Genomic DNA, 56,397 nt, shown 5'->3' with positions numbered 1-56,397 from the left:
CTCGATCCCCAGGGCAATGCGTCGACGGCCCTGGGGATCGACCACCATGCCGAGGTTCCCTCCATCTATGACGTCCTGGTGGAGAGCAAGCCGCTCGCCGGAGTCGTCCAGCCGGTCCCCGATGTCGAAGGGCTCTTCTGCGCGCCCGCTACGATCGATCTCGCCGGTGCGGAGATCGAGCTGGTGTCGCTGGTGGCACGGGAAAGCCGACTGCAGCGGGCGATCCAGGCATACGAGCAGCCGCTGGACTACATCCTCATCGACTGCCCGCCCTCGCTCGGCCTGCTGACGGTCAACGCGATGGTGGCCGGCCAGGAGGTCCTGATTCCGATCCAGTGCGAGTACTACGCGCTGGAGGGGCTGGGGCAGCTGCTGCGCAATGTCGACCTGGTGCGGGGGCACCTCAACCCCACCCTGCATGTGTCGACGATCCTTCTCACCATGTATGACGGGCGGACGCGGCTCGCGTCGCAGGTCGCGGACGAGGTGCGCACCCACTTCGGCGACGAGGTGCTGAGGACGAGCATTCCCCGTTCCGTCCGTATTTCGGAGGCGCCGAGTTATGGGCAGACGGTGCTGACTTACGATCCTGGATCAAGTGGTGCCCTCTCCTACTTCGAGGCGGCACGAGAGATCGCGTTGAGGGGTGTCGGCGTCAGCTATGACGCACCGCAGGCCCACCTCGGCGTACAGCAGAACGATCCGAGCATGGTGGAGGGCGTCCAGTGAGCGATCGACGGAGGGGGCTGGGCCGCGGTCTCGCCGCACTGATCCCCGCTGCCCCGACGGAGAAGACGGTGACGCCGTCCACGGCCGGGGGAAGCGCTTCGGCGTCTTCCGCGGCGGTGCCGATACTCTCGAACGAGCGGGGAGTGGCCGCCGCGAAGGTGGCCACGCTGCCAGATGTTTCACGTGAAACGGAAGAGGTTTCGGCTCACGGCGCCAGACCCGCGTCGGCGTCGCCCATGGGGGCACACTTCGCAGAGATCCCTCTCGATGCCATCACGCCGAATCCCCGGCAGCCGCGTGAGGTCTTCGATGAAGACGCGTTGGCCGAGCTCATCACTTCCATCAGGGAAGTGGGTCTCCTCCAGCCGGTCGTGGTACGGCAGGTGGGTCCTGAGCGCTATGAGCTCATCATGGGTGAGCGCCGATGGCGGGCCTGTCATGAGGCGGGGCTCGAGGCGATCCCGGCGATCGTACGGGCCACGGAGGACGAGAAGCTCCTCCTGGACGCGCTGCTGGAAAATCTGCACCGTGCCCAGCTGAACCCGCTGGAAGAGGCCGCCGCCTACGACCAGCTGCTGAAGGACTTCAACTGCACGCACGACCAGTTGGCGGATCGCATCGGCCGGTCCCGGCCGCAGGTGTCCAACACCCTGCGTCTGCTGAAGCTGTCACCGACCGTCCAGCGTCGGGTGGCCGCCGGTGTGCTGTCCGCAGGACACGCCCGCGCATTGCTGTCCGTCGAGGACGCGGAGGAGCAGGACCGGCTGGCTCATCGGATCGTGGCCGAAGGGCTGTCGGTGCGGGCGGTCGAGGAGATCGTGACTCTGATGGGTTCACGGCCCCAGAAGGCCCAGCGGTCCAAGGGGCCGCGGGCGGGGTCTCTTGTCTCCCCGGCACTGACGGATCTGGCGACACGTCTCTCGGACCGCTTCGAGACGCGGGTGAAGGTCGATCTGGGTCAGAAGAAGGGCAAGATCACCGTCGAGTTCGCCTCCATGGAGGATCTCGAGCGCATCCTGGGCACCCTCGCTCCGGGTGAGGGCCCCGTCCTGCAGAAGAGTCTGGTGGACGACGACTCCGTGGAGACCGAGTCCTGACTCCAGGCGGGCGCGGTCGAGCAGTCGACCGGGTGACCAAGGGTGGGCCATGTCCGGTGTGCACCGGAAAACGGTCCACCCTTTGCTTTCTGGCGGTATCGAGGGAATCGCTGCGTGGATACGATGCGTTCGGACAGGGCGCATCATCCACCCGGCAGCACCTCTGGGAACAAGGCAGGGGTCATGCGAATGACGATCCGCACCGGATTGGTGAGTGCGGGGCTGGGAGTGGGCGCCGTCAGCGGCTTCATCGGCAGCCTGCTCAGGGAACGGAACGCTCTGACAGCCGCCCGCGAGGCAGCGAGCGAAGGAAGCGAGGAACAGCTTTCATGGGCCGTCGGCTCGTACCGCTCACGCTGGATAACCTTCCGGATCTCCCCCAACGCTGTCGCTCGTGCGTCTTCTGGGAACTCGATCCCGTCAGCGGCGAAGCCGCGGTAGAGGCCGGCACCTCCGCGGTCGAGAAGGAGTCGTGGATCTCGGCGGTCCTTCTGGACTGGGGGTCCTGCGGAAGGATCGTCTACGTCGATGAGGTCCCCGTGGGCTATGTCCTCTACGCTCCACCCGCCTATGTGCCACGCTCCACGGCGTTTCCCACCAGTCCTGTGTCGCCCGATGCGGTGCAGTTGATGACCGCGTTCATCATGCCGGGGTACCAGGGGCAGGGGTTGGGCCGGGTGATGGTGCAGACGGTGGCGAAGGACCTGCTGCGTCGGGGCTTCAAGGCGATCGAGGCCTTCGGCGACGCCCGGTGGAAGGAGCCAGCCTGTCTCCTGCCTGCCGACCATCTGCTGGCCGTGGGTTTCAAGACGGTCCGGCAGCACCCCACCTTTCCCCGGTTGCGACTGGAGCTGAGGACGACGCTCTCCTGGAAGGAAGATGTCGAGATGGCGCTGGACCGGCTGCTCGGGGCCGTGCAGAAGGAGCCGGCGCTACGCCCTCTCTGACGTTCTTCATGCGAATGGGCCGACCCGGACGGGTCGGCCCATTCGTGTTTCACGTGAAACATGCACCGCCGACGAGGCGGACGGTCATCACTTGGCGGCGGTGATGAACTCCTCGAGGTCGCGGACGATCGCGGCCTTCGGCTTGGCGCCGACGATGGTCTTGGCGACCTCGCCACCCTGGTAGACGTTCAGGGTCGGGATGGACATGACGCCGTACTTGGCGGCCGTACCCGGGTTCTCGTCGATGTTCAGCTTGACGACCTCGATCTTGTCCCCGTACTCGGAGGCGATCGCCTCGAGGGACGGAGCGATCTGACGGCACGGACCGCACCAGGCGGCCCAGAAGTCCACCAGGACGGGCTTGTCGCTCTTCAGGACGTCCTGCTCGAAGGAGTCGTCGGTCACGTTCTTCAGGGTGCCGGCCACAGCGGGCTCCTTAACTGATCGGTGCGTGAGGTGGGTGGGGGAGGTCAGACAGCGGTCTTCTCGGGCTCGGCCTTCTCCTCGTCCGCGAGAGCGGCGAGGAAACGCTCGGCGTCGAGGGCGGCGGAACAACCCGTGCCGGCCGCGGTGATCGCCTGACGGTAGGTGTGGTCGACCACGTCGCCGGCACCGAAGACTCCGGTGAGGTTCGTGCGCGTCGAGGGCGCGTCGACCTTCAGGTAGCCCTCTTCGTCCAGCTCCAGCTGGCCCTTGAAGAGCTCGGTGCGCGGGTCGTGGCCGATCGCGATGAACAGGCCGGTCACCGCCAGGTCCGAGAGCTCACCGGTCTTGACGTTGCGCAGCTTCAGGCCCGAGAGCTTCTGGTCACCCAGGACCTCGGCGACCTCGCTGTCCCAGACGAACGAGATCTTCGGGTCGGCGAAGGCACGCTCCTGCATCGCCTTGGAGGCACGCAGGGTGTCACGGCGGTGGACGATCGTCACGGACTTGGCGAAGCGGGAGAGGAAGGTGGCCTCCTCCATCGCGGTGTCGCCGCCGCCGATCACGGCGATGTCCTGGTCCTTGAAGAAGAACCCGTCGCAGGTGGCACACCACGAGACACCGCGGCCGGAGAGGGCGTCCTCGTTGGGCAGGCCGAGCTTGCGGTGCTGCGAGCCGGTGGTGACGATGACGGCCTTCGCCCGGTGGACCGTGCCGGCGGTGTCCGTGACGGTCTTGACCTCACCGGTCAGGTCGACGGCGACCACGTCGTCCGGGACGAGCTCGGCACCGAAGCGCTCCGCCTGGGCGCGCATGTTGTCCATGAGCTCGGGACCCATGATGCCGTCCTGGAAACCAGGGAAGTTCTCGACCTCGGTGGTGTTCATCAGCGCGCCGCCGGCGGTGACGGCGCCCTCGAACACCAAGGGCTTCAGCGACGCACGGGCGGTGTAGAGCGCCGCCGTGTAGCCGGCGGGCCCCGAACCGATGATGATCACGTTACGGACGTCGCTCACGGCTTGATTCCTCGTCTCTGGTCTGCGTCGGTCGACCGGTGGGAGCTCCTCTCGGAACTCTCACCCCGTCCAACGGATCCTAAGGGGCGTGCATTCCCGCCGTGCCCGGGCACACGGGTACGGCCCCGCCGCCGACGCACAGAGGCGCACACCGTACGGGATATCGCCCGAGGACGAAGACCACGCGTCGGTCCGCCGGAGGCACGCGTACCGGACGTCAGGAGCGGGTGTAGGAGTGTTTCAGCAGAACCTTCGCCGTGGTGGCGGCGGACGGATTGCCGACACAGGTCGCCTCGACGAGATATGCGGTCACACGCGTGTCGTCCGAGGTGTCGGGAAGCACGACGAGCATCGCTTCCCTCCCCTTGTACGTGCCCTTCTCGATGGCGAGCGCGGCGTCGTTGCGGCCGATGCCGTCACTGATGCACTTCGGCACCGCGGGCCCCTTGAGGGCCCTGGGGCGGACGGCGTCGGACTCCGGCTGCGACCCGAAGGTGCGCGCGGCGCCGGAACCCTCCAGTTCTCCTTGGCCCTGCCGGCTCCGCGCGAGGAGATCGGTGACCTGCTTCTCCAGCTTCCCCTCGGAGAAGGTGTCCGAGGCTGTCGCCGGGGGAATCCCCTCGTGTCCGGTGTCGTCGTTCATGGTGGACAGCACCACCGATCCGAGCCCCAGGGCGGCGACCGTGAACACGGTCCCCAGGACGGCGATCCGGCGGCGCTCATGGCTCGATCGGCCCTTGCGGCCCGGTCCGGTCGTAGTGGAGCGGGGGCGCCCGGTGGGTCGGTTTTGGGGCACCGGTGTTTCACGTGAAACATGCGCGGAGTCGTCGGCGGACATGTGGGAAACGCCGGCGGGTTCCCCGGTGGTATCGGACTCCGGCGCCGTGGCCTGCAGCAGAGCTTCCGCGGCCAGGGCGGCGTCGATACGGCTCGCCACTTCGGCGGGCATACGGGGCGGGCCCGGCACCGTGCCGAGCAGGCTCCGGATCTCCTCGAGTGAGGCATGGACGTCCGCACAGAGCGCGCACTCGTCCAGATGCCGGCGTACGTGGGTACTCCGGGCGGGCGGCAGGAGTCCTTCGGTCAGGTCGGAGATCTCCGCGACATCCGGGTGCTCCACCCTGTCTGTCGTCGACGTCACGCTCGCCCACCTCCGCCCTTCGCTGCAGCCGGGTCGTTCGATCCTGGGTCCGGCGGATCCGTCGGCCGCGGGCCCGCTGCGGGTGGGACGGGCGTCCCCTGCGTCCGGTTCCGTCCCTCGCCCCGTTTCCCGCCCTCACCGGGGCCGTCCGGCCGTAGGTGGGCGAGCAGGGGCAGGAGTCTGGCTCTTCCCCGCGCACAGCGACTCTTCACCGTGCCGGTGGGCACCTCGAGGACACGGGCGGCTTCGGCGACCGGGTAACCCTGCATGTCCACGAGGACGAGCGCGGCCCGCTGGTCGGGCGGGAGGACACCCATGGCTTCGATGAGCTGGCGGTGCAGGTCGTTGCGCTCCGCGGGCGCGGAGGCGGACTCGTGGGGCTCCAGCAGCTGCTCCAGCCGCTCCGTGTCGTCGACCGGGGCGGTCTTGCGGGAGGCCGTTTTGCGGACGCGGTCCAGACAGGCGTTCACCGTGATCCGGTGCAGCCATGTGGTGACGGCCGACTGGCCGCGGAAGGTGTGGGCGGCCCGGTAGGCGGAGACGAGGGCGTCCTGAACGGCGTCAGCGGCCTCCTCGCGGTCGCCGAGCGTCCGCAGGGCCACGGCCCACAACCGATCACGATGCCGGCGCACGAGCTCACCGAAGGCCTCGGGATCGCCCTCCCCATGACGGACGAGGAGGTCCTGATCACTGACGTCGCCGTAGGCGCTGTCGTCCGTCATCGGACCTCCTCCCCTGGGAACGGCGAGCAGTCAGCCGAGGAGCTTGATATCGGTGATGGCCTGCTTGTAACCGGGCTGGCTGTAATGGGCGGAATCGTGGCCGGAGTACGGCATCGCGGTCAGCCACACCAGGACGTAGCGGCTCTTCACCGGCTTGTCGACCGTCACCTTCGCGGACGTGCTGTTCGTCGTCGTCTCGCCCAGCTCCTTCATGGAGCTCAGCGGAGTGGACGAACTCAGCGAGTCGGTGGCGTACAGCTTGATGGTGGTGTGATCCCCGGCGTAGCGCAGGGAGAGCGTCGCGGCCGACACCTCCTGGTCGGAGCCGAGGTCGTAGACGATGCCGACTCCGGGCTTGATCACTATCTTCGGACCGTCCGTGTAGCTGCTGGTCCGCCATCCCGTCGTCGTGCTGTCGTCGTACGTCAGGCCCACGTCGCCCGGGTGCTGCGCATCGCCCTCGGCCACGTACTCCTGGGCGCCCTGGATGCCGAGCGGCTTGACGGGCTTGGGCTTGTTGTCCTTCTTGTCGTTGTCGCCGCCGTCCGTCGTCTGTGTCCGGTTGGTGTCGTCGGACTGCTTGTCCTGTTCCAGGAGCGCGTCCGCGAGCTGCCAGCTGCCCAGGCCCAGTGCGGCGATCAGCAGGGCCGAGACGGCCCACTTCAGCGCCTTGCCCGTGCGGCTCTGCAGTGGGGGAGGCGGGGGCGGCGGCACCGGCTGGGTGACGCCGGAATGCGGTGTCGGCCGGCCGTAGGTGCCCTGCTGGTAGGTGGTGCGCTGGTAGTCGGGCGGCGTCGTGAACGCGGGCTCCGGCGGGCGGATGCGGGGCATCTCACCGATCGCCTTCACCAGCTCCTCGGGCGTGGTGCACGCCGACTCGTGGCGCGAGGCCGTGGCGCCGTCGTTGGCGAGCGCGCGCATGGCCAGCTCGGACAGTCCACGGTGGACACCGGCGCGTACCTGGTCGGGTGGGATCAGCCCGATGTCCTTCGGCAGCCCTGACAGGCCGTAGGCGTCGCTCTCGTACGGCCAGCGCTGGGTCAGCGCCGCGTAGAGCAGGGCGCCGATGGACTCGGTGTCGGTACGCTGCGGGGTGTCGGAGCTGATGCCGCGCAGCGCCGCGTTCACCGCCAGGCCGCGGATGCGCCACTGGCCGGTCGAGGTGCGCAGGACCGCGTTGGGGTTCAGGCGGAGATGGGCGAGGCCCTCGCGGTGGGCCGCGGCCATGGCGGCCGAGACCTGACTGACCATCTGGTAGGCGTCGTACACCTCCAGTGGTCCGGTCGCCAGGAGCGTGGTCAGTTCGGTGGCGTCGGGGAGCCATTCGTGCACGACGTAGACGACGTCGTTCTCCTCGACGGCGTCCAGTACCTGGACGAAGCGCGGGTCGCCCAGCAGGGCGGAGGAGCGGGCCGCGGCCAGGACGGACCGGGCGCGCGAGTGGTCCGCGGGCAGGATGTGCACGCCCACGGCGCGGCGGAGCTTCTCGTCCACGGCACGCCAACTGCTGAATCCGTCCAGACGGGTGACGCACTCCTCGAGGCGGTAGCGTCTGGCGAGCTTGTGACCGCTGTGCAGTTCAGGCGGCGAGGTCTTCGCGGGGCCACCGGCGCCGCTGTCCTCCTGTGCCTCGTCGTTGTCCGTGTCCCGCTCCCGGTTCTGGGCCACCCCGTCGGCCGTGGACTGGTCCGCCTGTGCGGTCAGCGGCTGCTTGCCGCTGTCGTCTGCCACGTCGACGGCAGCTGTGCTCCGTTCGGCCACCGTCGTTCCCTGCCTCCCCATCCCATGCGCGTCGGCCGGCGTCCGTCGCGCGCCGTTCGACGCCGAGACCAATTGTGCCCACAGTCCGCCGCTATGCACGACACACAGTGGCCGACGATGGTTGTGCGCCTACCCGCTGCTTCAGCGTCCAAGGCGTCCGCGCACCATACCCACCAGCGAGTTGACTTCCTCGATCCGCATCCGGCGGGCGGCCACGAAGAAGACTCCGAACAGTACGGCCCCACCGGCCAGCAGTGCCGCGAGCGAGGCCACGGCGCCCTGGCCGAGCGTCTGCACGACCCCGTAGCAGGCCGCGCCACTGAGCAGCGCGGCGGGAACGGAGGCGATGCACAGCCGGGCGTAGGTCCGCAGCACCCGGGCGCCGTCCAGGTCCCCGCCCAGTCGCTTGCGCAGCCGGTTCCAGGCGATGCCGACCCCGATCACGTAGGCCAGGCCGTACGAGGCGGCCATGCCGACCACGGCCCAGCGGGCCGGGAGCACGACGTAGCAGACGCCCGAGGCGATCGCGTTGCCCGCGGCCACGATGACCGTGTTGTAGAAGGGGGTCCGGGTGTCCTCGTACGCGTAGAAGGCGCGCAGGACGACGTACTGCACGGAGTAGGGGATCAGGCCGAGGCCGAAGGCCATCAGCATGTAGCCCATGTTGGTGGCGGCTCCGGTGCCCGAGGAGCCGAACATCAGCGTGCACATCGGGATGCCGAGCGAGACGAAGCCGAAGGCGATCGGCACGATCGCGACGGCCGTGGTGCGCAGGCCCTGGGAGATGTCGTCGCGGACGGCGCCGGCGTCGTCCTCGGCCGCCGAGCGGGAGATGCGGGGCAGCAGGGCGGCCATCAGGGAGACGGTGATGATGGCCTGGGGCAGACCCCAGATCAGCTGGGCGTTGGAGTAGGCGCTGAAGCCCGTGCCGGCGATGTCCGTGTCCTTGACCGACGCGGTGGCCAACTGGGTGACCACCAGCGCGCCCGCCTGGTTGGCGAGGACGAACAGGATGGTCCACTTGGCGAGCATGGCGGCCTTGCCGAGCCCGTGACCCTTCCAGTCGAAGCGCAGGCGGATGCGGAACCCGGTCTCGCGCAGGTACGGGATCATGGCCAGGGCCTGGACGACGAGGCCGAGCAGGACGCCGACGCCCAGCAGGCGCAGGCCCTCCGGCGGGATGTTGGTGACCTTCATCTGCGAGTCCGCGGCGGTGCCGTAGACCCAGATGAACGTGCCGAGCGTGACGATGATGACGATGTTGTTCAGGACCGGGGTCCACATCATCGCGCCGAACCGGCCGCGGGCGTTGAGGATCTGACCCATCACCACGTGGATGCCCATGAAGAAGATCGAGGGCAGGAAGTAGCGGGTGAAGGTGACCGCGACGTCGTTGGCCGCGGGGTCGTCGGCGACCGGGACCGACAGGGCGCGCACCAGGAGGGGGGCGGCCAGCCAGGCGAGGGCGGTGAGCGCGGCCAGGGCCACCATCACCAGTGTCAGCAGGCGGTTGGCGTACGCCTCCCCGCCGTCCTCGTCGTCCTTCATCGCCCGCACGAGCTGCGGCACGAAGACGGAGTTGAGACCACCGCCGACGGTCAGGATGTAGATCATCGTCGGCAGCTGGTACGCGATCTGGAAGGACTCGCCCAGCAACGCGAGGCCGAGCGCCGAGACGATCATCGCGGACCGGACGAACCCCGTGAGACGGGACACCATCGTGCCCGCCGCCATCACGGCGCTCGACTTCAGCAGTCCTCCGGCCCGGCCGCCCTTCTTCGGGGCGGCGGGAGCCGGTTCCGGTGCGGGAGCCTCCGCGACGGGCGGCGGAGTGGCTCCCGCGTAGTGGCCGGGTGTCGAGGACGCCGGCCCCGGCACCGGCGCGTAGGGCTGCAGGCCGCTCGCCGGCGGATGGCCCGGGTGTCCGCCACCGTGCTGCTGGGGGTAACCGCCACCCTGCTGCTGGGGGTACCCGCCACCTTGCTGCTGGTCGGGGAAGGCGCCGCTCTGCTGCTGGTCGCGGAAGAGATGGGCGAAGGCGTCCGGCTCGTGGTGCTGGTCGCCGGTCCGGCCGACCAGGTCGTCCACGCCCACGAACTGCGTGGTGCGCGGGTCGTCGCCGTACGGCAGGTACTGCGTCGGTCCGTCCGGCTCCGGCGCGGGGGTCTGGGCCCACACCCGCGGGTCGGGAGCGTACGGGGACCGGGGCGGCTGCCCGTACAGCGGCTGCTGCGGGGGGTGGGCGCCGGGCGGGGGCGGCGGGTGCGCGGCGCGGTCGTAGAGCGCCTCGGCGACCGGGTCCTGGGCGGCGAGGTCCTGCGCCCGGTAGGGGTCCTGGTCGTAGGCGTCCTGGAGGTACGGGTCGGCGGGCGGCTGCGGCACCTGGCCGTGCCCGGGCGGCGGACCCTGCGGGGGGTCCGACTCGGGATGGCCCGAGTTGCCCGCGGCATGGCCGCGGTCACCGTCGTACGGCGCGTTCATGGTTACCCCACCTCATCGTCCCGGGCCGACCGGCCACGACATCCTCAACGGTCCACTCTCTCACCCGTGCCGGACGGGCCGGCCTTCTCCGGTGCGGTGTCCGGTGCCGGGTCACTCGGCTGCTCGGGGGCGTCCGTCCGCGCGTCCGCCCCGGACTCCGGGGTGGGACGCTCCTGTGCGGCTTCCGGGTTCTGCGGACCGTCGGTGTCCCCGTCGGCCCCACGGTCCTGCTCCTCGGCCTCGCGGGCCGCGGCCCGCTTGCGCTGGGTGTACATACGGAAGCCGGCGAGGACGAGCAGCAGGACGCCGCCGCCGATCACCAGCATCACCGTGGCGGTGATCTCGGTGACCTTCACGTCGAAGGTGACGGGCTCGCCGTACTTCTGACCGTCCTGCGTGTACAGCTGGGCGATCACCGTCGCCCGTCCGTTGGCGTTGGCGGACGTGGTGAACTTCACCGACTGGCTGTGGCCGCCGGAGACCGTGACGGGCTGCTCCTCGTAGGCGCCCCCGTCGATCTCGAGACGGGTCGGGCTGGTCGAGGTGAGCCGCAGCACCAGGTGTTCGACGCCCTGCACCAGATTGTTCTGGACCGTCACGGGGATGGTGGCACTGCGGCCGGAGAGCTTCATCTCCGACTTGTCGATCAGTCTGACCCGGCCGGTGAGGGTGTCGAGATAGGCCTCGACGCCGCTCCGGTAGACCGCCGCCTCCGCCTGCCGGCCCCGCCAGGACACGGACATCGCCCGGTTCAGGGCGCGTCCGAACGGGGTCACCACCCGGGACTGGTCGGAGAGGATCACCTTGAACTTGTCGAGCTTGGCCTGCGTCCTCTGGATCTGCTCGAACGTCGTCCGCGGCAGCTCGCGCTTGCGCAGGGAGGAGGGGTACGAGGAGGCCGGGGGCACCTTGGTGGCGGCGGCGGGGTCCGGTTCGGCCCTGGCGGCCGCCATGAGGTCCTGCGACTCGGACCAGCCTCCGTCCTGGAGGATCCCGAGCGCCTCGGCCATCGTCCGGGCCTGGCTCGCGGACGGTGTGCGCTGCGGTGCGACGACCACGCTGCGCCGCTCCCCCGTCTGCAGGTCGAGGGCCAGGCTCTGGGCCAGGAACCGCTGTACCGCGAGCGTGGAGGTGGAGGCCTTGGTCATGTCGCCCTGGAACGCCGTGGACAGCCGTGCGTCCGCGACGACGGCCGTGGTGCCGCCGCCGATGGGCCGGGGTGCGGAGGGCGTGTACAGCAGTCCGGCGGTCTCCTCGAAGGTGTCGCTGCGGGCGATCACCTTGTCGGCTCCGGCGGATGTGGCGACCTTGACGATGGAGGGGTCGACGGCGCCGTCGACGGGCCAGGCGAAGTCCGTGAGGGGTTTGACGTGGAGGATCGCCTCCACGGTCCTGGAGGCGACGTCGGTGGCTTCCTTGAGGTGGCTCAGCGAGCCGGTGACGGACGTGCCGTTGTGCGCGAGGGAGGCCAGATCGGGGTCGCCGAACGGCAGCGCGACGACCTCCTTGTCGGTCACGGCCTTCTGCACCTCGGTGAGCCAGCGCTTGGCGACCTCCTGGTGGCCGCCGACGACGGGTTCGTCACCCTCGCCGGACACCTCGTAACGGTCGGTCATGGCTTCGACGGACGCCAACAGGTCCGGGTCGACCACCCAGGTGACGTCGAGGCCCTCGCCGAGCGCCACCATCCGGTCCAGCCGGCCGCCCGGGGAGATCTCCTCGGCGAGTTCGTCGTCGTGGAAAAGGGGTGTCTGCTGTTCGTCCGAGCCGGTTTCCGCCGTCATGTGGACGGTGGAGACCAGCGGCCACAGGAACGTCGTCTTCGTCTTCGTGGAGGTTTCGTCGGGCTGCCACGGCAGGAACGTCCGCTGGACGCCGAGGGTCTGCGGCCACGGCTGCGCGGAGGTCTGCCCGGAGAGCGCCACGGTCAGCTGGTAGACGCCGTCCTCACCGAGATCCAGCTTGTTCACCGGCACCGAGAGGGTGAAGGGCTGCGAGACGCCGGGGGTGAGCTTGTCGAACTCCTCGGTGTACTTGTCGCCGACCTCCGGCCCGATGACGCTCTGCACGTCGGTGCTGTTCTTGGCGACGCCGTCGATACCCGATCGGGTGTTCAGCAGCGGCCCCACACGCAGCCCCACGTGGGCGTCGGTGACGTCCTGCCTGCCCTTGTTGGTCACCGTCCCGGAGACGGTGACGGTGTCGCCCTCGGTGGGAGCTCCGGGGGTGAGGGCGTCGACCGAGACGGAGACCGGTCCGGCGCCGGAGGCTGCCTGTGACGCGTCCGCCCCGGTGGCCTCCGCGGGAGGCGCGGCGGGCAGCTGGAGGAGCCCGGCCAGCAGGGGCACTCCGGTGAGCAGGACTCCGGTGCGCCGCAACCAGCGACGGGCAGGTGAGGGATTCGTCCCCTGGAAGTCCGCCGCCTCGGCCACGCGCTCGCCCGTCCCTCGTCTTCGTCAGTGTGTCGTCGTCCTGTGCGTCCACGCATGGTAACGATGCCCGCCGGGGGGAAGTGCCGCGGACCGGTCCGCAAGATCAGGAGGGCTCGGGCCTTGTCCCTTATCGGCGGGGGTGTCCGTGGGCACGTCGGAAGGGCGCTCCCGGTTGTCCGGGCCACGTACCCTCTTCTGTTGTGCCGAACGCCAACGAAGAAACCAGTGTCCTGAGCCAGGCGCAGGACCGCGCCGTGAGTGAACTGCTGCGGGTCGCCCCTGTCGCCGACGACCTCGCCCGCCGCTTCCAGGAGGCCGGGTTCTCACTCGCCCTGGTGGGCGGTTCGGTGCGGGACGCGCTGCTCGGCCGTCTCGGCAACGATCTGGACTTCACGACCGATGCCCGTCCGCAGGACGTACTGAAGATCATGCGCCCCTGGGCGGACGCCGTCTGGGACGTCGGGATCGCCTTCGGCACGGTCGGTGCGCAGAAGGAGGCCCGTGTCGGGGAAGCCGACCGAAGCTTCCAGATCGAGGTGACCACCTATCGCTCGGAAGCGTACGACCGCACCTCGCGCAAACCGGAGGTGTCCTACGGAGACTCCATCGAGGAGGACCTGGCCCGCCGTGACTTCACGGTGAACGCGATGGCCGTGGCGCTGCCGGAGAAGCGGTTCATCGACCCGCACGGCGGCCGCGCCGACCTGGCCGCGCGGGTGCTGCGCACCCCGGGTACGCCCGAGGAGTCCTTCTCGGACGATCCGCTGCGGATGATGCGGGCCGCGCGGTTCGCCGCCCAGCTCGACTTCGAGGTGGCGCCCGAGGTCGTCACGGCGATGAAGGAGATGGCCGGGCGCATCGAGATCGTCTCCGCCGAGCGGGTGCGGGACGAGCTGAACAAGCTGATCCTCTCCGCCCACCCGCGCAAGGGGCTGTCCCTGCTCGTGGACACCGGGATCGCCGAGTACGTGCTGCCCGAGCTGCCGGCCCTGCACCTGGAGCGGGACGAGCACCACCGGCACAAGGACGTCTACGACCACACGCTGATCGTCGTGGAGCAGGCGATGGCCCTGGAGGAGGACGGCCCCGATCTGACCCTTCGCCTGGCGGCCCTGCTGCACGACATCGGCAAGCCGCGCACACGGCGTTTCGAGAAGGACGGCCGCGTCTCGTTCCACCACCACGAAGTGGTCGGGGCGAAGATGGCGAAGAAGCGCATGACGGCGCTCAAGTACTCCAACGAGCTGGTGAGGGACGTCTCGCGTCTCGTCGAGCTCCATCTGCGCTTCCACGGCTACGGCACGGGAGAGTGGACGGACTCCGCCGTGCGCCGCTATGTCCGTGACGCCGGGCCGCTCCTCGGCCGGCTCCACAAGCTGACCCGCTCGGACTGCACCACGCGCAACCGGCGCAAGGCCGCCGCGCTCTCCCGTGCGTACGACGGCCTGGAGGAGCGCATCGCCCAGCTCCAGGAGCAGGAGGAGCTGGACGCCATCCGCCCGGACCTCGACGGCAACCAGATCATGGAGATCCTCGGCGTCAAGCCGGGCCCGGCCGTCGGTCAGGCGTACCAGCACCTGCTGGAGCTCCGGCTGGAGAACGGCCCGATGGAGCACGACGCGGCGGTGGCCGCACTCAAGGAGTGGTGGGCCGGGCAGCAGGGCTGAGAGCGTGGGACGGGGCGATGTTTCACGTGAAACATCGCCCTGCGGGCATGAATGAGGGGTGGTGTTTCACGTGAAACACCACCCCTCGAAGCCTCTGTGGAGGTGTTACTTCACTTCCTTGAGGCAGAGGACCACGTTGTGGCTGCTGTCGCCCGTCTGGTAGTAGGAGATCGTCGCCTCCTTGACGGCCTCGCACTTGCTGTCGTCGCTGGTGTCGTCGAACTTCTCGACGACCTTGTACTGGGCGTCACTCGAGGAGCAGTCGACCGTCTTGAGGTCCGGGCTGACCTGTGTGCCCTCGTTGTGCATGCAGCTGCCCACGGACGTGGTCTCGGCGTCGGTCTGGCCGAAGAACCACTTGCCCACGGCGATGAGCACCGCGATGACGATGAAGCCGACGATGCGCAGCGCCTTCTTGCTGAAGCGCTTGGCGGGAGCCGGCGGGGGGACCGGAGCGCCGGGCGGGGGGAACCCGGGCTGGCCCGCCTGCTGCGGGAAGGCGGTCTGGCCCTGGGGCTGGCCGTAGGGCTGCTGCTGGTTCTGGGCGAACGGATTGCCCTGAGGCGGCGGAGTGGTCACGTGAGGTCCCCCTGGAACATGGGTGCGTGGCGCAGAAGACGCGTTGATAAGACGCACGTAAGCTACCGGCCCACACTGACAACTCTGTAGCCCTATAAAGCTCTGTGGCGTTGATGTGACACTTACTGGCGCTTAAAACGGGCCATAGCGGCAGCTACCGCTCCGTAGATAACGGCGATCGTTACCACCAGTGGGACCGATCGGCCGTCCGGCGGGAGCATCAGGGCGGCCACTCCCGCGGCTCCGACGAAGGCCACGTTGAACAGGACGTCGTACACGGAGAAGATCCGGCCGCGGAAGTCGTCGTCGACACAGGCCTGGACGAGGGTGTCCGTGGCGATCTTCGCGCCCTGGGTGGTCAGCCCCAGGACGAACGCGCCGGCCAGCAAGGGAGCGGAGGCGAAGGGCAGTCCGAGCAAGGGCTCCAGCACGGCCGCCGTCGCGGCGCACACCACGATCCAGCGGCCGGGGCCGAGCCTCCCCGCGGCCCAGGGCGTGAGGACGGCCGCGACGAAGAAGCCGGCCCCGGACACACCCAGCGCCAGTCCCAGCAGGGCGAGCCCCTCGTCGGTGGTCGATGCCAGGGCGTACCGGCAGAGCATCAGCAGCATGACGAGCATCGCGCCGTAGCAGAACCGCATGAGCGACATCGCCGTGAGTGCCCAGGCGGCCTCCCGGCGCCGGGGCGCGGCGAGGTGCCGTATGCCCGCCAGGAGATCGCGTGCCGTTCCGGTGAGCGCCGTGGTCAGCCGGGGATGTGTCAACGCCCGGTCCGGTCCCAGCAGTTCCCTCGCCATGCGCAGCGACGCCAGGGCCGCGCACAGGTACAGCGCGGCGCCCACGAGCACCACGGCCGCGTCCGAGTCGGCGACGACCAGGCGGACGGCGAAGGCGAGACCGCCGCCCGCGGTCGCGGCGAGCGTTCCGGCCGTCGGGGACAGGGAGTTGGCGACGACCAGCCGTTCGGTGTCCACCACGCGCGGCAGCGCGGCGGAGAGCCCGGCGAGGACGAAGCGGTTGACGCCGGTGACGCACAGGGCGGCGGCGAGGAGAAGCCAGTCGGGTACCCGGCCGACGATCAGGAGGGCGGTCACCGAGGCCATCAGGGCGCGCAGCAGGTTGCCGTACAGGAAGACCTGGCGGCGGCGCCAGCGGTCCAGGAGGACCCCCGCGAAGGGGCCGACCACGGAGTACGGGAGGAGCAGCACCGCCATCGCGGAGGCGATCGCCGTCGCCGACGTCTGCTTCTCGGGGGAGAAGACCACATAGGCGGCGAGCGCGACCTGGAAGACGCCGTCGGCGCCCTGGGAGAGCAGCCGGACGGCGAGCAGGCGCCTGAAGCCCTGGAAACGCAGCAGAACGCGCAGGTCACGGACGACGGCCATGGAGCACAGCCTCACATACGGAGAGGGTCTCCGGGCCATGCGACCCGGAGACCCTCGACTGCCCGCAGCGGGAGGTCCTAGCGCTCGACCTCGCCCTTGATGAACTTCTCGACGTTCTCACGGGCCTGGTCGTCGAAGTACTGCACCGGCGGGGACTTCATGAAGTACGAGGACGCCGAGAGGATCGGGCCGCCGATGCCCCGGTCCTTGGCGATCTTCGCGGCGCGCAGGGCGTCGATGATGACACCGGCGGAGTTCGGGGAGTCCCAGACCTCGAGCTTGTACTCCAGGCTCAGCGGGACGTCACCGAACGCGCGGCCCTCCAGGCGGACGTAGGCCCACTTGCGGTCGTCCAGCCAGGCGACGTAGTCGGACGGGCCGATGTGGACGTTCTTCTCGCCGAGGTCCCGGTCGGGGATCTGCGAGGTGACGGCCTGCGTCTTGGAGATCTTCTTGGACTCGAGGCGGTCGCGCTCGAGCATGTTCTTGAAGTCCATGTTGCCGCCGACGTTCAGCTGCATCGTGCGGTCCAGGACGACGCCCCGGTCCTCGAACAGCTTCGCCATGACGCGGTGCGTGATGGTGGCGCCGACCTGGGACTTGATGTCGTCGCCGACGATCGGGACGCCCGCCTCGGTGAACTTGTCCGCCCACTCCTTGGTGCCGGCGATGAAGACCGGGAGGGCGTTGACGAAGGCGACCTTGGCGTCGATGGCGCACTGGGCGTAGAACTTCGCCGCGTCCTCGGAACCGACGGGCAGGTAGCAGACGAGGACGTCGACCTGCTTGTCCTTGAGGACCTGGACGACGTCGACCGGCTCCTCGGCGGACTCCTCGATGGTCTCCCGGTAGTACTTGCCGAGACCGTCGAGGGTGTGGCCGCGCTGGACCTGGACGCCGCTGTTCGGCACGTCGCAGATCTTGATCGTGTTGTTCTCGGAGGCGCCGATGGCGTCCGCGAGGTCCAGGCCGACCTTCTTGGCGTCCACGTCGAAGGCGGCGACGAACTCGATGTCACGGACGTGGTAGTCGCCGAACTGGACGTGCATCAGGCCCGGGACCTTGGACGCCGGGTCGGCGTCCTTGTAGTACTCGACGCCCTGCACCAGCGATGCGGCGCAGTTGCCCACGCCGACGATGGCTACGCGAACCGAACCCATTCCGGTTGCTCCCTGTGTGTACGAGTGAGGCCCTGACCGGGTCTCACGTGGCGGTGTCGTCGGGCGTATCCGGCCGGGGGTCGTCCCCGGACCGGGGCAGGCCGCCCGTCGCTCCAGATGTGGTGTCCTGCTGAGCGGTCCCCCCGGCGGTGGACCCCTTCAGGTCCCGCCCGGCCCGCTCGCTCTCGATGAGCTCGTTCAGCCAGCGCACTTCGCGCTCCACGGACTCCATCCCGTGGCGCTGGAGCTCGAGCGTGTAGTCGTCGAGGCGCTCCCGGGTCCGGGCCAGGGAGGCGCGCATCTTCTCGAGGCGCTCCTCCAGCCGGCTGCGGCGGCCCTCGAGCACGCGCATGCGCACGTCGCGCGACGTCTGTCCGAAGAAGGCGAACCGCGCGGCGAAGGTCTCGTCCTCGTACGCGTCCGGCCCCGTCTGGGACAGCAACTGCTCGAAGTGCTCCTTACCCTCCGCCGTCAACCGGTAGACGATCTTGGCGCGGCGCCCCGCGAGCGGAGCGGCGAGGGCGTCCTCGCTGGTGTTCCCCGGTTCCTCGATCAACCAGCCGTTGGCGAGCAGCGTCTTGAGGCAGGGGTAGAGCGTCCCGTAGCTGAACGCACGGAACACGCCCAGTGACGTATTGAGTCGTTTGCGCAGCTCATAGCCGTGCATCGGAGATTCGCGGAGCAGGCCGAGTACGGCGAACTCGAGGATTCCGGCACGCCGGCTCATCGTCGCCTCCCCTCTGCCGCGGTCATGCCGTGACGGCCTTCTGTGCGGCTCGTCGCCGCCCTTATGTCGAGCTGATGTATCGACTCGATACATCACGACGATAGAGCGGCCCTCCTGATGCGACAAGGGGGAGAAAAGTGAACGGGGTCACATCGCCGGTGGATCGGGAGCAAGTTGCCTGATTTGAGGTGAACTTCTGTGCCCGGCGGGTTTTGGCGGTGCGTAGTCTGTGCGCCATGCAGACCACCGGGAACCGAGTGACGCCGGGGGACGTCTTGGTCCCCGGTGCAGTACGGGTGAATGAGGGAAGCACCGCATCCGTACTTCGGGGGGACCGGAAACCAGCCGCCTTTTCCAGGCGCGCAAGGGTGCGCCTGCCCGAGGAGTAGTCGTTCGATGAGCGAGCACCGTCGCAAACCGCCGCAGCCGCAGGGAGGCGGACGTGCCGCGGCCCGACGCGGCCAGTCCGGCTCGTCCTCCGGCCGCCGCGCGGCACCGCGAGGCGCCACCGGGTCTCCGTCCGATTCCTATGGATCGGGCTCCCGCGGCTCGGGGGGTGAGGAGCAGTACGGAAGCCGCGCCGAGGCGCGCCGCGCGGCGCAGAGAGGCGGGGGCCGCCGTGCCGCCGGCCCCGGCCGGGGCGGCGGGCGCGCTGCCCCTCCCGGGAAGAAGCGGATCATCGATTATCCGCGCCACGACAAGGACGGCTGGCGTCGCTGGACCCCGTCCTGGAAGCTCGTGTCCGGGCTGTGCCTCGCGTTCTTCGGCAGTCTCGTCGCCGTGGCGGGGATCGGGTACGCCATGGTGAGCGTGCCCAGTGAGAAGAACGCCGCGGCGCAGTCCGAGAACAACGTCTACTACTGGGCGGACGGAACCCAGATGGTCGCCACCGGCAGCGGCCAGAACCGGCAGAACGTCACGATCGACCGCATCCCCGTGGCCATGCAGTGGGCGGTGATCTCGGCCGAGAACAAGAGCTTCTACGACGACTCGGGCATCGACCCCATGGGCATCGCCCGGGCGCTCGGCAACATGGCCACGGGCGGTGACACCCAGGGCGGTTCGACGATCACCCAGCAGTTCGTGAAGAACACCTACCTGAGCCAGGAGCAGACGGTCTCCCGGAAGTTCAAGGAGATGTTCATCTCGATCAAGGTGGGCACCAAGCTCACCAAGAAGGAGATCCTCCAGGGGTACCTGAACACCTCGTACTACGGTCGTGGCGCCTACGGCATCCAGGCCGCCGCCCAGACCTACTACGGCAAGGACGCGGTCGACCTCACGCCCAGCGAGTGCGCCTTCCTCGCCGCGCTGCTCAAGGGACCGACGTACTACGATCCCGCGGGCAACCCGAACCTCGACTCCTCCGCCACCGCCGAGAAGAACCGTGAGCGTTCCGAGGAGCGCTGGAGCTGGATCCTCGAGCAGATGCACGCGGACGAGCACCTCTCGGACGGGGAGTACCAGAAGGCGATCAAGAAGTATCCCGAGCCGCAGGGCCGCAAGGCGGTCAAGGGCATGACCGGCCAGGTCAGCTATCTCGTCGACACGGCGAAGCGCTACGTCCTGAAGAACTCCGCCATCACCGAGGCGCAGTTCGACCGGGGCGGCTACCAGGTCTACACGACCTTCGAGAAGGACAAGGTCGACGCGCTGGCCAAGGCCGTGAAGAAGGTCGAGAAGGAGAAGCTCGACCCGAAGAAGCGCGAGGAGGACCAGCACGTCCAGTTCGGGGCGGCGTCGGTGAAGCCCAACGACGGTGCGATCGTCGCGCTCTACGGCGGTGCCGGCTTCGAGAACGGTCACTTCAACAACAACGCGGACACCTCGGGTGTCCCCGTCGGTTCGACGTGGAAGCCGTTCGTGCTGGCCGCCGCGATGCAGCACGGCACGTACAAGACCAATGGCGTAGGTGTCTCACCGCAGAGCAAGTACAACGGCGACGACCACCTGCAGATCAAGGAGAACGACGGCTCCCTCGTCCTCAAGAAGGACAACACGCCCTTCTACCAGGAGAACGAGACCGACTACAAGTGGGGTTACATCACCCTGCACAAGGCGATGGAGCAGTCCGTCAACACCCCCTTCGTGCAGCTCGGCATGGACGTGGGGATGGAGAAGGTGGCGGACTTCGCCCAGAAGTCCGGCATTCTGAAGGAAAGCTTCGCCGGCATCAACGCGTCCTTCGCCCTGGGTACGTCGACCCCCAGTGCGATCCGGATGGCCGACGCCTACGCGACCTTCGCGGCATCCGGCAAGCAGGCCGACCCGTATTCGGTGACCGCCGTCAAGCACAAGGGGGTGGAGCTGCCGGGCTTCGAGAAGCCGCGCGTCAAGCAGGTGATGCGGGAGAACGTGGCGCACAACGTCACCGAGGTCCTCGAGAACGTGATCGAGAACGGTACCGGTTACAAGGCGCAGGGGCTGGGGCGCAGAGCGGCCGGCAAGACGGGTACGACCGACAAGAACAAGTCCGCGTGGTGGGTCGGCTACACCCAGCAGCTCGCGACCTCGGTCGCGATGTTCCGTGAGGACCCCAAGGACCACGAACTGCTCTCCATGAACGGTACGGCGGGTGAGGACTCCATCCACGGTGGTGACGTCCCCACGCAGATCTGGACCGAGTACATGAAGGACGCGCTGAAGGGCGAGGAGGACCCCGGATTCCCCAAGGCCGAGAAGATCGGCGAGATCGCGGACGGCATCGGGGCGCCGTCTCCCACTCCGTCCGTCACGGAGACCGAGGAGGAGGAGACGGAGGAGACGCCGTCGACGCCTCCCGCGCCCACGCAGACCGAGACCACGCCGGCGCCGACCGACACCGCCACGTGCAGGCCGTTCGACTTCAGGTGCGACGACGAAGAGGACAACGGTGGCACGGACAGCGGTGGCACGGACAACGGCGGCACGGACGGAGGGGCGACCAGCTCGCCGGATCCCACGGCCAGCAGCGACACCGGAAACAGCAGGGGCAACGGCAACGGCGGCGGCGGTCTCCTCGGAGGCTCGACCGGTTAGCCGCACTGTCACCCGGCTTGGGTGTTTCACGTGAAACACGGGCCGCCGCACCCCCGGGTGCGGCGGCCCTCGGCGTATTCCCAGCCTCGTACGGCAGGATGTGCGGCATGCCCAGTGGAGAATCGACGCGTGCGAGCGTCCACGAGCCGGAACCGGTGCGGCCGACCAAGGAGGACCGGGTCGCCGCGGCCGGCAGCGAGCTGATCGGCGGTCCGCTCGGGCGGCGTGCCCTGACCGGGACCTCCTGGTGGATCCCGGTGCGGGTGATCGCGCTCGTGGCGATCGGCATGTTCGCCCTCGGCCTGGTGCAGAAGGCGCCCTGTTACAACGGCGCCTGGTTCTTCGGCGCCAGCTCCCAGTACACGCACGCGTGCTACTCGGACATCCCGCACCTCTACCAGGGACGCGGCTTCGCCGACGGGCTGGTGCCGTACTTCGACAAGCTCCCCGGGGACATGCAGTACCTCGAGTATCCGGTGCTGACCGGCCTGTTCATGGAGGTCGCCGCCTGGCTCACCCCCGGCAGCGGCAGCATCCAGGACCAGGAGCAGTGGTACTGGATGGTCAACGCCGGGATGCTCATGGTGTGCGCGGCCGTCATCGCCGTCTGCGTGACCCGTACGCACGCGCGGCGGCCCTGGGACGGTCTGCCGGTCGCGCTGGCACCGGCCTTCGCGCTGACCGCGACCATCAACTGGGACCTGCTGGCGGTCGCCCTGACGGCCGCCGCGATGCTGATGTGGTCGCGGGGGCGCTCCCTCGCCTTCGGCATCCTCCTGGGGCTCGCCACGGCCGCCAAGCTCTACCCCGTGCTGCTCCTCGGCCCGCTGCTGGTGCTGTGCTGGCGCGCGGGACGGTGGCGGGAGTACGGCACGGCCCTGGGCGGTGCGGCCGTCGCCTGGCTCGTCGTGAACGGGCCCGTGATGCTCTTCGCGTTCGACGGCTGGTCGAAGTTCTACACCTTCAGCCAGGAGCGAGGCGTCGACTTCGGTTCCTTCTGGTTGATCCTGGCGCAGAACTCGGACGACCCGCTGAGCACCGACACGGTCAACACGCTCGCCACGGTGCTGATGCTGCTGTGCTGCGTGGGCATCGCGGCACTCGCGCTCATGGCCCCCCGGCGGCCGCGCTTCGCCCAGCTCGCCTTCCTGATCGTCGCGGCGTTCATCCTCACCAACAAGGTCTACTCGCCGCAGTACGTCCTGTGGCTGGTGCCGCTGGCGGCCCTCGCCCGGCCGAAGTGGCGGGACTTCCTCGTCTGGCAGGCCTGCGAGGTGGCGTACTTCCTGGGCATCTGGATGTACCTCGCTTACACGACCAGTGGGGACGCCCACAAGGGGCTGCCCGCCGACGGCTACCACTGGGCCATCGGCGTGCACCTGCTGGGGACGCTCTACCTCTGTGCCACGGTCCTGCGCGACATCCTGATGCCGGAACGGGACCCGGTGCGCAGGTCCGGCGACGACGACCCCTCGGGCGGGGTCCTGGACGGGGCGGAGGACGTGTTCGTGCTCGGTCCCGCGGCCCGCCCCGCGCGGCACGCGGCCCACTTCGAGGGACCCGCGGTCGCATGGGGCAGGACGGAGGCGACCGGTGGTTCGCTCTGAGTGAACCGCCGGAGGCGACGCCTCCTCAGGACACCGGGAAGGCCGTGCACGGGAGGACCGTGCGCGGCCTTCCCGCCGTCAGCGGTCGACGAGCCGGTCGAACTGCGTGGTGGTGTGCCGGAGGTGGGCCACCAGCTCCTCGCCCACCTGCGGTTCCGGCGCGTCCGCGGGCACGAACAGGATCGACACCTGCATGTGCGGCGGCTCGGCGAACCAGCGCTGCTTGCCGCCCCAGACGAACGGCGAGAGGTTCCGGTTGACCGTGGCGAGGCCGGCCCGGGCGACGCCCTTGGCGCGCGGCATGACCCCGTGCAGGGCCTTGGGGGCCTCCAGGCCCACCCCGTGCGACGTACCGCCCGCCACGACCACCAGATAGCCGTCGGAGGCGGCCTTCTGCTGCCGGTAGCCGAACCGGTCCCCCTTGGCGACGCGCGTGACGTCCAGGACCGCACCCCGGTACTCGGTGGCCTCGTGGTCCCCCAGCCAGAGCCGGGTGCCGATCCGGGCACGGAAGCGGGTCTGCGGGAACTGCTGCTGCAGCCGGACGAGGTCGTCGGCCTTGAGGTGGCTCACGAACATCGTGTGCAGCGGGAGACGGGCGGCCCGCAGGCGGTCCATCCAGCCGATGACCTCCTCGACGGCGTCCGAGCCGTCGGTGCGGTCCAGCGGCAGGTGGATGGCGAAGCCCTCCAGCCGGACGTTCTCTATCGCGGAGTGCAGCTGGGGCAGGTCCTGCTCGCTGATGCCGTGCCGCTTCATCGAGGACATCACCTCGATGACCACCCGGGCGCCCACGAGTCCGTACACGCCGTCGACGGACGACACCGAGCGGACGACCCGGTCGGGCAGCGGCACCGGCTCCTCGCCGCGCCGGTACGGCGTCAGCACCAGCAGGTCACCGCCGAACCAGTCCTTGATCCGGGCGGCCTCGTACGTCGTGCCGACCGCGAGGACGTCCGAGCCCAGCCGGGTGGCCTCCTCGGCGAGGCGCTCGTGGCCGAAGCCGTAGCCGTTGCCCTTGCAGACCGGGACCAGTCCCGGGAACTGCTCCTGCACGTGCTTGTGATGCGCCCGCCAGCGCGCGGTGTCGACGTAGAGCGTGAGCGCCATGGCCGGACCTGGAACCTTTCTGGTGGCTGCGGTGTGTCAGAGGTGGAGGAGGGAGCGGGGAGCCGCCGGAGCGGAGGTCAGCGGCGCGACATGTAGATGTCGAGCGCCTTGTGGAGCAGCTTGTTCAGCGGGAAGTCCCACTCGCCGAGGTACTCGGCGGCCTGTCCGCCGGTACCCACCTTGAACTGGATCAGACCGAAGAGGTGGTCGGTCTCGTCCAGCGAGTCGGAGATGCCGCGCAGGTCGTAGACGGTGGCGCCGAGCGCGTAGGCGTCGCGCAGCATCCGCCACTGCATCGCGTTCGAGGGGCGGACCTCGCGGCCGATGTTGTCGGAGGCGCCGTAGGAGTACCAGACGTGCCCGCCGACGATCAGCATCGTCGCCGCGGACAGGTTCACGCCGTTGTGGCGGGCGAAGTACAGCCGCATGCGATTGGGGTCCTCGGTGTTGAGGGCCGTCCACATGCGCTGGAAGTACGACAGCGGGCGGGGCCGGAAGCGGTCGCGCACGGCCGTGATCTCGTACAGCCGCTGCCACTCGGGCAGGTCGTCGTAGCCGCCCTGGACGACCTCGACGCCGGCCTTCTCCGCCTTCTTGATGTTGCGGCGCCACAGCTGGTTGAAGTTCTTGTGGACGTCTTCCAGGGCGCGGTTGGCCAGCGGCACCTGGTAGACGTAGCGCGGCTGGACGTCGCCGAATCCGGCACCGCCGTCCTCACCCTGCTGCCAGCCCATGCGGCGCAGCTTGTCGGCGACCTCGAAGGCACGGGGTTCGATGAAGTCGGCCTCCAGGTCGCGCAGGCGCTTCACGTCCTGGTCCTGGATCCCCCTCTTGATGGTCGAGGCCTCCCAGCGCCGGATGATCACCGGCGGGCCCATCTTCACCGAGAACGCGCCCTGCTGCTTCAGGTGGGCGAGCATCGGCTCGATCCACTCCTGGAGGTTCGGTGCGAACCAGTTGATGACCGGGCCCTCGGGCAGGTAGGCGAGGTAGCGCTTGATCTTGGGCAGCTGCCGGTAGAGGACGAGCCCGGCGCCGACCAGTTCGCCGGTCCGGTCGTCGAACCAGCCGAGGTTCTCCGAGCGCCATTCCGCCTTGACATCGGCCCAGGCCGGGACCTGCATGTGACTCGCCGACGGCAGGCTCTGGATGTAGGCCAGATGCTGCTCACGGCTGATGGTCCTCAGGGTCAGGCTCATTCGGGGCGCTCCTCGGGCTGGTGTGTCCCCATGGGTTCAGGGGCTCCGGCTCTCGCGCGAAGCCTACTGCGCTCCGGGGGCGCCCCGGTTGGGCGCACGGGCCTTCGCCCCGGTCCGTCGCCGGCCGGGGCGTTCGACGGTGTCCGGAGGCGGGGTGCCCGGTGTCAGTCGAAGAGCCCGCCGAAGAGGCCTCCGTGCGCCATGCCCAGGAAGAACCCGACCGCCGCGGCACCGAGGCCCAGGACGAGGCCGAAGCGCGCGCGGGTCGTCACCGAGATCCACTGGCCGTAGGCGCCGGTGAGGATTCCCACCAGGCCGGTCCAGGAACTGAGCAGGTGCAGATGGTGGAACATCGCCGTGATGAAGGACGTGAGGCCCAGCACCAGGGTCGCCGCGAGCAGGGCGTCCTGGAGGGGGTGGGGCTTGCCGTCCGTGGCGAAGAGGCCTCCGGCGGTGTTGGGTCGCAATGCCTGTGCCATGGGGCACCTCCTGCGAAAGGCGGCGGATCGTAGCGCCGTACACACCCGATGTGTACAGATTGACGGTCCTCACGGCCGGATTTCAACCGCAAGCCGCTGTGCGGGTACTCTGTACCGTCCGCACCGGTGTCTGTACGGACAAGAGCCGGGTACGTCGAGGAGGGGCCGCGGCCCGTCCCGGCCGTCCCGGTGGATCGCCGCCCGGCCTCGATTGTCAGTGGCGGCTGTTTTACTGACAGGCATCGTTGCAACAACGCATCACGACCCTCCTGCCACGGAACGACCGTGGCCGCTGAGTCCAAAGGAGGTGGGTTCCACATGCGTCACTACGAGGTGATGGTCATCCTCGACCCCGACACCGAGGAGCGCGCTGTCTCCCCGCTGATCGAGAACTTCCTCTCCGTCGTCCGTGACGGCGGCGGAAAGGTCGAGAAGGTCGACACCTGGGGCCGTCGTCGTCTCTCGTACGAGATCAAGAAGAAGCCCGAGGGCATCTACTCGGTCATCGACCTGCAGGCCGAGCCTGCGGTCGTCAAGGAGCTCGACCGCCAGATGAACCTGAACGAGTCGGTCCTCCGGACCAAGGTCCTCCGCCCCGAGACCCACTGAGCCCTCCCGCTCGGTCGATCCCGGGACCCGAGTAGCAGCACAAGCAGCCAGCAGCAAACCCGCCGAGAGGTTCCCCATGGCAGGCGAGACCGTCATCACGGTCGTCGGCAATCTTGTCGACGACCCCGAGCTGCGCTTCACCCCGTCCGGTGCGGCCGTCGCGAAGTTCCGCGTCGCGTCGACCCCCCGCACCTTCGACCGCCAGACGAACGAGTGGAAGGACGGCGAGAGCCTGTTCCTGACCTGCTCCGTCTGGCGTCAGGCGGCGGAGAACGTCGCCGAGTCGCTCCAGCGAGGCATGCGCGTCATCGTGCAGGGCCGGCTGAAGCAGCGGTCCTACGAGGACCGTGAGGGCGTCAAGCGCACGGTCTACGAGCTGGACGTCGAGGAAGTCGGCGCCAGCCTGCGCAACGCCACGGCCAAGGTCACCAAGACCACCGGTCGCGGTGGCCAGGGCGGCTACGGCGGCGGTGGCGGCGGCCAGCAGGGTGGCGGCGGCTGGGGCGGCGGCTCCGGCGGCGGCCAGCAGGGTGGCGGCGCTCCCGCCGACGACCCGTGGGCGACCGGCGCTCCCGCCGGCGGCCAGCAGGGTGGCGGCGGCTGGGGCGGCGGCTCCGGTGGAAGCAGCGGCGGCGGCTACTCGGACGAGCCCCCCTTCTAGGCGGGCCCGTATCCACACTTCTTGATCACACAGGAGAAACATCATGGCGAAGCCGCCTGTGCGCAAGCCTAAGAAGAAGGTCTGCGCATTCTGCAAGGACAAGGTCACGTACGTGGACTACAAGGACACGAACATGCTGCGGAAGTTCATTTCCGACCGTGGCAAGATCCGTGCCCGCCGCGTGACCGGCAACTGCACGCAGCACCAGCGTGACGTCGCCACGGCTGTCAAGAACAGCCGTGAGATGGCGCTGCTGCCCTACACCTCCACCGCGCGATAAGGGAAGGGTGACCGACTCATGAAGATCATCCTCACCCACGAGGTCTCCGGCCTCGGTGCCGCGGGCGACGTCGTCGACGTCAAGGACGGTTACGCTCGCAACTACCTGGTTCCGCGGAAGCTCGCCATCCGCTGGACCAAGGGCGGCGAGAAGGACGTCGAGCAGATCCGTCGGGCTCGCAAGATCCACGAGATCCAGACCATCGAGCAGGCCAACCAGGTGAAGGCCCAGCTCGAGGGCGTCAAGGTTCGTCTGGCCGTTCGCTCCGGCGACGCCGGTCGTCTCTTCGGTTCCGTCACCCCGGCCGACATCGCTTCGGCGATCAAGGACGCCGGTGGCCCCGAGGTCGACAAGCGCCGCATCGAGCTCGGCTCGCCGATCAAGACGCTGGGCGCCCACGAGACGTCCGTGCGTCTGCACCCGGAGGTGGCCGCCAAGGTCGCCATCGAGGTCGTCGCCGGCTGAGTGTTGCGCTCGCTGAAGCAGTGAGCACGGGGGCCGCACCCTTCGGGGTGCGGCCCCCGTCGTCGTGTTCCACGTGAAACGGTCAGCGTGCGGCGCCCGTGACGATCCAGCGGCCGGAGCGGGTGCGGATCCACAGGGTCAGCATCCGCACGGTCATCATGAGCGTCATCGTGGCCCACAGCGCCGTGAGCCCGCCCCCGAGCGCGGGGACCAGCAGGGCGGCGGGAGCGAACACCGCGAGGGTGACCAGCATCGCCCAGGCCAGGTACGGTCCGTCGCCCGCGCCCATCAGGACCCCGTCCAGGACGAAGACGACACCGCAGACCGGCTGGGACAGGGCCACCAGCACCAGGGCGGGCAGTGCCGCGTCCGTGACCGTGGTGTCATCGGTGAACAGGGGCAGGAACGCCGGCCGGGCGAGCACCACCAGGACGCCGAGGACGACGCCGACCGCGATACCCCACTCGACCATGCGGCGGCATGCCTCACGGGCACCCTGGGCGTCGCCGGCGCCCAGACAACGCCCGATGATGGCCTGCCCGGCGATGGCGATGGCGTCCAGCGCGAAGGCGAGCAGGCTCCACAGGGAGAGGATGATCTGGTGGGCCGCGATGTCGGAGTCACCGAGACGGGCGGCGACGGCCGTCGCGATCATCAGGATCGCCCGGAGCGAGAGGGTCCGGACCAGCAGGGGAACGCCCGCCTGGGCCGAGGCCCTGATTCCGGCGGCATCCGGGCGCAGCGACGCCCCGTGCCTGCGCGCCCCGCGCAGCACCACGGTCAGGTAGACCGCGGCCATGCCGCACTGCGCGAGGACGGTGCCCCAGGCGGAGCCCGCGATACCGAGGCCGGCGCCGTAGACCAGTGCGACATTGAGCACACCGTTGGCGACGAAGCCGGCGATGGCGACGTAGAGCGGTGTCCTGGTGTTCTGCAGCCCGCGCAGAACACCGGTCGCGGCGAGCACGATCAGCATGGCCGGTATGCCGAGCGCGGAGATCCGCAAGTAGGTGGTCGCGTGGGGGGCCGCCGTGTCGGAGGCGCCGAAAAGATCCACGAGGCCGGGCGCGGTGGGCAGGACGACGGCCATGACGGCGGCACCGAGGAGCAGCGCCAGCCAGATTCCGTCCATGCCCTGGCGGATGGCCGACGGAAGGTCACCGGCCCCGACGCGCCGGGCGACGGCGGCCGTGGTGGCGTAGGCCAGGAAGACGAAGACGCTCACGGCGGTCATCAGGAGGGCCGAGGCGACACCGAGGCCGGCGAGTTGTGCCGTGCCCAGATGGCCGACGATGGCGCTGTCCGCCATGACGAAGAGAGGCTCGGCGACGAGGGCGCCGAAGGCGGGGACTGCCAGCATGACGATCTCGCGGTCATGCCGCCGTCGAGCGGCTCCGGGCCGCGCGGGGGCCTGTGTCATGTGCACCAATCTAATCGTCCACAGGTAAGCGATGCAAAGCTTTGGAGACCCTTACTCTGCGGCTCCGGGTGTGGGCTTGCGTACACCTGGCGAAGCGATCTTGATCCGACCGGGCAACTTTTTCTTCTGCACAGCCGGTGGACGATAGAAATGCAGGTCACAGCCTTGCTGTGGAGAGAGGTGCGGGCTTGTTCACAGGGCTGTCCACCGGCTCGTGCACAGGTTTCGCGGAGTTCTCCACAGCATTGGGCCGGTCGTCCACATGCCCTGTGGATAACCGGATTGGCGGACGGTGCCGACAGGCCTACGGTGGTCCGGCGCCCGCTCCGTCCACCGGCTCACCGAACGCCGTACATACGGCCCGCAGTACAGGGAGTCGGGCCTCTCATTTGTCAGTGCCGTGCCCTACAAGAGAGAAGCACGGAGAGGTCCGTTCCGGCGGACGGGAGGAGGTGGCTCGGTGAGCATTTCCGAGCCCTTGGACGACCCGTGGGCCGACAGCGGTCCCAGTGATCGTCTGCCCGCTTCTCGTCGCCGGGAGGACCGTGGCCGGGGCCGCGACGACCAGCACGACCGCGGCCGCGACAACGGCGTGTGGGACGGCGGGGGCTCCGCGTTCGAGAGGGTCCCGCCGCAGGACCTCGAGGCCGAGCAGTCCGTCCTCGGCGGCATGCTGCTGTCCAAGGACGCCATCGCCGACGTCGTGGAGATCCTCAAGGGCCACGACTTCTACAAGCCGGCCCACGAGACCATCTACACGGCCGTCCTCGACGTCTACGCCAAGGGCGAGCCTGCCGACCCGATCACCATCGCCGCGGAGCTGACCAAGCGCGGTGAGATCAACAAGGTCGGCGGGGCCTCGTATCTGCACACCCTCGTCCAGACGGTGCCCACGGCGGCCAACGCGGCCTACTACGCGGAGATCGTGCACGAGCGTGCCGTACTGCGCCGCCTGGTCGAGGCCGGTACGCGCATCACGCAGATGGGGTACGCGGCCGACGACGACGTCGACGAGATCGTCAACCGCGCGCAGGCGGAGATCTACGCGGTCACCGAGCAGCGCACCAGTGAGGACTACCTCCCGCTCGGCGACATCATGGAGGGCGCGCTCGACGAGATCGAGGCGATCGGGTCGCGCAGCGGTGAGATGACCGGAGTGCCCACCGGGTTCACCGACTTCGACTCGCTCACCAACGGCCTGCACCCGGGACAGATGATCGTCATCGCCGCGCGTCCCGCGATGGGCAAGTCGACGCTCGCCCTGGACTTCGCACGGGCCGCGTCCATCAAGAACAACCTGCCGAGCGTCATCTTCTCGCTCGAGATGGGGCGCAACGAGATCGCGATGCGCCTGCTGTCCGCCGAGGCCCGGGTCGCCCTGCACCACATGCGGTCCGGCACGATGACCGACGAGGACTGGACACGCCTGGCCCGCCGGATGCCGGACGTCTCGGCGGCACCGCTCTACATCGACGACTCCCCGAACCTGTCGATGATGGAGATCCGCGCCAAGTGCCGCCGCCTGAAACAGCGCAACGACCTGAAGCTGGTCGTCATCGACTACCTGCAGCTGATGCAGTCCGGCGGTTCCAAGCGGGCCGAGAGCCGTCAGCAGGAGGTCTCGGACATGTCCCGCAACCTCAAGCTGCTCGCCAAGGAGCTGGAGATCCCGGTCATCGCCCTCTCCCAGCTCAACCGTGGTCCCGAGCAGCGCACCGACAAGAAGCCGATGGTCTCCGACCTGCGTGAGTCCGGCTCCATCGAGCAGGACGCCGACATGGTCATCCTGCTGCACCGCGAGGACGCCTACGAGAAGGAGTCCCCGCGCGCGGGTGAGGCGGACCTGATCGTGGCGAAGCACCGGAACGGTCCGACGGCCACCATCACGGTCGCCTTCCAGGGCCACTACTCCCGCTTCGTGGACATGGCGCAGACCTGATCCGTTCCTGCTGGACTGAGGGCATGACGACACCTCAGGAAGAACTGCTGCCCGGCACGCGGCGGGCGCTGCTGCACCGGATCGCCGTCGCCCAGAGCGAAGGGCGCGCGCCGTCGCTCGTCGCGGCCGTGGTGCGGGGCGGGAGGACCGTGTGGACGGGGGCGCGGTCCTCGGTGGAAGGACACGCCCCCGACGAGCACGTGCAGTACCGGATCGGTTCGATCACCAAGACCTTCACGGCCGTCCTGGTGCTCCGCCTGCGTGACGAGGGGGCCCTCGATCTCGCCGACCCGCTGGAGGAACACCTGCCGGGCACGGGCGTGGGCGGGGCGACCGTCGCCGAACTGCTCGCGCACAGCGGTGGGCTGGCCGCCGAGACGCCCGGGCCCTGGTGGGAGCGGACCCCCGGGTCCCTGCGCCCCGGTCTCGCCGAGGTGCTGGGCGAGCGGCCCCTGGTGCACCCCGTCGGCAGGCGGTTCCACTACTCGAACCCCGGATACGCGTTGCTCGGCGCCCTGGTCGGGAAGGTGCGCGGTGCCCCGTGGGAGGAGGTGCTCCGGCAGGAGGTGCTCGAACCCCTGGGCCTGCGGCGCACGACCGTGCGAGCGGAGGCGCCGCATGCGGGCGGCTGGGCGGTGCACCCCTGGGCCGATGTGCTGCTGCCCGAGCCCTCGGAGGACCTCGGAGTGATGGCGCCGGCGGGGCAGTTGTGGTCCACCGCAGGCGACCTGGCGCGCTTCGCGGCCTTCCTGGCCGAGGGGGACGAGCGGGTGCTGAGCGCCGACTCGTTGCGGGAGATGAGGACGCCGGCCGCGCCGGCCGAGGCGGCGGACGTGTCGAGCGGCTACGCCTACTGCCTGGGCCTGGAACTCCGGCACCAGCACGGACGCGCTCTCGTCGGGCACACGGGGTCGCTGCCGGGCTTCCTCGCCTGTCTCACGATCGGCGTGGCGGACGACGTGAGCGCGGTGGTCCTGGCCAACTGCACCTCAGGACCGGCGCCGTTCACGGTCGCCGCCGACCTCGTCCGGATCGTCGCCGAGGCGGAACCGCGTCTCCCGGCTCCCTGGCGGCCGCTGCGGGAGGCCGATCCCGCGGTACTGGAACTGGTGGGGCAGTGGTACTGGGGGACGTCCGCGTTCGCGCTCCGGCTCTCGGCCGAGGGCCTCGTCTCGCTGGAGCCGCTGTCCGGCGCCGGCCGGCGCTCGCGTTTCCGTCCGGAGGCGGACGGCACCTGGACGGGCCTGGAGGGGTACTACGCCGGTGAGCGCCTGAAGCCCGTACGGCGGCCGGACGGGTCGCTGAGCCATCTCGACCTGGGCTCGTTCGTGTTCACGCGGCAGCCGTACGACGAAGGGGCTCCCGTGCCGGGCGGAGTGGACCCGGGGGGATGGCGGGGCATCGGCTAGCTCCGCTCGTCGGGGGGCGGGGCCCGTTCCCGGGGAACGGGCTCCGGCTCCTCCGTCACAGGGGCAGCTTGAAGCCTATGTGGGAGGCGGTGAAGCCGAGCCGCTGGTAGAAGCGGTGGGCATCGGTCCGGGTGCGGTCGGAGGTCAGCTGGACCAGGCGGCAGCCCTCGCGGCGGGACGCGTCGATCGCCCACTCGACGAGCCGGCTCCCCAGGCCGCTGCCGCGCTCGTCCGCGTGGACGCGGACCGCCTCGATGATCGACCGGGTGGCGCCGCGGCGGGAGAGACCGGGAACGACCGTGAGCTGGAGGGTGCCGACCACGCGGCCGTCGCGGACCGCCACGACGAGGTGCTGGTTCGGATCGGCGGCGAGCCGCTCCAGAGCGGCCAGGTACGGGCTGAGGTCGTCCGGCGACTCGCGCTGTGCGCCCAGGGGGTCGTCCGCGAGCATGCCGACGATCGCGGGAACGTCGTCGGCGACCGCGGTCCGTATCTCCAGATCTTCCATGCCGGCACCCTATGCGGGCACCGGTGCCTTCAGCGTCCGTACGGCCCGCACCAGGGGGGCGAGCTCGGGGTTCTCCGCCGCCGTGTCGAGCGCCTCGCGCAGTGCGGTGTCATGGGTCGGCCGCGCCTCGTCCAACAGCGCGAGACCGGCCTCGGTGACGTTGGTGTAGATGCCCCGGCGGTCGGTGGGGCACAGGTAGCGCTCCAGCAGTCCGCGGTCCTCGAGACGGGTGACCAGGCGCGTGGTGGCGCTCTGACTGAGCACGACCGCGTCGGCGACCTGCTTCATCTGCAGATGCCCCCCGTCGCCGTCGTGCTGCCGACTCAGCACGTCGAGCAGCGAGTACTCCCGCACGCTCAGGTCGTGCCGGGCTTGAAGGGCGCGCTCTGTGTGGGCCTCGATCCTCCCGTGCAACAGGGAGAGTGCGCACCAGCCCTGAGCGAGGGCGGTGAGCGCGGGGTCCGTGGCTGTCATGGGCGTTTCCTCCGTCCAGGAGCTGCTCTGACACCAGGGTAGAGCAGGTCCGCAATAGACGGCGTTTGCGGTTATCACGCGTCTGCAATTATTGTGAGAACGCGTAAAAAGCCTCCGCAATCTTCTGGGAAGGTCTCTCCCCCATGCCTCTCGCGCTTCTGGCCCTCGCGACCGGGGCCTTCGGGATCGGAACCACGGAGTTCGTGATCATGGGCTTGCTGCCCGAGGTCGCCGGTGACTTCGGTGTCTCCATCCCCACCGCCGGCTACCTGGTGACCGGCTACGCGCTGGGCGTCATGTTCGGCGCCCCGCTGATGACCGTGCTCGGCACCAGGATCCCCCGCAAGCGGATGCTGATGCTGCTGATGGGGTTGTTCATCGTGGGGAACCTGCTCTCCGCGCTGGCCCCGACCTTCGGCCTCATGCTGATCGGACGGGTGGTCGCCTCGCTGGCCCACGGCGCCTTCTTCGGCATCGGTTCGGTGGTCGCGGCCGACCTGGTCGCTCCGGACCGGAGGGCCGGAGCCATCGCCCTGATGTTCACCGGGCTGACCGTCGCCAATGTCGTCGGTGTTCCGCTGGGCACGCTCGTCGGCCAGTCCGTCGGCTGGCGTGTCACCTTCGGCATCGTCGCCGCTCTCGGCGTCGTCGGCCTGGCCGGCATCGCCGGGCTCGTCCCCGACCTGCCCAGGGCCGAGGGCGTGCGGCTGCGTCACGAACTGGCTGCTCTGAAGAACGTCCAGGTCCTGCTCGCCATGGCGATGACCGTCCTCGGATTCGGTGGCGTCTTCGCGGCCGTCACCTACATCGCGCCGATGATGACGCACGTCGCCGGCTTCGCCGACGGCTCCGTCACCTGGCTGCTGGTCCTCTTCGGCCTCGGCATGGTCGGCGGCAATCTCATCGGCGGCAGGTACGCGGACCGCGCCCTGATGCCCCTGCTCTACCTCTCCCTGGGCGCCCTGGCCGTCGTCCTCGCCCTCTTCACCCTGACCGCGCACGACAAGGCCGCCGCCGCCGTCACCCTCACCCTCGTCGGGGCCCTGGGTTTCGCCACGGTGCCGCCCCTGCAGAAGCGGGTCCTCGACCAGGCGCACGGCGCCCCCACCCTGGCCTCGGCGCTGAACATCGGCGCCTTCAACCTCGGCAACGCGCTGTCCGCCTGGCTCGGCGGCCTCGTGATCGGGGCGGGCCTCGGCTACACCGCACCCAACTGGGTCGGCGCCGCCCTCGCCGCGAGCGCTCTGGCGCTGGCGTTCGTCTCGGCCGCCCTCGAGCGCCGCGACACCGCGCCCGGCACCCCGGCCGTCGGCTCGGTGCCCACCGAGCGGCGGACCGTCGTCACCCACTGACCCACAGGGCCGACGGGCGCGGGGCGTCCCGTGCCGGCCGGCACCACCAGCACCACAAGGAGAACCCCTCATGAACACCACCGCCGTCGCCCCGCTCACCACCGCGGACGCCGAGGCCCTGGTCGAAGCGGCGCGCCGGGCCGCCGAAGCGGCCGGTGTCACGGTCAGCGTCACCGTCCTCGACGCGGGCGGTCATCTGCTCGCCTTCCGCCGGGACGACCGTGCCGTGCTGATCTCCGGTGAGACCAGCACCCGCAAGGCGTACACCGCGCTCCAGCTGAACGCGCCGACCGCCGACCTCGTGGACGCCGTGCAGCCCGGAGGGCTCTTCCACACGCTGCCCACCGCGCTCGACCGGCCGCTGCTGTTCATCGCCGGGGGCGTGCCGGTCCGGCGCGACGGCCGGCTGATCGGCGCGATCGGCGTCGGCGGCGGTGCCCCGGAGCAGGACCACGGCTTCGCCACGGCCGCCGTGGCCGCCCTCGCCTGACGACGACGCCCACTGGACGCGACGACGTCGGCCCCGTGCTCCGGGGCCGGCGTCGTCGCGTCCAGTGGGCGTCAGGCCGCCGCGACCGTCACCGGGGCGAACCGCCGGCTCCAGTCCCCGGGCGGTTCCGTGGTCCCGTACGTCATGACGGCGCTGCTCATGACAGACGCCAGCCCGTGTTCCTTCACCCGGTCCAGCAGCTCCTCGTGCCGCACGTCGATGTCGGTGCGCAGGGGACGGTCGGTGCGGGCGGCGAGGGAGGCGAGGAGCGCCTCGGCCGTCGCGGTGTCCCGGGCGATCAGCGGGCCCACGACATGGGTGTCCATGTTGGGCCAGGCGGCCGCGTAGCCGATGAGCCGTCCGTTCTCCTCGGCGACGCGCAGCTGGTCGGCGAAGGCGGGCAGCCGGGTGACGATGTGCGTGCGGTCCGCTCCGAACACCTCCTCGTCGAGCCGGAGGATCGCCGGAAGGTCCCCCGCGGTCGCGGCGCGGGTGGCGACCTCCGGCAGGGCGCCGGTGGGGACGAAGCGGCCGCGCAGCATCTCGGCCCGGCCGGTGACCTTGAAGCCGAGCTCCTCATAGAGCGGCCGGCCGAGCGGGGTCGCGTGCAGGGTGAGCGGTGTGGTGTCCGACGCCTCGACGACATGGCGCATCAACCGGCGCCCCACACCCCTGCGGGCATGCCGTGCCGCGACCAGGACCATGCCGACGGCAGCGAGAGCCGGTCGTTCCCGCGGTCCGTACTCGGTGACGACGCAGGCGGCCACCAGACCGCCGTCGGGGTCGTCGATGCCGTAACCCTTCCCGGACGCAAGGAGGAAACCCCACTTGTGCTCCTCCCGCGGCCACCCCCGGTCCGCGGACAAGTCGGCACAGGCGGTGAGGTCGCGAAGCGTGAGACGGCGGATGGGCAGAGAGGCGAGAGAAGGTGTCGGCACGCAGGTCAGGCTGTACGACGGAGGGCTTCGTCGTCCACCTGTTTCAGGAGAATCGTGCGGGCTTTCGGCCACACCGCGGCCACCGGCGACATGCGGGCCCGGGCGTGGGGTGTTTCACGTGAAACACATGCGAACGGTGCGTGGCGGGTTCCAGCCGCCGGGAGGGGCAGGGAGGCCGGCGTCCATTAGCCTCGACGCTCATGGCGAGACTTCATCTCTTCGATCTCGACGGCACCCTGCTCCACGGCAGTTCGGCCCCCGTGGAGATCTCGCGTCAGCTGGGGCTGGAGGCCGAGACGGTGGCCCTCGACCGGGCGGTCTCGTCCGGTCTCATCGGACCGCCGGAGTACGCCGCGCGGGTGCACGCGCTCTGGGCGGGTCTCACCGAGGCGCATGTGACGGCGGCGTTCGAAACGGCTCCGTGGCTGGCCCGGATCCGCGAGGTCTGGGCGGAGCTCACGCGGAACGGCGATTATTGCGCCGTCGTCTCGCTCTCCCCGTCCTTCTTCGTGGAACGGCTCACCGGCTGGGGCGCGCACGCGGCGTACGGCTCCCGTTTTCCCGCCGTGCCGTTCACGGAGCCGGTGGACCCGGCCGGGGTCCTCAGCGCGGCGGCCAAGGTCCGGATCGCCGACCGGCTGTGCGCGGAGTTCGGGGTGACCCGCGCGGACTGCGTCGCCTATGGCGACTCGGTGTCGGACATGGACCTGTTCGGCGCGGTGCCGGTATCCGTCGCGGTCAACGCGGACCGGCGGCTGACCGGCCTCGCGACCCACTCCTATACCGGCCGGGACCTCTGGGAAGCCTACGAATTGGTGCGGGCCGCGTAGCGGCCGGGCGTCACCCCAGGTCGGGGGCGTGCATGGCGCGCACGCCTTCGATATTGCCGTCCAGGTAGTGCCGCAGTGACAGCGGTACCAGGTGGACGGAGGCGATCCCGACGCGGGTGAACGGTACGCGGACGATCTCGTACTCTCCGACGGGCTCGTCGACCTCCGGGCCGTGCCGCAGGGACGGGTCCATGGATTCCAGGCGGCAGACGAAGAAGTGCTGCACCTTCACGCCGGTGGCGCTGTCGTCCTCGCCGATGTGCTCCACGGTGTCGACGAAACAGGGCACCACATCGGTGATCTTCGCGCCGAGCTCCTCGTACACCTCGCGGTGCAGGGCGTCGACGACGGTCGGGTCCCCCGGCTCGACCCCGCCGCCGGGGGTGACCCAGTAGGGATCCACGCCGGGCTTGGTGCGCTTGATCAGGATCAGGTTCTCGCCGTCCAGCAGAACGGCTCGAGCGGTGCGCTTGACCACGGGTCGGACGGTCATGGAGGAAATGTGGCCCGGCTGGTTCCACGTGAAACATCGTGGGAGGGCGCCGGCTGGCTCGCCGCGGCGGGACCACCGCCCCGACGGATCAACACCAGTCGGCGGCCGCCCGCTCCAGCCACTCATGGGCCCGGGCGATGTGCGGCATCGCCAGCGTGCCGGTGCGGACCACCAGGAAGTACGTGCGCAGCGGGGGGACCGGTGGTTTGTGCAGGGCCACCACCTCGCCCCGTTCGAGCGCGCCCGCGCAGAGGTAGCGGGGCAGGACCGCCAGCCCCGCTCCCGCGGTGGCACAGGCCAGCACCGCGCGTAGATCCGGGACGACGACGGCGCCCGGGGCGACGGGGCGGGAGTCGAAGACGGAGGCCCAGTAGCGGGCGACGAAGGGCAGTGACTCGTGCACCTCGATCACCGGAACGTGTTCCAGGGCCGAGGGACCCGGGTGACGGAGCAGGCCGGAACCGATCCGTTCGGCCCAGCGCGGAGCGGCGACCAGGACGTGCTCCTCGTCGCAGAGCGCAGTCGCCGAGAGCAGGGCCCCGCGGGGCCGGACCGTGCTGATGGCCAGATCGTGATGTCCGGCGGCCAGCCCCTCCAGGGTTTCCTCGGCGGTGCCGAAGGAGGCGCGCAGGGCGAAGCCCTGACCGTCCTCGCCGGTCAGCTCCGTGAGCGCGGGCAGTGCCCGCTCGGCGGTGAACTCCGGGGGACCGGCCAGGTGCAGCGTCCGTAAGGAGGAGTCCTCCTCCAGCCCGGACTCGGTGATCTCCATCAGGGCGTCGAGATGGGGCGCCGCCTTGTGGGCGAGCTCGTCCCCGATGGTCGTCGGTGTCACACCGCGCGCCTGCCGCAGGAACAGGGGTCGTCCCAGCTGCCGTTCCAGGGTCCGTATCTGCGAGGTGACGGCCGGCTGGGAGAGGCCGAGCAGGGCGGCGGCACGGGTGAAGGAGCCGGCCCGGTGCACGGTCACGAAGGTCCGCAGCAAGGCCAGATCCACGCCACACCCTCCCTCGCCGGTCCCTCCTGAGGGTCCGGACGTCCAACTATAAATAAGTCGATAGGCCTCTGTCGCTACAGTGATTGGACACTGACACTCAGTCAACTAGCCTTGGTCGAGCGGTTCTTCGCGCGGAACCGAGGACGGTCCGAGCCACGAGGGGGGAGGCTCGGACCGTCCGCCGCAGTGTGCCGATCCGGCAGGTCAGCCCGCTGATTCGTCCAGGGCCCGCAGTACGTCCGCGACCAGGTCCTCGGGGTCCTCGGCACCCACGGAGAAGCGGATGAAGCCCTCCGGCACCGCGTCCCCGCCCCAGCGTCCGCGCCGCTCCGCCGTGGACCGTACGCCGCCGAAACTCGTCGCGTCGTCCACGAGCCGCAGCGCGTCGAGGAAGCGGTCCGCACGGGCGCGCGTGGGCAGTGTGAAGGACACCACGCACCCGTAGCGCCGCATCTGCTGCGAGGCGGTCTTGTGCGAGGGATCGTCGGGCAGCCCCGGGTAGCGCAGCCCCGTCACCTCGGACCGCTCCCGCAGCGCCCGGGCGAGCGTCAGCGCGGAGGCGTTCTGCCGGTCGGCGCGCAGCTGGAGCGTGGCGATCGAGCGGTGCGCGAGCCAGGCCTCCATGGGCCCGGGGACGGCGCCGACGATCTTGCGCCAGCGGCGGACGGCGGCCATGGCCCCGGTGTCCCGGCCGGTGACGTAGCCCAGGAGCAGGTCACCGTGCCCGGTGAGCTGCTTGGTGCCGCTGGCCACCGCGAAGTCGGCGCCGAGCTCCAGCGGGCGCTGGCCGAGCGGTGTGGCGAGGGTGTTGTCGACGGCGACCAGGGCGCCCTGCGCGTGCGCCGCCTCGGCGAGGCGGCGCACGTCGCACACGTCCAGCCCCGGGTTCGAGGGCGTCTCGATCCACAGCAGCTTCGCACCGTCGAGGACCTCGAGCTGGGCGTCGCCGCCCGTCGGCGCGGTCCGCACCTCGATGCCGTACGCCTCCAGCTGGGTCCGCACCAGGGGCAGGGCCTGGTAGCCGTCGCTCGGCAGCACGACCGCGTCCCCGGTCCGCAGCTGGGAGAAGAGCACCGAGGAGATCGCGGCCATGCCCGAGGCGAAGGCCAGCGTCTCGACGTCGTCCCGGCCGGGCGCCTCCAGCTCGCCGATGGCCCGCTCCAGCAGCGTCCAGGTCGGGTTCTCGTCCCGGCCGTAGGTGTAGGGGCCGGTGGGGTCGCCCGGCAGGTGGAAGTGGGCGGCGAACACCGGTCCCGGCAGGGTCGGCTCGTACTTGACCGGCTCGGGCAGCCCGGCCCGCACCGCGCGGGTGCCGTCGCCCGTCCCCCCGTGGCCCGCGCCCGTCGTCGAATCGTTCATGCCGCCCGTCCTTCCACCTGCTCGCGTACCGAGGCGAGCAGTCCGGTGCTCGCCGCCTCCACCCTCTCAAGACACGCGTCGAATCCGTCCGCGCCCCCGTAATAGGGGTCCGGCACGTCGAGATCGTCACCGGCGGCGGGATCGTAGGAACGCAGCAGACGCACCTTGTCCGCGTCCCGGTCCGTCGGCGCGAGGCGGCGCAGCGCCCGGAGATGGCCGGAATCGAGCGCGATGACGAGATCGAGGCGGGCGAACCAGGACGGGTCGAACCGCCGTGCCGTGTGACCGGTGGCGTAGCCGTTCTCCCGCAGCACGGTCACCGTGCGGGGATCGGCGCCCTCACCCTCGTGCCAGCCGTCCGTGCCGGCGCTGTCCACCTCGACCAGGTCGTCGAGTCCGGCCTCCGCCACCCGCGCGCGGAAGACGGACTCGGCCATCGGGGAGCGGCAGATGTTGCCGGTGCAGACGAAGCAGACGCGGTAGGTCATCGTGCTCAGTCCTCGTCGGGCAGGACGACGCTGAGCGCCCAGGAGACGACGGAGATGATCAGGCCGCCCAGCACGGCCGTCCAGAAGCCCTCCACGTGGAAGCTCAGATCCAGCTGGTCGGCGAGCCAGGAGGTGAGCAGCAGCATCAACGCGTTCACCACCAGGGTGAACAGCCCCAGCGTGAGAATGAGCAGGGGAAGGCTCAGCAGCTTCACCACCGGCTTGACCAGGGAGTTCACCAACCCGAAGAGCAGCGCGACCAGGAGCAGTGTGCCGATCTCCTTGCCCGTGCTGTCACCGGTCAGGGTGATGTCGTCGAGCAGCCACACCGCGACCGCCAGGGCGCCCGCGTTGGCGATCGTCTTGACTAGGAAATTCATCATGTGTCTGATCGTGGCAGACACGATCGGACTCGGGCAGCGAGGCAGGGGCGGGACAAGACGATGAAGGCATTCCGGCTGGACGAACTGGAGGCGGAGCGCGCCGCCAACGACGGGGCGTATCTGCAGTTCCTGCGTGAGCGGAACATGTCGGTCGGCCTCTACGCCCTGGACGCCGGCGCCCAGGACCCGCAGCAGCCGCACCAGCAGGACGAGGTGTACTTCGTCGTCAGCGGGCGCGCGGCGATCACCGTCGGCATGGAGACCACCCAGGTGGCACGCGGCAGCGTCGTGTACGTACCGGCCGGCGTGGCCCACAAGTTCCACCACATCAGCGAGGACCTGCGGGTCCTGGTGGTGTTCTCTCCCCCCGAGAGCTGAGGAGCGCCGTCGGGGTTCCCTAGGGGATCGGTCAGGGGAGGACAAGGGGTCCGGGACCCCCGTGGGAGCACCTGTCGCCCTAGCATCGAGTGCAGGACATCATCGACGCGACCCGGCACTCGGCGGGCGGAGAGGTAAGGACGAGGGCGATGCGAGAGATCTTCGCGGGACTGCCGTGGTGGGTGAAGTGGATCGCGGTGCCGGCCATCGCCCTGGTCGTGTTCGGCGGGCTGATAGCGAGCGTGGTCGGCTTCGTGATCGGACTGCTCTTCAAGGCGCTGGTCTTCGTGGCGCTGGTCGGCGGACTGATCTACGTCGTACGGAAATTCACCTCGAGTTCCTCGTCGCGCGGCGACTGGTGAGCCGAGCGGTACCGGTGGAGCGGTAACAGGAATCACCGGTTCCCTCGGGCGGGGGAAGTTTCCCCGGCGGGCCGTCCGCGTGCGGTGACAGCCCGTTAGAGTCCGGAACTCGACGCGGGGACGGTCCCCGCGAGCGGCGACCCCCCACCCGTGTCCCCCCGCACGGGCTGCCTCCTCGCGTTTCGGGAGTGACCCTTGGCCACGACTGGCACCGGCCCCGCACAGCTGACGGCGGTCCCTCCGCAGCCCCGTTCGCCGACGTCCCCCGCACCGGCGCCCACCGCGACCCTCATCGGCTCCGTGCAGCGGGCCATGCGCCTGCTGGAGACCGTCGCCGGGCACGACTACGGGGCTCCCGCCAAACAGCTGGCCCGGGAGACCGGACTGGCGCTCCCCACCACGTACCACCTGCTGCGCACCCTGGTGCACGAGGGCTATCTGCGCCGCGACAAGGGGCTGTTCTTCCTCGGGGAGGCCGCGACGCGGCTGAGCGGCAGCGGAGCGGAGCAGAAACGTCGCAGCACGGTGGCCGACACCCTCGCCCGCTGGCGGGACGCGGTCGGCGCCCCCGTGTACTACGCCGTGTACCGCGAGGGCGAGATCGACGTCGTCCGCGTCTCCGACTCCCCCGGCCACCCCGCGGTGGAGGAGTGGGCCGACTTCCGGGAGACCGGACACGCCCACGCGATCGGGCAGTGCCTGCTCTCCCAGCTCGACGAGGAGGCCCGTCGCGACCACCTCGACCGCCATCCCGTGCGGCCCCTCACGCCGTACACCGTGCGCGACGACCACAGCCTGCTCAGGCGTCTGGAGCGGACGCGGCGGATGGATCCGGTGCTGGAGCGCCAGGAGTACGTCCTGGGGACGGTCTGCGCGGCGGTCCCCGTCACCGTCGGCTCCACGGCCGCGTCGGTCGCCCTCTCGCTGCCCGCACACCGGGCCGACCGGCTCGTCCCCGCGGCACGGCGGCTGCAGGCCGAGGTGGGGCGGCTCGTCGGCTCGCTCACGCTGTCTATCAGTATCTGAAAACTCACTCCTTGTGATCTGCTGTGTACGTTCAGCAAGATTCCCTTTGGTGTCAGGGTCCATGCCCGGCAAGTCCGCGGCGAATGACGGGGTAGGCGATGCGCGAATCCGTACAGGCAGAGGTCATGATGAGCTTTCTCGTGTCGGAGGAGCTGTCCTTCCGCATCCCGGTGGAGCTCCGCTACGACACCTGCGATCCCTACGCCGTGCGGCTGACCTTCCACCTGCCCGGGGACGCTCCCGTGACCTGGGCGTTCGGCCGGGAGCTCCTGGTCGACGGGGTCGGCCGGCCGTGCGGTGAAGGCGATGTGCGCGTCTCACCGGTGGACCCCGACGCGCTGGGCGAGGTGCTGATCCGGCTTCAGGTCGGCAGCGACCAGGCGCTGTTCCGCTCGTCGACCGCGCCGCTCGTGGCCTTCCTCGACCGCACCGACAAGCTGGTTCCGCTGGGCCAGGAGGGTGCGCTCGCCGACTTCGACGCCCACCTCGACGACGCGCTGGACCGCATCCTGGCGGAGCAGGGCGCCGGCTGAAGCGTTACGCCGGTCGGGTGGACCGGTGGCGGAACGCTTCAGCGCGGTCCGCCACCGTCACGCGGGTCGTCAGCGCTTACGGCGCCTGCCCCTCCCGCCGCGCCCCGCGGCCGCCCGGCCGCCCGGCTCCTGCCCGCGCCCCTGCGCCCCCGCCGGTGCCTTCGGACGGTCGGCCGAGACCACCAGCGCGGCCAGGGCCGTGGTCACCGGAACCGAGGCCACCAGCCCGATCGAGCCGATCAGGGTGCGTACGATCTCCTCCGCGACCAGTTCGCTGTTGGCGACCGTCCCCACGCTGCTCTGCGCGATGGAGAACAGCAGCAGCAGCGGCAGCGCGGCGCCCGCGTAGGCGAGGACCAGCGTGTTGACCACGGACGCGATGTGGTCGCGGCCGATGCGGATGCCCGCGCGGTACAGCCCGCGCCAGCCCGTCGACGGATTGGCCTCGTGGAGCTCCCAGACGGCGGACGTCTGCGTGACCGTCACGTCGTCGAGGACACCGAGCGACCCGATGATGACGCCGGCCAGCAGCAGACCGCTCATGTCGATCCCGGGATACAGCCCGTGGATCAGACCGGTGTTGTCGTCGGTGTTGCCGGTGAGCGCGGCCCACCCGATGAACACCGAACCCAGGACACCGATCAGCAGCAGTGAGATCAGCGTGCCGAGCACCGCCACCGAGGTCCGCGCCGACGGCCCGTGACAGAGGTACAAGGCGATCAGCATGATCGCGCTCGCCCCCACCACCGCCACGACCAGGGGGTTCGACCCCTGCAGGATCGCGGGCAGGACGAAGAAGTTGAGCACCAGGAAGCTGATCGCCAGCGCCACCAGCGCCATGACGCCGCGCAGCCGCCCCACGGCCACGACGGCGAGCGCGAAGACGCCCGCGAGCAGCGCCAGGGGGAAGCGCCGGTCGACATCGGTGACCGAGTACTGGAGGTCCTCGGGCGCGGAGGGCTCGTAGGCGACCACGACCTTCTGGCCCTCGCTCAGCTGCCGCGACTGGTCCGGCTGCACGATCTCCTGGAACGTACGGCCCTTGTCGTCACCGGTGTCGACCCGGATCGTCGCCTTCTTGCAGGTGCCGTCCGCCTGCTGCCGGGCGGACGAGCCCTCGGCGGTGGAGGTGTCGCCGGTCGGGACGCCTCCGGAGGCGTTGACGGACCGGCAGCTCAGCTCGACCACCTCGGTGACCGTGGCGTGCTGCGTCTGCCGGTCGAAGCCGACGCCGGTGCGCTCGTGCGCCGGGGCGCCGCCCGGCCACAGCACGGCGAGTCCGATCAGCACCGCCGCCGCGAACGGGATCAGGACCGCCGCGATGACCTTGCGCAGGTGCTGGGAGACGGGCGCCGCCGGGCCGTGTCCGTGCGCGTGGCCGTGGCCGCCGCCGTCTGCGGCGCCGGGTGTGCGCGGGGATTCGGACGGATACGGAGGAGGTTGAGTGGGGGTCACCGCCCGATCATCGCAAGAACGGGACGGGCCCTCTGTTCACCGCGCCACAAAGAACGCTAGCGTGGAGGCGCTTTTGTACACGCGGGAGCTCGGAGCACCGGGCTGAGAGGGCGCTGACCTCCGTCCCGGCGACGTCTCACCTCACGCACCAGCGGAGTGCGCGTGATGTGTCACACGGAACGCCGGCAGACGGAAACCGCTGCGTCGACCGCCGAACCTGTTACCGGGTAATGCCGGCGTAGGGAGTAGGTCTCATGACCAACAAGGACGCACGCACGCCTGCCTCCGCGCAGAACCCGACGGAGACGTCGGCGAACGAGGAGGCCGGGAAGTCCGTCGGATGGCACAAGGCGTACGTCGAGGGCACCCGCCCCGGCCTGCGGGTGCCGGTCCGTCAGGTGCACCTCACCAACGGGCGGTCGGTCACGTTGTACGACACGTCGGGCCCGTACACCGATCCGCTCGTCGACACCGATGTCCGCCGGGGCCTGGCCCCGCTGCGGGAGAACTGGATCACCGCCAGGGGCGACACGGAGGAGTACGCGGGCCGCCCCGTCCGTCCCGAGGACGACGGGATCAAGCACACCTCCCCGCGCGGGGGCCTGCGCAATCTGGATGCCGTGTTCCCCGGCCGGCCGCGCCTGCCGCGCCGGGGCCGCGCCGGCCGGGCGGTCACACAGCTCGCGTACGCGCGCCGCGGCGAGATCACACCCGAGATGGAGTACGTGGCGATCCGGGAGAACGTCGCGCCCGAAGTGGTCCGCGAGGAGATCGCGGCGGGCCGGGCGGTGCTGCCGGCCAACGTCAACCACCCGGAGATCGAGCCGATGATCATCGGCAAGCGGTTCCTGGTGAAGGTCAACGCCAACATCGGCAACTCGGCGGTGACGTCCTCCATCGAGGAGGAGGTCGAGAAGATGACCTGGGCGACCCGCTGGGGCGCCGACACGGTCATGGACCTCTCCACCGGCCGGAACATCCACACCACCCGTGAGTGGGTGCTGCGCAACTCCCCCGTCCCCATCGGAACCGTGCCGCTCTACCAGGCCCTGGAGAAGGTCGACGGCCGGGCCGAGGAGCTGACCTGGGAGATCTACAAGGACACGGTCGTCGAACAGGCCGAGCAGGGTGTGGACTACATGACGGTCCACGCCGGCGTGCGCCTCGCGTACGTACCGCTCACCGCGAACCGCAAGACGGGCATCGTCTCCCGCGGCGGCTCGATCATGGCCGCGTGGTGCCTGGCGCACCACAAGGAGTCGTTCCTGTACGAGCACTTCGAGGAGCTCTGCGAGATCCTCGCCGCGTACGACGTCACCTACTCGCTCGGCGACGGCCTGCGTCCCGGTTCCATCGCGGACGCCAACGACGAGGCGCAGTTCGCGGAGCTGCGGACGCTCGGGGAGCTCAACAGGATCGCGAAGAGCTTCGACGTCCAGACGATGATCGAGGGCCCGGGGCACGTCCCGATGCACAAGATCAAGGAGAACATCGACCTCCAGCAGGAGATCTGCGAGGAGGCCCCGTTCTACACGCTCGGCCCGCTGACGACGGACGTCGCGCCCGGGTACGACCACATCACGTCCGGCATCGGCGCCGCGATGATCGCCTGGTGGGGCACGGCCATGCTCTGCTACGTCACGCCCAAGGAGCACCTGGGCCTGCCCAACCGCGACGACGTGAAGACCGGCGTCATCACCTACAAGATCGCCGCCCACGCCGCCGACCTCGCCAAGGGTCACCCGGGTGCCCAGGAGTGGGACGACGCGCTCTCCGACGCCCGCTTCGAGTTCCGGTGGGAGGACCAGTTCAACCTCGCCCTGGACCCGGACACCGCACGCGAGTACCACGACGAGACGCTGCCGGCGGAACCCGCCAAGACGGCCCACTTCTGCTCGATGTGCGGGCCGAAGTTCTGTTCGATGAAGATCTCCCAGGACATCCGTCGTGAGCACGGCGGCAGCCGGGCCGAGATCGAGGAGGGGATGGCCCGGAAGTCGAAGGAGTTCGCGGCGGCGGGCAACCGCGTGTACCTGCCCGTCGTGGACTGAGCGTCCGCCGGCGCGGGGGCGGTGCCCGTGACGGGCGGGCCCCGCCCCCGCGGGCCGACGGGCTCCGCCGCCTCCCCCTGCGCCGGGGCGGGTGGGCGGACCGACCCCATGACAGCGAGTCCGACGAGCAAGGGGTCCCACCGTCCCGCCCCCGGCCCGCGCTCCCGGGGGACGGGGAACGCGGGCCGGGGGGACGGGACGTCCGGCTACTCCGGCTGGTGCTCCGGCCCCCCGAAGTCCGGACTCGAGTAGTCCGGGCTGGAGTAGCTCGGCCGCGTGCCACGGGCCGGTCCCTGCCGCGGGCTGGAGAAACCCGGCCGGTCGTACCCCAGGTGCGGAATGCGGCCGGCCGGCGCGGACGGTGCGGTGCGCCGCAGCGCGGGGGCCTTCGCCGGGTCGGTGAGCGCGTCCCGCAGGAACGGCAGGATCCCCCGCTCCAGCAGGGCATCGTGCCAGGCGTCCCTGGCCCGGGCCACCTCCTCGTCGGGTTCGTGGTGCGGACCGCCGTGCGCCGAGGGCTTGTTGCGCAGCGCGGTGAGCAGCAGGCCCACGGCGGCCACGAGGACGGCGACCGCCGTCACCGCGCCGAACACCCACCCCGTGGTGAGCATGGTCCGGGCGAACGCGGCGCCGGGGTCGACCATCCGCAGGACGTAGCCGACGAGCAGGAAGATCGCGGCCGCGGTTCCGGCCAGGACGGGTGCCAGGACGGCGACCACCGCGACGGCGCCCGCCCCGGTGGTCTCGGTGACCTCCCCCACGGTGGCGGCGAGCCCCGTGGCGTGCGGGCCCGCCTCGGTGGAGCCGGACCCGGAGGCGGACGGGACGGACGACTCCGGTGGCCGGCGCCGTTCCTCGCGGACCTTCACGTAGTGCTGGTACTCGGTCGCCGCGGCCGCCGTGATGATCGCGGTGGCGTCGAGCGCCATCGTGCGCAGTTGCTCCGGGTTGAGCCGCTGTCCGACCGCGGCCAGGTGTGGGTGGTGCGGTGCGGAGCGCAGCGCCTCATCGAGAATCCGCTCGTACTCCTGGCGGTCCTCGCTCAGCAGGTGCTGCGGAACGCTGTTCATGTGCATCCCCCGATGCTCCGTAGGGCTTGGGGCTCGGCATGCTGACGAGCCGTCGGGCAGAAACGGAGGGGAGCCTGCTACGGATAAGCCGATGGTAGAGCGGTGACGGCGCGCGGTGACAGGGGGTTTACCGAAATTGGCACGTGCACGGTGCGGTTGCGGGCCGCACGGTCACGGCCCGCTGAACCGTCAGATGTCCAGCGGCAGTTGCTGGACCAGCAGTTTCCCGGCCATGGTGACTCCGCCGTCCATCGCGATGGCGAGTCCGTCGGCGTAGACGTGAGGTCCGGTGACCACGGGGCCGCCGTCGTCCTCGCCGTCCTCGGAACCGACCTCGCCCAGCAGGTACGGGATCGGGCTGTGTCCGTGAACGACCCGGGTGCCGCCGTACGTATCCAGCAGGGAGCGCACCGCGTCCGCGCCGCCCTCGTCACGGAAGGAGAACCGCTTGGTGAACTTGCGGAACAGGTCCCAGACCTCGTCGGCGTCGTTGCGGGTGAGCGTCTCGCGGACGGTGTCGTTGACCTCTTCGATGGAGCGGCCGTAGTCGAGGTAGGCGGTGGTGTCGGAGTGCAGCAGCAGGTGGCCGTCGACCTCCTCGACGGCGTCGAGGCGGGCCATCCACTGCAGGTGGTGGTCCTGGAGGCGGTCCATGTCGGTCTTCTGGCCGCCGTTGAGCAGCCAGGCCGCCTGGAAGGTGGCGGTGCCCGCGCCGGAGTTGACGGGGGTGTCGCCGAACCGCCTGGCGCCGAGCAGCAGCAGTTCGTGGTTGCCCATGAGGGCCTTGCAGTAGCCGCCGGCGGCGGCGGCCTCGGCGGACAGCCGCATCACGAGGTCGATGACGCCGATGCCGTCCGGGCCGCGGTCGGTGAAGTCGCCGAGGAACCACAGCCGCGCGGTGCCGGCGCACCACTGGCCCGACGCGTCGAGGAGGCCCTGCTCCTGGAGGGCGGCCACCAGCTCGTCGAGATAACCGTGGACGTCGCCGACCACGTACAGCGGTCCCTGGCCCGTGGCGGGCTGCGGGACGGGTGCGGACGCGGGGTCGACGGTCACCTGGACGGTGTCACCCCGATGGATGACGGGGAGGTCCCGCTGGGTGGGCGTGTACCCCTCCGGGTAGGCCTCCTCGGAGGGCGGGACGACGTCGCCGGGGTGCGTGCTCTGGACGTACGGACCGGCCTCGTGGACGTACGCGGGTACCCGGAAGTCGCGCAACGTCGCCGTCCGCTCCGCCTCGGGTCCCTGACCGGCCCCCTGAGTCATCGACCCCTCCACCATCGCGCCGCTCCTGCACCGCGTCGGACTGCCTGGTCGCAGCGGCCCGCGGTGTCGTGGGCCCATCATAGGAATGCGGATCGCGCCATGTGATGACCCAGGGGTGGTGAATCGGAGCAAGACTCCGGTTCGTCGCGGCTTTCGTCCTGTTTGATCCGGCCTTGGCCCGCCCCGGGCCGCCCTTGCGGCACGCCTCCCGCCGGTGGCCGGCCCGCGCTGTTCCGGGAGGCGTTTCGTTTCCCCCGCAGGAGTGGCCGGTGAGCCCCTGGTTTCACTCCTCCGGAGGCGGGCGGCCGGCCGCGGGAACCGCCGCTTCCCCCCTCCGGAAGCGGAGGCCCCGTGCTCCGGGGCCGCCGCACGCCGCGCCGGGAAACCCCCTGTCACGCTCCCCTCGGCGCCCTCGGCGGACTGACCGTCCTGCGGGGCGGGCGCCGCTGCGAGGAGGTCCGCACGATCAGCTCGGTCGGTATGACCTGCTCCACCGGCCGGTCCGGGTCGGCCCCCTCGATGGCGTCGATGAGCAGCTGGATCACCGCCGTGCCGATGCGGCGCGGTTTGAGGGAGAGCGTGGTGACGGGCGGCTCGGTGCTGGCGTAGACCGTGGACTCGCTGCAGCAGACGAGCAGCAGGTCGTCCGGGACGCGCAGGCCGTAGCGGCGGGCGGCGGCGAGCAGGTCGGTGCCGTTCGGGTCGAACAGGCCGTAGACGGCGTCGGGGCGGTCGGGGCGGGCGAGCAGCCGGTCGGCGGCGACGGCGCCCGCGCACGGATCGTGTGCCGGGTAGGCCTCGTAGACCGGGTCCTGGCCCACGCGCTCGCACCAGCGCAGGTACGCGGTGGTCGACAGGTGGGTGTACGTGTCGGTGGTGGTGCCGGTGAGCAGGCCGATGCGGCGGGCGCCGGCGTCGGCGAGGTGTTCGAGGATGCCCGTCACGGCGGCCTCGTGGTCGTTGTCGACCCAGGCGGTGACCGGCAGCGAACCGGCCGGCCGGCCGTCGGAGACGACCGGGAGGCCCTGGCGGACCAGTTCGCTGACCACCGGGTCCTGGTCGGAGGGGTCGATGACGACCGTGCCGTCCAGGGCGACGTTGGACCACACGTCGTGGCGGGAGGTCGCGGGGAGGATGACGAGGGCGTAGCCGCGGGCGAGCGCGGCGGAGGTGGCGGCCCGCGCCATCTCGGCGAAGTACGCGAACTCGGTGAAGGTGAAAGGTTCATCCCCGTACGTCGTCACGGTCAGGCCGATGAGTCCGGACTTCCCGGTGCGGAGCGTACGGGCGGCGGCCGAGGGGCGGTACCCCAGTCTGTCGGCCACCTCGCGGACGTGGCGCCGGGTGGCGTCCGGGAGCCTGCCCTTGCCGTTGAGGGCGTCGGAGACGGTCGTGATGGAGACTCCGGCGGCGGCGGCCACGTCCCTGATGCCCGCTCGACCCGGCCGGCTGCCTCGGCGTGAGGTTTCCGCGCGGCTCACCTGGTGCTTCCCTGCTGCTGTCATGGCGAGCCGATAGTAGGGCTCATACGGTGGGGTAGGGCGGACGCATATGCACGCGTCGGCAGACACGTTTATGCATGATCATTTACTGTCAATCACCTTGGAAAGTAAAGGTGTTGAACGTTCCCATGCCAGGACCTGGCGCGTCGGCGCATGCGGGCCTGGCGAGGGTGCGATGTTGCGAAGAGGTCTCAACTCACCTGCACGGGGGATGCGCGCCACGGCGCAGGCCACCGGCGCATAGATATATGTGCGACGCGCCCCTGCCCATGCCTCCGTTCGCGCACCTTTGAGCAGAGTTGCCCCTGTTGTCGTTGTGGCGGAAGGTGAGGGTGGGAGCGCCCGCCACTCCTCTACGCAGCGGCCCCGAATCCTCATAAGGTGAGCAGTATTGGATGTCGGCGGCGGACACGGGTGCCGCCGGTCTTCGCGAGGAGGACTGCGGTGAGCGAGACGAGCCCCAAGCTGCGCGCCGAGCTGGAGGGGATCCCCACGTACAAGCCGGGCAAGCCGGCGGCGGCCGGCGGACCGGTGGCGTACAAGCTGTCCTCCAACGAGAACCCCTATCCGCCGCTGCCGGGGGTGATGGAGACCGTGACGGCGGCGGCCTGCTCTTTCAACCGGTACCCGGACATGGCCTGTACGGCGCTGACGGCCGAGCTGGCCGAGCGCTTCGCGGTCCCGGCCTCCCACCTGGCCACCGGCACCGGCTCGGTCGGTGTCGCCCAGCAGCTGCTGCAGGCCACGTCGGGTCCGGGCGACGAGGTGATCTACGCCTGGCGGTCCTTCGAGGCCTACCCGATCATCACGCGGATCAGCGGTGCCACGCCGGTCCAGGTGCCGCTCACCCCGGGTGACGTGCACGACCTGGACGCGATGGCCGAGGCGATCACCGACCGGACACGGCTCATTTTCGTCTGCAACCCCAACAACCCGACCGGCACGGTGGTGCGGAGGGCCGAGCTGGAGCGTTTCCTCGACCGGGTGCCGGGCGACGTCCTGGTGGTGCTCGACGAGGCCTACCGCGAGTTCATCCGGGACGCCGAGGTGCCGGACGGCGTCGAGATCTACCGGGAGCGGCCCAACGTCTGCGTGCTGCGGACCTTCTCCAAGGCGTACGGCCTGGCGGGGCTGCGCGTCGGTTTCGCCATCGCCCACGAGCCGGTGGCGGCGGCACTGCGCAAGACGGCGGTGCCGTTCGGGGTGAGCCAGCTCGCGCAGGACGCGGCGGTCGCCTCGCTGCGCGCCGAGGACGAGCTGATCGGCCGGGTCGGCTCCCTGGTGTGCGAGCGCAACCGCGTGGTGGGCGCGTTGCGGGAGCAGGGCTGGACGGTGCCGGAGACGCAGGCGAACTTCGTCTGGCTGCGACTGGGGGAGCGCACGGCGGCGTTCGCGCAGGCGTGCGAGCAGGCGGGCGCGGTCGTCCGGCCGTTCCCCGGCGAGGGCGTGCGGGTCACGATCGGCGAGACCGAGGCGAACGACATCTTCCTGAAGGCGGCGGAGGGCTTCCGCAAGGGGCTCTGACCGGCACGCGCGTCCGGGCGGCCGGCGGGATCTCCCGTCGGCCGCCTTCGTGTGCGTGTACGGGTGCGCCGGCCGTGCGCGCACGAAGGCGTCCGACGTCACAGGGGACCCCCCTTCCGGGGCTGAAAAGCGGTAGGTCATAATTGCTTGTGAATGTGAACGCGTTCACAAGCGCATCCCGTTTTCCTCCGGTATGCCGGGGACGAACGGGATCAAGCGGCCGCCGCGACCACGGCGAAGTAAGGAGCGACGACGTGGATCTGGCTCTGGCGCCGGAGACCCTGGCGCGATGGCAGTTCGGTATCACCACCGTCTACCACTTCCTCTTCGTTCCCCTGACGATCTCCCTCGCCGCCCTCACCGCCGGGCTGCAGACCGCCTGGGTGCGCACGGAGAAGGAGAAGTACCTCAGGGCGACGAAGTTCTGGGGCAAGCTCTTCCTGATCAACATCGCGATGGGTGTGGTCACCGGCATCGTGCAGGAGTTCCAGTTCGGTATGAACTGGTCCGACTACTCGCGGTTCGTCGGGGACGTCTTCGGGGCCCCGCTCGCCTTCGAGGCCCTGATCGCCTTCTTCTTCGAGTCCACCTTCATCGGACTGTGGATCTTCGGCTGGGACAAGCTGCCCAAGAGGATCCACCTGGCCTGCATCTGGATGGTCTCGATCGGCACCCTGCTGTCGGCGTACTTCATCCTCGCCGCCAACTCCTGGATGCAGCACCCGGTCGGCTACCGGATCAACGGGGAGAAGGGCCGCGCCGAGCTCACCGACTTCTGGCTGGTGCTCACCCAGAACACCACGCTCAACCAGGTCTTCCACAGCTTCTCGGCGGCCTTCCTGACCGGCGGCGCCTTCATGGTGGGCATCGCCGCCTTCCATCTGATGCGGAAGAAGCACATCCCCGTGATGCGGACCTCCCTCCGCCTCGGTCTGGTCACCCTCGCGGTCGGCGGCCTGTTCACCGCGATCAGCGGCGACACCCTCGGCAAGGTCATGTACGAGCAGCAGCCGATGAAGATGGCCGCCGCCGAGGCCCTGTGGGACGGCGAGGAGCCGGCGCCGTTCTCCGTGTTCGCCTACGGCGACGTCGACGCGGGCCACAACAAGGTCACCCTGGAGATCCCCGGACTGCTGTCCTTCCTGGCCCACAGCGACTTCGAGTCGTACGTGCCCGGCATCAACGACACCAACGAGGTCCTGCAGGAGAAGTTCGGCCCCGGTGACTACAAGCCCATCGTCCCGGTCGCCTACTGGGGCTTCCGCTGGATGATCGGCTTCGGCATGGCCTCCTTCTCGCTCGGCCTCCTCGGCCTGTGGCTCACCCGCAAGAAGTTCCTGCTGCCGGCCGCCCACCGCACCGGCGAGGACGAGGTGCCGCGTCTGGTGCTGCTGAAGAAGCCGCTCGGCTCCCGGCTCACCCGGCTGTACTGGCTGCTGGCGCTGTGGACCATGGCGTTCCCGCTGATCGCCAACTCCTGGGGCTGGATCTTCACCGAGATGGGCCGGCAGCCCTGGGTGGTCTACGGCGTGATGCGGACCGAGGACGCGGTCTCCCCCGGAGTGTCCACCGCGGAGGTCGTCATCTCGATGTCCGTCTTCACCCTGCTCTACGCCGTCCTGGCCGTCATCGAGGTCAGGTTGCTCGCCAAGTACGTCAAGGCGGGCCCGCCCGAACTCGGCGACTTCGACCTCAACCCGCCCACGAAGCTCGGCGGCGACACCCGTGACGCCGACAGGCCGATGGCCTTCTCGTACTAGGCCGAGGGAGCTGCACCGTCATGGAACTGCACGACGTCTGGTTCGTCCTGATCGCCGTCCTGTGGACCGGCTACTTCTTCCTGGAGGGATTCGACTTCGGGGTCGGCGTCCTCACCCGGCTGCTCGCCCGCGACCGGGCCGAGAAGCGGGTCCTGATCAACACCATCGGTCCCGTCTGGGACGGCAACGAGGTGTGGCTGCTCACGGCCGGCGGCGCGACCTTCGCCGCCTTCCCCGAGTGGTACGCCACGCTCTTCTCCGGCTTCTACCTCCCCCTGCTGGCCATCCTGGTCTGCCTGATCATCCGCGGTGTCGCCTTCGAGTACCGGGCGAAGCGGCCGGAGGAGCACTGGCAGCGCAACTGGGAGACGGCGATCTTCTGGACCTCGCTGATCCCCGCGTTCCTGTGGGGCGTGGCCTTCGGGAACATCGTGCGCGGTGTGAAGATCGACGCCGAGTTCGAGTACGTGGGCACCGTCTGGGACCTGCTCAACCCGTACGCCCTCCTGGGCGGCCTGGTCACCCTGACGCTGTTCACCTTCCACGGCACGGTGTTCACGGCGCTGAAGACGGTCGGCGAGATCCGGGAACGGGCGCGGAAGCTGGCCCTGCGCGTCGGTCTCGTCACCGCCGTACTGGCACTGGCCTTCCTGCTCTGGACCCAGGCCGCCGGCGGTGACGGCACCAGCCTGGTCGCGCTGGCCGTGGCGGTGACCGCGCTGGTGGCGGCCCTGCTGGCGAACCGGGCCGGCCGCGAGGGGTGGTCGTTCGCCCTGTCCGGCCTCACCATCGTGGCGGCGGTGGCGATGCTCTTCCTGACGCTGTTCCCGAACGTCATGCCGTCCACGCTGGACGCCGACTGGAGCCTGACCGTCACCAACGCCTCCTCCAGCCCCTACACCCTGAAGATCATGACCTGGCTCGCGGTGATCGCCACACCGGTGGTGCTGCTCTACCAGGGCTGGACCTACTGGGTGTTCCGCAAGCGGATCGGCACCCAGCACCTCGCCGACCCCGTGCACTGAGGGTGTGTTTCACGTGAAACCAATCGACCCGCGCCTGCTCCGGTACGCCCGCGCCACCCGGGGTTTTCTGGTGGCGGTCGTCGGCCTGGGGGCCTTCGGGGCGGTGCTGGTCATCGCCCAGGCCATGCTCATCGCCGAGATCGTGGTGGGCGCGTTCGAGGACGGACTGTCCGCCGATGAGCTCGGCACCCCCCTGCTGCTGCTCGTCGGCGTCGCGGCCGGCCGCGGTCTGGTCGGCTGGCTGACCGAGCTGGCCGCGCACCGGGCGAGCGCCGCGGTGAAGTCGGAGCTGCGGGGGCGGCTGCTGGAGCGGGCCACGGCGCTGGGGCCGGGCTGGCTGGACGGGCAGCGCATCGGATCGCTGGTCGCCCTGGCCACCCGCGGGGTCGACGCCCTCGACGGCTACTTCTCGCGCTATCTGCCCCAGTTGGGGCTCGCGGTGGTCGTGCCGGTGGCGGTGCTGGCGCGGATCGTCACCGAGGAGTGGGTCTCGGCGGCGATCATCGCGGGCACCCTGCCGCTCATCCCGGTCTTCATGGCACTGATCGGCTGGGCCACCCAGTCCCGGATGGACCGCCAGTGGCTGGTGCTCTCCCGGCTGTCCGGCCACTTCCTGGACGTCGTCGCCGGACTGCCGACGCTGAAGGTCTTCGGACGGGCCAAGGCACAGGCGGAGTCCGTCCGCCGGATCACCGCCGAGTACCGGCGGGCGACCATGCGGACGCTGCGGATCGCCTTCATCTCCTCCTTCGCGCTGGAGCTGCTCGCCACGCTGTCGGTGGCGCTGGTCGCCGTGACGATCGGCATGCGGCTCGTGTACGGCGAGATGGACCTCTCCACCGGCCTGGTCATCCTGATCCTGGCGCCGGAGGCGTATCTGCCGCTGCGGCAGGTCGGCGCCCAGTACCACGCGGCCGCGGAGGGGCTCGGAGCGGCCGAGGAGATCTTCTCGGTGCTGGAGACCCCCGTGCCGGCGCGGGGGTCGGGCGTGGTGCCGACGGGCGGCTTCGCCTTCGAGGGCGTGACGGTCCGCCATCCGGGCCGCTCCACGGACGCCGTGACGGACGTGTCCTTCACCGTCGGCCCCGGAGAGACGGTCGCGCTCGTCGGACCGAGCGGCGCGGGCAAGTCGACCCTGCTGAACGTGCTGCTCGGGTTCGTCCGCCCCACCGCGGGCCGGGTGCGGATCGGGGGCGCCGACCTCGGCGGACTCGACCTCGCCGAGTGGCACCGCCGGGTCGCCTGGGTGCCGCAGCGGCCGCACCTGTACGCCGGGACGATCGCCGAGAACGTACGGCTGGCCCGGCCCGACGCGGACGACGACGCCGTACGGCGCGCCCTGCGGGACGCCGGGGCGCTGGAGTTCGTGGACGCGCTGCCCGAGGGCACGGGGACCGTGCTCGGCGAAGACGGAGCGGGACTGTCGGCCGGGCAGCGGCAGCGGCTCGCACTGGCCCGCGCGTTCCTCGCGGACCGGCCGGTCCTGCTGCTCGACGAGCCGACGGCCGCACTGGACGGCGCCACCGAGGCGGGGATCGTGGCCGCGGTACGACGGCTGGCCGCCGGCCGGACGGTGCTGCTCGTGGTGCACCGTCCGGCGCTGCTGGCCGTCGCGGACCGGGTGGTACGGCTCGCGGATCCGGCCCCCGCCGCCCGGGGGGAGTCCCCGCGGG

Annotated in this window: 51 protein-coding genes (1 of these 51 only partly in view); 24 read left to right on the top strand and 27 right to left on the bottom strand. The window is 70.1% G+C overall.

Features of this window, described 5'->3' with window-relative positions:
* The 3 genes from ABTY20_RS12560 to ABTY20_RS12550 all read left to right on the top strand — a co-directional run.
* A protein-coding gene (locus ABTY20_RS12560; RefSeq protein WP_351996981.1) for a ParA family protein crosses the window boundary here: on the top strand, positions 1-729 show its 3' portion. Its footprint begins 348 nt before the window's first position; 729 of the gene's 1,077 nt are visible here — the last part of the coding sequence; the start codon falls outside the window, past its left edge; the stop codon is at positions 727-729.
* Positions 726-1,826: a ParB/RepB/Spo0J family partition protein gene (locus ABTY20_RS12555; protein WP_351996962.1), complete on the top strand. Its 1,101-nt coding sequence runs from the start codon at positions 726-728 to the stop codon at positions 1,824-1,826. Before ABTY20_RS12560 ends, ABTY20_RS12555 begins: the two co-directional genes overlap by 4 nt.
* Before the next feature lie 329 nt (positions 1,827-2,155).
* Entirely contained in the window at positions 2,156-2,773 is a 618-nt protein-coding gene (locus ABTY20_RS12550) for a GNAT family N-acetyltransferase (RefSeq protein WP_351996961.1), read from the top strand.
* 87 nt (positions 2,774-2,860) lie between these two features.
* Here the strand turns inward: ABTY20_RS12550 and trxA are convergent, their stop codons facing one another.
* The 7 genes from trxA to ABTY20_RS12515 form a co-directional block, all read right to left on the bottom strand.
* The gene (trxA, locus tag ABTY20_RS12545; protein ID WP_351996960.1) at positions 2,861-3,199 is read right to left on the bottom strand and encodes a thioredoxin; all 339 of its coding nucleotides are present in this window, start codon (positions 3,197-3,199) and stop codon (positions 2,861-2,863) included.
* Positions 3,200-3,243: 44 nt separating this feature from the next.
* The gene (gene trxB, locus ABTY20_RS12540; protein WP_351996959.1) at positions 3,244-4,212 is read right to left on the bottom strand and encodes a thioredoxin-disulfide reductase; all 969 of its coding nucleotides are present in this window, start codon (positions 4,210-4,212) and stop codon (positions 3,244-3,246) included.
* 217 nt (positions 4,213-4,429) lie between these two features.
* Positions 4,430-5,353, bottom strand: coding sequence for an anti-sigma factor family protein (locus tag ABTY20_RS12535; protein WP_351996958.1), 924 nt, complete (start codon positions 5,351-5,353; stop codon positions 4,430-4,432).
* Positions 5,350-6,075 carry an RNA polymerase sigma factor SigM gene (gene sigM / locus ABTY20_RS12530; RefSeq protein ID WP_351996957.1) on the bottom strand — a complete coding sequence of 242 codons (726 nt, stop codon included), beginning with the start codon at positions 6,073-6,075 and terminating at the stop codon, positions 5,350-5,352. The genes ABTY20_RS12535 and sigM overlap by 4 nt, the downstream gene beginning before the upstream one ends.
* Positions 6,076-6,105: 30 nt before the next feature.
* Positions 6,106-7,836 (bottom strand): protein kinase family protein, encoded by a 1,731-nt coding sequence (locus tag ABTY20_RS12525; RefSeq protein ID WP_351996956.1) that lies wholly within the window; start codon positions 7,834-7,836, stop codon positions 6,106-6,108.
* A gap of 141 nt (positions 7,837-7,977) precedes the next feature.
* Positions 7,978-10,317, bottom strand: a complete 2,340-nt coding sequence (murJ, locus tag ABTY20_RS12520) for a murein biosynthesis integral membrane protein MurJ (protein WP_351996955.1) — start codon at positions 10,315-10,317, stop codon at positions 7,978-7,980.
* Positions 10,318-10,361: 44 nt separating this feature from the next.
* Positions 10,362-12,749 (bottom strand): DUF6049 family protein, encoded by a 2,388-nt coding sequence (locus ABTY20_RS12515; RefSeq protein WP_351996954.1) that lies wholly within the window; start codon positions 12,747-12,749, stop codon positions 10,362-10,364.
* 200 nt (positions 12,750-12,949) lie between these two features.
* Here ABTY20_RS12515 and ABTY20_RS12510 point away from each other — a divergent pair, with 200 nt between their 5' ends.
* On the top strand, positions 12,950-14,416 hold the full coding sequence (locus ABTY20_RS12510) for a CCA tRNA nucleotidyltransferase (RefSeq protein WP_351996953.1): 1,467 nt from the start codon (positions 12,950-12,952) through the stop codon (positions 14,414-14,416).
* A 105-nt stretch (positions 14,417-14,521) separates the two neighbouring features.
* On the opposite strand, the gene ABTY20_RS12505 is transcribed toward ABTY20_RS12510, so the two are convergent.
* The 4 genes from ABTY20_RS12505 to ABTY20_RS12490 all read right to left on the bottom strand — a co-directional run bounded on the left by ABTY20_RS12505 (position 14,522) and on the right by ABTY20_RS12490 (position 18,267).
* Positions 14,522-14,995, bottom strand: coding sequence for an LppU/SCO3897 family protein (locus ABTY20_RS12505; protein ID WP_351996952.1), 474 nt, complete (start codon positions 14,993-14,995; stop codon positions 14,522-14,524).
* Positions 14,996-15,117: 122 nt separating this feature from the next.
* Entirely contained in the window at positions 15,118-16,380 is a 1,263-nt protein-coding gene (locus ABTY20_RS12500; protein ID WP_351996951.1) for an MFS transporter, read from the bottom strand.
* A gap of 77 nt (positions 16,381-16,457) precedes the next feature.
* Positions 16,458-17,540 (bottom strand): inositol-3-phosphate synthase, encoded by a 1,083-nt coding sequence (locus tag ABTY20_RS12495; protein ID WP_351996950.1) that lies wholly within the window; start codon positions 17,538-17,540, stop codon positions 16,458-16,460.
* A 43-nt stretch (positions 17,541-17,583) separates the two neighbouring features.
* The gene (locus tag ABTY20_RS12490) at positions 17,584-18,267 is read right to left on the bottom strand and encodes a PadR family transcriptional regulator (protein WP_351996949.1); all 684 of its coding nucleotides are present in this window, start codon (positions 18,265-18,267) and stop codon (positions 17,584-17,586) included.
* A 396-nt stretch (positions 18,268-18,663) separates the two neighbouring features.
* Here ABTY20_RS12490 and ABTY20_RS12485 point away from each other — a divergent pair, with 396 nt between their 5' ends.
* Both ABTY20_RS12485 and ABTY20_RS12480 read left to right on the top strand, forming a co-directional pair.
* Positions 18,664-21,285, top strand: coding sequence for a transglycosylase domain-containing protein (locus ABTY20_RS12485; RefSeq protein WP_351996948.1), 2,622 nt, complete (start codon positions 18,664-18,666; stop codon positions 21,283-21,285).
* A gap of 98 nt (positions 21,286-21,383) precedes the next feature.
* Positions 21,384-22,892: a glycosyltransferase family 87 protein gene (locus ABTY20_RS12480; protein ID WP_351996947.1), complete on the top strand. Its 1,509-nt coding sequence runs from the start codon at positions 21,384-21,386 to the stop codon at positions 22,890-22,892.
* A 78-nt stretch (positions 22,893-22,970) separates the two neighbouring features.
* Here the strand turns inward: ABTY20_RS12480 and ABTY20_RS12475 are convergent, their stop codons facing one another.
* The 3 genes from ABTY20_RS12475 to ABTY20_RS12465 form a co-directional block, all read right to left on the bottom strand.
* A complete protein-coding gene (locus ABTY20_RS12475; protein WP_351996946.1) occupies positions 22,971-24,002 on the bottom strand; it encodes an alanine racemase in 1,032 nt (343 codons plus the stop codon).
* 77 nt (positions 24,003-24,079) lie between these two features.
* Entirely contained in the window at positions 24,080-25,201 is a 1,122-nt protein-coding gene (femX, locus tag ABTY20_RS12470; RefSeq protein ID WP_351996945.1) for a peptidoglycan bridge formation glycyltransferase FemX, read from the bottom strand.
* A gap of 164 nt (positions 25,202-25,365) precedes the next feature.
* On the bottom strand, positions 25,366-25,680 hold the full coding sequence (locus ABTY20_RS12465) for a hypothetical protein (RefSeq protein WP_351996944.1): 315 nt from the start codon (positions 25,678-25,680) through the stop codon (positions 25,366-25,368).
* A 318-nt stretch (positions 25,681-25,998) separates the two neighbouring features.
* On the opposite strand from ABTY20_RS12465, the gene rpsF reads away from it, so the two are divergent.
* The 4 genes from rpsF to rplI all read left to right on the top strand — a co-directional run bounded on the left by rpsF (position 25,999) and on the right by rplI (position 27,695).
* On the top strand, positions 25,999-26,289 hold the full coding sequence (rpsF, locus tag ABTY20_RS12460) for a 30S ribosomal protein S6 (protein WP_004929252.1): 291 nt from the start codon (positions 25,999-26,001) through the stop codon (positions 26,287-26,289).
* Positions 26,290-26,365: 76 nt separating this feature from the next.
* Entirely contained in the window at positions 26,366-26,950 is a 585-nt protein-coding gene (locus tag ABTY20_RS12455; protein ID WP_351996943.1) for a single-stranded DNA-binding protein, read from the top strand.
* 43 nt (positions 26,951-26,993) lie between these two features.
* Positions 26,994-27,230 (top strand): 30S ribosomal protein S18, encoded by a 237-nt coding sequence (rpsR, locus tag ABTY20_RS12450; protein WP_003949403.1) that lies wholly within the window; start codon positions 26,994-26,996, stop codon positions 27,228-27,230.
* An 18-nt stretch (positions 27,231-27,248) separates the two neighbouring features.
* Positions 27,249-27,695, top strand: a complete 447-nt coding sequence (gene rplI / locus ABTY20_RS12445; protein WP_351996942.1) for a 50S ribosomal protein L9 — start codon at positions 27,249-27,251, stop codon at positions 27,693-27,695.
* An 82-nt stretch (positions 27,696-27,777) separates the two neighbouring features.
* Here rplI and ABTY20_RS12440 read toward each other — a convergent pair whose 3' ends face one another.
* Positions 27,778-29,115 (bottom strand): MATE family efflux transporter, encoded by a 1,338-nt coding sequence (locus ABTY20_RS12440; protein WP_351996941.1) that lies wholly within the window; start codon positions 29,113-29,115, stop codon positions 27,778-27,780.
* 460 nt (positions 29,116-29,575) lie between these two features.
* Between ABTY20_RS12440 and dnaB the strand changes: the two genes are divergently transcribed.
* Together dnaB and ABTY20_RS12430 are read left to right on the top strand one after the other, a co-directional pair.
* On the top strand, positions 29,576-31,054 hold the full coding sequence (gene dnaB, locus ABTY20_RS12435; protein ID WP_351996940.1) for a replicative DNA helicase: 1,479 nt from the start codon (positions 29,576-29,578) through the stop codon (positions 31,052-31,054).
* Between the two features lie 23 nt (positions 31,055-31,077).
* Entirely contained in the window at positions 31,078-32,463 is a 1,386-nt protein-coding gene (locus ABTY20_RS12430; protein ID WP_351996939.1) for a serine hydrolase domain-containing protein, read from the top strand.
* A 55-nt stretch (positions 32,464-32,518) separates the two neighbouring features.
* Here the strand turns inward: ABTY20_RS12430 and ABTY20_RS12425 are convergent, their stop codons facing one another.
* On the bottom strand, positions 32,519-32,971 hold the full coding sequence (locus tag ABTY20_RS12425) for a GNAT family N-acetyltransferase (RefSeq protein WP_351996938.1): 453 nt from the start codon (positions 32,969-32,971) through the stop codon (positions 32,519-32,521).
* Between the two features lie 9 nt (positions 32,972-32,980).
* Positions 32,981-33,445, bottom strand: coding sequence for a MarR family winged helix-turn-helix transcriptional regulator (locus tag ABTY20_RS12420; RefSeq protein WP_351996937.1), 465 nt, complete (start codon positions 33,443-33,445; stop codon positions 32,981-32,983).
* 143 nt (positions 33,446-33,588) lie between these two features.
* Here ABTY20_RS12420 and ABTY20_RS12415 point away from each other — a divergent pair, with 143 nt between their 5' ends.
* Positions 33,589-34,797, top strand: a complete 1,209-nt coding sequence (locus tag ABTY20_RS12415; RefSeq protein ID WP_351996936.1) for an MFS transporter — start codon at positions 33,589-33,591, stop codon at positions 34,795-34,797.
* A gap of 70 nt (positions 34,798-34,867) precedes the next feature.
* Positions 34,868-35,287 (top strand): GlcG/HbpS family heme-binding protein, encoded by a 420-nt coding sequence (locus ABTY20_RS12410; RefSeq protein ID WP_351996935.1) that lies wholly within the window; start codon positions 34,868-34,870, stop codon positions 35,285-35,287.
* Positions 35,288-35,358: 71 nt separating this feature from the next.
* On the opposite strand, the gene ABTY20_RS12405 is transcribed toward ABTY20_RS12410, so the two are convergent.
* Positions 35,359-36,225, bottom strand: a complete 867-nt coding sequence (locus ABTY20_RS12405; RefSeq protein WP_351996934.1) for a GNAT family N-acetyltransferase — start codon at positions 36,223-36,225, stop codon at positions 35,359-35,361.
* 200 nt (positions 36,226-36,425) lie between these two features.
* On the opposite strand from ABTY20_RS12405, the gene ABTY20_RS12400 reads away from it, so the two are divergent.
* Positions 36,426-37,055, top strand: a complete 630-nt coding sequence (locus ABTY20_RS12400; RefSeq protein WP_351996933.1) for an HAD family hydrolase — start codon at positions 36,426-36,428, stop codon at positions 37,053-37,055.
* A gap of 10 nt (positions 37,056-37,065) precedes the next feature.
* Here ABTY20_RS12400 and ABTY20_RS12395 read toward each other — a convergent pair whose 3' ends face one another.
* The 5 genes from ABTY20_RS12395 to ABTY20_RS12375 all read right to left on the bottom strand — a co-directional run bounded on the left by ABTY20_RS12395 (position 37,066) and on the right by ABTY20_RS12375 (position 40,772).
* Positions 37,066-37,548, bottom strand: a complete 483-nt coding sequence (locus tag ABTY20_RS12395; RefSeq protein WP_351996932.1) for an NUDIX domain-containing protein — start codon at positions 37,546-37,548, stop codon at positions 37,066-37,068.
* A gap of 88 nt (positions 37,549-37,636) precedes the next feature.
* Positions 37,637-38,542, bottom strand: coding sequence for a LysR family transcriptional regulator (locus tag ABTY20_RS12390; RefSeq protein ID WP_351996931.1), 906 nt, complete (start codon positions 38,540-38,542; stop codon positions 37,637-37,639).
* A 204-nt stretch (positions 38,543-38,746) separates the two neighbouring features.
* Positions 38,747-39,901 (bottom strand): cystathionine gamma-lyase, encoded by a 1,155-nt coding sequence (locus tag ABTY20_RS12385; RefSeq protein WP_351996930.1) that lies wholly within the window; start codon positions 39,899-39,901, stop codon positions 38,747-38,749.
* Complete coding sequence (locus tag ABTY20_RS12380; RefSeq protein ID WP_351996929.1) at positions 39,898-40,389, bottom strand: low molecular weight protein-tyrosine-phosphatase; 492 nt, start codon at positions 40,387-40,389, stop codon at positions 39,898-39,900. Before ABTY20_RS12380 ends, ABTY20_RS12385 begins: the two co-directional genes overlap by 4 nt.
* Before the next feature lie 5 nt (positions 40,390-40,394).
* Complete coding sequence (locus ABTY20_RS12375) at positions 40,395-40,772, bottom strand: phage holin family protein (protein WP_351996928.1); 378 nt, start codon at positions 40,770-40,772, stop codon at positions 40,395-40,397.
* A gap of 60 nt (positions 40,773-40,832) precedes the next feature.
* Between ABTY20_RS12375 and ABTY20_RS12370 the strand changes: the two genes are divergently transcribed.
* The 4 genes from ABTY20_RS12370 to ABTY20_RS12355 all read left to right on the top strand — a co-directional run bounded on the left by ABTY20_RS12370 (position 40,833) and on the right by ABTY20_RS12355 (position 43,071).
* Positions 40,833-41,150: a cupin domain-containing protein gene (locus tag ABTY20_RS12370; RefSeq protein ID WP_351996927.1), complete on the top strand. Its 318-nt coding sequence runs from the start codon at positions 40,833-40,835 to the stop codon at positions 41,148-41,150.
* A gap of 149 nt (positions 41,151-41,299) precedes the next feature.
* Positions 41,300-41,512: a DUF5326 family protein gene (locus ABTY20_RS12365; RefSeq protein WP_351996926.1), complete on the top strand. Its 213-nt coding sequence runs from the start codon at positions 41,300-41,302 to the stop codon at positions 41,510-41,512.
* 312 nt (positions 41,513-41,824) lie between these two features.
* Complete coding sequence (locus ABTY20_RS12360) at positions 41,825-42,538, top strand: IclR family transcriptional regulator (protein ID WP_502991797.1); 714 nt, start codon at positions 41,825-41,827, stop codon at positions 42,536-42,538.
* Positions 42,539-42,636: 98 nt separating this feature from the next.
* On the top strand, positions 42,637-43,071 hold the full coding sequence (locus ABTY20_RS12355; protein ID WP_351996925.1) for an SsgA family sporulation/cell division regulator: 435 nt from the start codon (positions 42,637-42,639) through the stop codon (positions 43,069-43,071).
* Positions 43,072-43,140: 69 nt separating this feature from the next.
* Here the strand turns inward: ABTY20_RS12355 and ABTY20_RS12350 are convergent, their stop codons facing one another.
* Entirely contained in the window at positions 43,141-44,526 is a 1,386-nt protein-coding gene (locus ABTY20_RS12350; RefSeq protein WP_351996924.1) for a YibE/F family protein, read from the bottom strand.
* Positions 44,527-44,780: 254 nt separating this feature from the next.
* Between ABTY20_RS12350 and thiC the strand changes: the two genes are divergently transcribed.
* A complete protein-coding gene (gene thiC / locus ABTY20_RS12345) occupies positions 44,781-46,577 on the top strand; it encodes a phosphomethylpyrimidine synthase ThiC (RefSeq protein ID WP_351996923.1) in 1,797 nt (598 codons plus the stop codon).
* Between the two features lie 206 nt (positions 46,578-46,783).
* Here thiC and ABTY20_RS12340 read toward each other — a convergent pair whose 3' ends face one another.
* The 3 genes from ABTY20_RS12340 to ABTY20_RS12330 form a co-directional block, all read right to left on the bottom strand.
* On the bottom strand, positions 46,784-47,653 hold the full coding sequence (locus ABTY20_RS12340; protein WP_351996922.1) for a hypothetical protein: 870 nt from the start codon (positions 47,651-47,653) through the stop codon (positions 46,784-46,786).
* Between the two features lie 183 nt (positions 47,654-47,836).
* Entirely contained in the window at positions 47,837-48,928 is a 1,092-nt protein-coding gene (locus ABTY20_RS12335; protein ID WP_351996921.1) for a metallophosphoesterase, read from the bottom strand.
* 377 nt (positions 48,929-49,305) lie between these two features.
* Positions 49,306-50,418 (bottom strand): LacI family DNA-binding transcriptional regulator, encoded by a 1,113-nt coding sequence (locus ABTY20_RS12330; protein WP_351996920.1) that lies wholly within the window; start codon positions 50,416-50,418, stop codon positions 49,306-49,308.
* Between the two features lie 441 nt (positions 50,419-50,859).
* Between ABTY20_RS12330 and hisC the strand changes: the two genes are divergently transcribed.
* From hisC to cydD, 4 genes are all read left to right on the top strand, one after another.
* Positions 50,860-51,939, top strand: a complete 1,080-nt coding sequence (hisC, locus tag ABTY20_RS12325) for a histidinol-phosphate transaminase (protein ID WP_351996919.1) — start codon at positions 50,860-50,862, stop codon at positions 51,937-51,939.
* 254 nt (positions 51,940-52,193) lie between these two features.
* Positions 52,194-53,699, top strand: a complete 1,506-nt coding sequence (locus tag ABTY20_RS12320) for a cytochrome ubiquinol oxidase subunit I (RefSeq protein WP_351996918.1) — start codon at positions 52,194-52,196, stop codon at positions 53,697-53,699.
* Positions 53,700-53,719: 20 nt separating this feature from the next.
* Positions 53,720-54,724 carry a cytochrome d ubiquinol oxidase subunit II gene (gene cydB, locus ABTY20_RS12315; protein ID WP_351996917.1) on the top strand — a complete coding sequence of 335 codons (1,005 nt, stop codon included), beginning with the start codon at positions 53,720-53,722 and terminating at the stop codon, positions 54,722-54,724.
* Positions 54,725-54,737: 13 nt separating this feature from the next.
* Positions 54,738-56,397 (top strand): thiol reductant ABC exporter subunit CydD (cydD, locus tag ABTY20_RS12310; protein ID WP_351996916.1); only part of this gene is annotated, 1,660 nt, incomplete at its 3' end.

It is taken from the genome of Streptomyces sp. NPDC126497 (assembly GCF_040302425.1).
GTDB lineage: Bacteria > Actinomycetota > Actinomycetes > Streptomycetales > Streptomycetaceae > Streptomyces.
This window is presented reverse-complemented; position numbering and strand designations above follow the sequence as displayed.

Bases quoted from the DNA above. Each gene is read 5' to 3' on its own strand.
- ABTY20_RS12385 (WP_351996930.1), bottom strand. From the start codon at position 39,901: ATGAACGATTCGACGACGGGCGCGGGCCACGGGGGGACGGGCGACGGC.
- ABTY20_RS12330 (WP_351996920.1), bottom strand. From the start codon at position 50,418: ATGACAGCAGCAGGGAAGCACCAGGTGAGCCGCGCGGAAACCTCACGC.
- rpsR (WP_003949403.1), top strand. From the start codon at position 26,994: ATGGCGAAGCCGCCTGTGCGCAAGCCTAAGAAGAAGGTCTGCGCATTC.
- ABTY20_RS12485 (WP_351996948.1), top strand. From the start codon at position 18,664: ATGAGCGAGCACCGTCGCAAACCGCCGCAGCCGCAGGGAGGCGGACGT.
- ABTY20_RS12395 (WP_351996932.1), bottom strand. From the start codon at position 37,548: ATGACCGTCCGACCCGTGGTCAAGCGCACCGCTCGAGCCGTTCTGCTG.
- rplI (WP_351996942.1), top strand. From the start codon at position 27,249: ATGAAGATCATCCTCACCCACGAGGTCTCCGGCCTCGGTGCCGCGGGC.
- ABTY20_RS12375 (WP_351996928.1), bottom strand. From the start codon at position 40,772: ATGATGAATTTCCTAGTCAAGACGATCGCCAACGCGGGCGCCCTGGCG.
- ABTY20_RS12440 (WP_351996941.1), bottom strand. From the start codon at position 29,115: ATGACACAGGCCCCCGCGCGGCCCGGAGCCGCTCGACGGCGGCATGAC.
- ABTY20_RS12475 (WP_351996946.1), bottom strand. From the start codon at position 24,002: ATGGCGCTCACGCTCTACGTCGACACCGCGCGCTGGCGGGCGCATCAC.
- sigM (WP_351996957.1), bottom strand. From the start codon at position 6,075: ATGACGGACGACAGCGCCTACGGCGACGTCAGTGATCAGGACCTCCTC.
- ABTY20_RS12495 (WP_351996950.1), bottom strand. From the start codon at position 17,540: ATGGGTTCGGTTCGCGTAGCCATCGTCGGCGTGGGCAACTGCGCCGCA.
- ABTY20_RS12550 (WP_351996961.1), top strand. From the start codon at position 2,156: ATGGGCCGTCGGCTCGTACCGCTCACGCTGGATAACCTTCCGGATCTC.
- ABTY20_RS12455 (WP_351996943.1), top strand. From the start codon at position 26,366: ATGGCAGGCGAGACCGTCATCACGGTCGTCGGCAATCTTGTCGACGAC.
- ABTY20_RS12365 (WP_351996926.1), top strand. From the start codon at position 41,300: ATGCGAGAGATCTTCGCGGGACTGCCGTGGTGGGTGAAGTGGATCGCG.
- ABTY20_RS12465 (WP_351996944.1), bottom strand. From the start codon at position 25,680: ATGGCACAGGCATTGCGACCCAACACCGCCGGAGGCCTCTTCGCCACG.
- ABTY20_RS12335 (WP_351996921.1), bottom strand. From the start codon at position 48,928: ATGGTGGAGGGGTCGATGACTCAGGGGGCCGGTCAGGGACCCGAGGCG.
- ABTY20_RS12430 (WP_351996939.1), top strand. From the start codon at position 31,078: ATGACGACACCTCAGGAAGAACTGCTGCCCGGCACGCGGCGGGCGCTG.
- murJ (WP_351996955.1), bottom strand. From the start codon at position 10,317: ATGAACGCGCCGTACGACGGTGACCGCGGCCATGCCGCGGGCAACTCG.
- ABTY20_RS12410 (WP_351996935.1), top strand. From the start codon at position 34,868: ATGAACACCACCGCCGTCGCCCCGCTCACCACCGCGGACGCCGAGGCC.
- ABTY20_RS12425 (WP_351996938.1), bottom strand. From the start codon at position 32,971: ATGGAAGATCTGGAGATACGGACCGCGGTCGCCGACGACGTTCCCGCG.
- ABTY20_RS12420 (WP_351996937.1), bottom strand. From the start codon at position 33,445: ATGACAGCCACGGACCCCGCGCTCACCGCCCTCGCTCAGGGCTGGTGC.
- ABTY20_RS12370 (WP_351996927.1), top strand. From the start codon at position 40,833: ATGAAGGCATTCCGGCTGGACGAACTGGAGGCGGAGCGCGCCGCCAAC.
- ABTY20_RS12500 (WP_351996951.1), bottom strand. From the start codon at position 16,380: ATGGCCGTCGTCCGTGACCTGCGCGTTCTGCTGCGTTTCCAGGGCTTC.
- rpsF (WP_004929252.1), top strand. From the start codon at position 25,999: ATGCGTCACTACGAGGTGATGGTCATCCTCGACCCCGACACCGAGGAG.
- femX (WP_351996945.1), bottom strand. From the start codon at position 25,201: ATGAGCCTGACCCTGAGGACCATCAGCCGTGAGCAGCATCTGGCCTAC.
- ABTY20_RS12340 (WP_351996922.1), bottom strand. From the start codon at position 47,653: ATGCACATGAACAGCGTTCCGCAGCACCTGCTGAGCGAGGACCGCCAG.
- ABTY20_RS12380 (WP_351996929.1), bottom strand. From the start codon at position 40,389: ATGACCTACCGCGTCTGCTTCGTCTGCACCGGCAACATCTGCCGCTCC.
- ABTY20_RS12360 (WP_502991797.1), top strand. From the start codon at position 41,825: ATGCGCCTGCTGGAGACCGTCGCCGGGCACGACTACGGGGCTCCCGCC.
- ABTY20_RS12480 (WP_351996947.1), top strand. From the start codon at position 21,384: ATGTGCGGCATGCCCAGTGGAGAATCGACGCGTGCGAGCGTCCACGAG.
- ABTY20_RS12400 (WP_351996933.1), top strand. From the start codon at position 36,426: ATGGCGAGACTTCATCTCTTCGATCTCGACGGCACCCTGCTCCACGGC.
- thiC (WP_351996923.1), top strand. From the start codon at position 44,781: ATGACCAACAAGGACGCACGCACGCCTGCCTCCGCGCAGAACCCGACG.
- ABTY20_RS12355 (WP_351996925.1), top strand. From the start codon at position 42,637: ATGCGCGAATCCGTACAGGCAGAGGTCATGATGAGCTTTCTCGTGTCG.
- cydB (WP_351996917.1), top strand. From the start codon at position 53,720: ATGGAACTGCACGACGTCTGGTTCGTCCTGATCGCCGTCCTGTGGACC.
- ABTY20_RS12415 (WP_351996936.1), top strand. From the start codon at position 33,589: ATGCCTCTCGCGCTTCTGGCCCTCGCGACCGGGGCCTTCGGGATCGGA.
- ABTY20_RS12490 (WP_351996949.1), bottom strand. From the start codon at position 18,267: ATGAGCCGGCGTGCCGGAATCCTCGAGTTCGCCGTACTCGGCCTGCTC.